The following is a 45,692-nucleotide window of genomic DNA, read 5'->3' on the forward strand; positions in this document are numbered from 1 at the left end:
GGCCGCCCTCCTGGGCGGGGTCTACCCCCAGGCCGAGGCCCTGAACCTCAAGGGGATGATGCTTTTGGGCCAGGGCCGCTTCCAGGAGGCCGCCGAGGCCTTCAGCCGGGCGGCGGTGCGCTTTTTGATGGCCGGGGAGGAGGTGCGCCACCTGGGGGCCCTGGGCAACCGGGCGGTGGCCCTGGCCGAGCTGGGCCAGGGGGAGGGGGCTTTTGCCGAGGTGCTGGAGGCCATCGGGGAGCGCAAGGCCCTCCGGGCCCGGGTCTGCCTCAACCTGGGGGTGGTGCGGGAGCGGCAGGGGGACCCCCAGGAGGCGGAGAGGCTCTACCGGGAGTCGCTGGCCCTGGCCCAGGGCAACCTCGAGGCCATGGGCCGGGCCTGGAACAACCTGGGGGCCCTCTACCACCGCCAGGGGCGGCTGGCCGAGGCCAAGGCCGCCTACCAGGAGGCCTTGCGCCTGGCCAAGGCCGGGCAGGAGTGGGTGCTCACCGCGGCGGTGCTGGCCAACCTGGCCGAGCTCGAGGGGGAGCGGGCCAGCCTGGAGGAGGCCATCGCCCTCTTGGAGGAGGCCCGCTACACGGTGCTGGCCGAGCGCTACCGGAGCCGGCTCCGGTCCTTCGGGGCCGGCCAGCCTTAGAATAGGAACATGAACCGGGCCCAGGACTGGCTCGAGCAGGCCAGGTGGAACCTTCGCCACGCCGAAGGGAGCTTGGGGCTAGGGGATTACGCCTGGGCCTGCTTCGCCGCCCAGCAAGCCGCCAAAGCGGCGCTCAAGGGCCTCCACCTATCCCAGGGCCAGGTGGCCTGGGGACATTCCATCCTGGACCTCTTGGCGGGGCTTCCCCAGGACGTGGAGGTGCCCCAAGCGCTGATGGAGGCGGCGAAGGTCCTGGACAAGTACTATATCCCCACCCGCTACCCCGACGCCCACCCCGCAGGCCCTGCCGCCCGGCACTACACCCGGGGCGAGGCCGAGGAGGCCCTCCGTCTGGCCCAGGCGACCCTGGCCTTCGCCGAGGGGAAAGCATGACCCGGATCTTCCGCTTCGACCCCCAAGCGAGGCTCGAGGAGTTGGAGAGGGCCGCCCAGGCCCTGGGAAAAAGGCCCGAGGTGCTGGCGGTGGTCCTCTTCGGCTCCCTGGCCCAAGGCCGGGCCACCGCCATGAGCGACGCCGACCTCCTGGTGCTCCTGGAGCGCCGGGGAGCCTGGACCGCCTTCAGGGGTTAGCCGGGCGTTCAGACCCCGTTCAGACCCCCCCGCCTACACTGCCCCCAAAGGAGGTAGCCTATGGTTAAACCGATCTGGCTCCTGGCAGTCCCCTTGACCCTCTTCCTGGCCGCCTGCGGCGGGGGCGCTTCGCCGCCTCCGGGGAGCGTTACTCTTACCGTAGTAGACGGTCAGAACGTGGGCTATGCGGCGGCTTACCAAGTAGGTAGCGGCTCGTGGACGGCTTTCACCCCTAGCAGCGGTAACACATACACCTTCAGCCTGGGTGGCAGCACCACCTACGGGGTGGCGGTGCGCTGCAACTCCACCATCCCCGGCAACCCGCCGGAGGTCTACGTGATCCAGGCGACCCCTTCCGAACTCGCCAACCCCAAGGTCACCTGCAGCGAGGCCAACCCCGGCTTGGTTTCCTATACCCTAAACGTGGACGTCTCGGCGGTGCCCGGCGTAGCTTCGGGTGATCTGGTAAGGGTGAGCGGAAGGGGCTTTGGCGCAGGGGGCACCGTGATGAGCGTGACTACCCCGGTGGCCGTCAACCTGATGGCCCCCGCAGGCACCCAGGACCTTCTGGTCACCGTGAGTGCCTCGGGCAACCCCGTCAACTTCAAGGCGGCCAAGGTGTTGCGGGGGGTGAGCGTCACCAGCGGGGGTACAGGCCCCCTGGTTTTTGCGGCAGCGGATGCCCTGAGCCCGGCCAGCGTCACGGTGAGCCCTCCAAGCGGATTCACCCCGAGCTTCGCCGTGGCCAACGTGAACTACGTTAGTAACGACAACAAAGGCTCCGGTCAGGTGGGGTATGCCTCGGGTACGGCGGCCGCCAGTTTCCTCTACCGACCCGTAAGCGGGTTTGGGTCTGGGGACCGCTACGTGGTTTTTGCCACGGCGGGAGATAGCGCCAACGTGCTAGAACGCTTCCTGGGCACCAACGGCGGGCCTATGGTTCTGGCCTTGCCGAACCCCTGGCCCTCCGGCAGCCTGAGCGTATCCGCCCTGGCCCACCCTGTGGTCTCAGGCCTTAGCTACAGCAACTCCAACGTGCGCGCCTACGAGGTCCACCTGGAGGACTCCACCCTGATCTACCAGATAACGCTGAGCAAAGGCTGGCTGAGCGGCAGTAGCTATACTGTTCCTGACCTTTCCGCCCAGCTCGGCTACACCCCCTTTGCGGGCAGCGTCTATGTTTCGGTTAGCGCGCTCCTTTCGCCCGTCCCCGTGCTAAGCTTGGATCCAAACGACCCCGCCTCCTTCACGGCCACCAGCGATATCAGCTTGGTCCACGCCACGGGCAGCTACGCCGTGGGTGGCGGAACCCTCACCCTCCCCTAGCCATGCCCGCCTGGCTGCTGGACCTAAGCGGGTGTAGCGTCCTCTATAGCGATGAGGTGCCCCATGCGGAAATGGTTGTGGATCGTCTTACTCCTTTCGGCCTGCGCCCCGGCAGGCCCCACCCTCACCCTTTCCCCCGGCCGGGCGGCCCTGGGGGAGGAGGTGGAGGCCAGGCTCCAGGGGATGAGCATAGAGGGGGCCCGGGTCTTCGTGGCCGGGGCCGAGGCCGAGGTGACCCTCCGTGAGGGGAACCGGCTCCGCTTCCGGGTGCCCAGTGTCCCCGGCGGTCCCCAGCCCGTGCGGGTGGTGGCCGGGGAGCGGGAGGCCAGGGGGAGCCTGGGCGTTTTGGGCAACGTGGACCGGAGCCGGGCCCTGTTGCGGCTCCCCCTGGGCCAGACCCCTAGGTTACCTGCAGGCTTCACCCTCCTAAGGCGGGATGACCTCCAGGGCTGCGGCTTCGCCCTGGCCGAGCTGGGCTACAGCGGGGAAACCTTGGGCAAGGCCCTGGAGGAGCTCGAGGCCCAGGACCCCAGCTACAAGGCCGACCCGGAAAGCCTCTGGAGCCTCTCCAGCTGGGGGAGTGAGGCCATCGGGGCGCCTTTGGCCCAAAGCCGGGGCCACGGGGGAAACGGGGTGCGGGTGGCGGTGCTGGACACCGGGGTGGACGGGGCGGTTCCCCAGCTCCCGGGCTACGACTTCGTGGAGGAGGACGCCACCCCCCAAGACGCCTTCCCCGGCGGCCACGGCACCGGGGCGGCGGGGCTGGTGAGGGAGGTGGCCCCCGGAGCAGGGATCCTCCCGGTGCGGGTCTGCGACGGGAGCGGGGTCTGCCGGGCCAGCCGGGTGGTGCGGGGGGTGTGCTATGTGGTGGCAAACCGCCAGGGCCCCACTGTCCTCAACCTGAGCCTGGGCGGGGACACCCCGGTGGAGGCTTTGAAGCTCGCCCTTCAGGCCGCCCTGAACCAGGGCATCCCGGTGGCTGCTGCCGCCGGCAACCAGGGCAACCAGGGAAGCCCCGCCCACTACCCCGCGGCCTTGGACCTGCCGGGCCTGGTGGCGGTGGGGGCTTTGGAGAAAAACCTCACCCCGGCTCCCTACAGCACCCGCGGGGCCTACGTGGACCTGGCCGCCCCGGGCACGGCCCTGGAGTGCGTGACCCCGGGAGGAGGGCTTGGCACCTGCACCGGCACCTCCTTCGCCACGCCCCTGGTGGCGGGGGCCATGGCGGTGTGGCTCTCGGCCCAGCCCACTCTCACCCCGGCCCAGCTCCAGCAGAACCTGGAACACCACGCCAGGCCCTTGCCCTTCGCCCCTCAGGAGGTGGGGAAAGGAATGGTGGACCTCTCCCAGGCCCCCTAAGGCCCCTTCCCCTCCATGCCCCCCGCCCGGCGCGGGGGGTTTGGCGTTCAGGAAGCGTTCAGAGGGAATTCAGACCCCTCTTGCTACCCTGCCCTCGGGTAAAGGCCCAAAGGAGGAACCATGATCCTGAGGAAAAAGCTGTTGGCATTGGTGGGCCTGGCGGCCCTCTTCCTAGCGGGGTGCAGCAGTGGCCTGCGCGACCCCCTGGCCGAGGTGCCCCAGGCCGAGGAGGACTTCAAGGCCCAGCTCCTGCCCCTGTTTGACGAGGCGGAGGGCCTGCTGGGCGACCTCATGCCCACCCGGGTGGGGGCTCAGTCCACCTTCCCCCGCTCGCTCACCGTGGCGAGCGACGATGAGGGCATCGTTCTCATCACCTCCCCGCGCAGCTGGACCCCTCCGACCAGCATCGAAGAGCTTAACGGCAAGCCCCTCTTCATCAAGATCCGCTGCACTTCCACCGGGAAGTGCCACGTCTGGCTAGGCGAGCTGATGAGCGACGGCCAGCAGGGGTACCGCATGACCTGGTATGGCGACAAGGACAGCTCCGGGCGGCGGTTGCGCACGACGACCGAGGCCCAGGTGGAGGTCGGGCAGAGCAAGCCGCCCATTCCGCCCTGCAAGTTCTACCCCTGCTACAGCAAGAAATGGGTGAAGTTCCCCAACGGCCAGTGGGGTTGGGTCTACGACATACTGATTTGGCCAAATAACCCCACATTCATAGCCCACATCCTGGCCCCCTTCCCCTCCGACCTGCCGGGCCAGCCCCTGCAGGGTACCCTGAACACCGATCCTTTGGTCGGGAAGCTGCGCGGGGTGGTGGACAACCTCCGCAAGCCCTACGAGGTGGAGTGGCCCCCGGCCATCCTTCTGCGCGAGGACAAGGCCCTGGCCTTCGCGCCTTACAAGAACCCCAAGCTGAGCCAGGCCCAGAAGCCCGAGGAGCTCCTGAACCAGGACTTGGGCCTCCTCTACCTGCGCCTGGGTGACGCGACCCGGGTGTTGAGCCTGAAGCTGGTGCAGGACGGGGAGGAGTACTTCCTGGCCGCCACCGACCTGAAGAACCCCAGCCAAGGAGCGCGCTTCAAGGTGGGGCAGGTCAGCATGCCCTGTCCTCCCTTTGAGTGCTACGCTCCCTCCCCTCTTTTCCTCGGCATCGAGGACCACCTCCAGGCCTCGCCAACGTTCCAGCTGGGGGTGGGGGAACTCCTCCTCGACCTGATCGAGATTCCCTAGTCCTCCCCGGTCGGACCCGACCCCCGCGGAAGCCGCGGGGGTTTTTCTATCAGTTTGTGGGAGCGTTGAAGCTTCTCATTATCTTAATACTTTTTTGGGGGGAGATCCCTTGGGTTTTTTGAAAATCTTTCAATAAAAGGCTAAGGGCTCTCATAAAAGGGGTTATAAAGGCGTATATTCTCATTTACTTAATACCTAGCCCCCCCTTCTTTTACTTTGTCGCGAGAAAGCTCTTCTTACCCCGGTGCCGCCCCGAGAACCCCACCCTAGCTTTTGCGGTGGCATATCTTTTTTGGGCGAACCCTACCCTCCCCCCGCCCCCCCATACAAAAAAACACTCTTTTCCGGGGAGAACCCTCAAAAAAAGAACCCCCTTCTTCGTTGACGGTCTTGCGGTCTGGCTTTGCCGTGGCCCTGGAGGAGCAAGAAGAGGAGGGCTTTGAGGGACGCTTGGAGGTGGGGGCTTTCATCAGACGGGAAAACCCCAGCCCTTTTCAAATGCCCCGGTTGCATAGAGTTGAGGGGGAATGGATAAGTGCAAGTTTTGAGACCATCAACCCCAGCTTCAGCACCCAGTGATACCCTTTCATGCAGATTCCTTCATCCCAGGCCACCAGTGGAAGAGGGTGTGCCGCCTTAGAGTCTCCGGGTCTCCCTCCAGCCCCCGGCACCGCTCGGCTACCACCTCCAGGTCCTAGAGGTGTTTCGCTCCGCGAAAGCACGGGAAACACCGCCTCGTCCGTTCCGCTGGCCGCAGCTCGGGACTAAAGACCAGCCGTATCCCCGCCGGCACCTCCATCCGCCCGGTCCGGCACCACCCACCCCTCCTCCCCTCAGGCTCTCCCCCGTAAAACCAGGGGTACCGGTGCATACATCCGCCGGTGCACGGGCCTAAGCCCCAGCCGGTGGCCAAGTGACCGTCGCAGGCCAATAGCCTCACCCTCCGCCCCGGTCTGTTGGACCTCGGCGCTGCTTTGCGCAGCAAACACCGAGCGGAGTTTTTTTGAACATCTCCTGCGCCTCAGCATCGGCCCCTAGCTCCCGCTCCACCCAGTCCCGCAGCTTGGGTCCCGTCCACAGGCCCCCATCGGGGGGAGGACCCTTGAGGGCTTCCAGAACCCTCTCCTGTTCTTGGGGGGTGAGCTTGGGCTTCTGTCCCGGGTTCTGGTGCCGCCGGTCCTTCAGGGCCCCGGGGCCTTTCTGGTTGTAGCCCCGCACGGTCTCCTGCACCCGGCAGGGAGGGTTCAGGGCGATCTTGGCGGTGAGGCCCCGCTGGGCGTGGTAGACGGCCGGGAAGCGGAAGCCCTCTTGACCCTCCGCCGGAGTTATCGGCTGCGGTCATGGCCGAAGGATACAGCAGGAAAGGGTATCATGCACCCTCCGGTCGACCTCCTGGGGGTTGGGGCAGCCGTGGCCCATCCCCCCGGGGCCCCGCGCCCGTGGCCCGGGGACTGGGCATCCCCCTCAGCTTAGGGGATCTGGGGCCTCGCTGCCCTCCTGCAGAGCCCGCATCAGGGAGAGAAGGGGGGTGGCCCAGATCCCCTCCCGCAGGGGGAAGACCTCCTTCCCCGGGTAGACCACGTAGGACCTCCGGGGTCGGAGGTCCTCCAGGGCCTGGTGGAATCCCCGGGAGGGCCTGGGGGTCAGGCTGCGCTTCACCTCCACCGCCAGGACCTCCTCCCCGGGCAGGACGGCCACCAGATCCACCTCCGCCCCCGCCCGGGTGCGGTAGAAGAAGGCCGCTGCCCCCTCGGGCAGGACCCGTAGGAGGTTCTCCAGAACGAAGCCCTCGTAGCTCGCCCCCACCACGGGGTGGGCCAGGAGGGCTTCCAGGTCGGCCAGGCCCAGGAGCGCGTGGACCAGGCCGCTGTCCCGCAGGTAGAGCTTGGGGCTCCTGACCAGGCGCTTGCCCAGGTTGGCCTCCAGGGGCGGGAGGCGCCGCAGCAGGTAGAGGTCGGCCAGGAGGTCCAGGTAGCGGGCCACGGTCCGCCCGTCCAGGCCCAGGTTGCGGGCCAAGGTCGAGAGGTTGAGGAGCTCCCCCTGGAGGTGCGCCAGCATGGTCAGGAAGCGGCGCAGCGTCTCCCCGGGAAGCTTTCCCCCCAGAAGCGGGATCTCCCGCTCCACGTAAGCCCGGAGGAAGTCCCGCCGCCAGCGGAGGCTCGCCCGATCGTCCGGGGCCAGGAAGCTCTCCGGGAACCCCCCCCGGAGCCAGAGGGCCTCCTCCCCCTGGGGGCCCACCTCCAGGAGGTCAAAGGGGGCGAGTTCCAGGTAGCTGGCCCGTCCCGCCAGGCTCTCCCCCGCCTGCCGGGAGACCTCCGGGGAGAGGGAGCCTAGGAGGAGGTAGAGGCCCGTCCGCCTTCCCCGCCGGCGGGCCCGGTCCACCAGGCTCCGCAGGAGGGGAAAGAGGTCGGGCGTGCGGTGCACCTCGTCCAGGATCACCAGGCGGTCCAGATGGGCCTCCAGGTAGAGCTCGGGGGCAGCGAGCCGGGCCCGGTCGGCCTCCGACTCCAGGTCGAGGTACAGGGCCCCCCAGGCCTCCCCTACCTCCAGGGCCAGGGTGGTCTTCCCCGCCTGCCGGGGCCCGGTGAGGACCGCCACGGGGGAGGTCCGGAGGCGTTCCTCCAGGGCGGGGCGGAGGCGGCGGGGAATCATGCTTGCTAAACTAACATGATAATGTCAAAAAAACAAGGATTTTGGTGACCTCCCGATGTTCCCCTTTTGGGGGAGCTCGCGCCGAGGACGATCCCCTACCCCGCCTACCGGCGGTGAAGGAGACGCTTCTTTCGACATAAGCCGTGGGGTAGCGTCTCGGGACGGAGTAGGCTCCGTACACCGGGTAGCCGCTGCCCTCGGTGGCTACCCGGATCGCCCCGACGGCGTCGGCCCCGGGCAGGATCGGTGTCGTGCTCTTGCCGAACAGCCCCAGTCAGGTCAGGACCGTCCACCCTCCCAGGGGTTGAGCAAGCGGATAGGCAGGCCCCGGAAGTGGGCGGTGTTGCGGCTGACCAGGATGAGCCCGTGGCGCAGGGCGGTGGCAGCCAGCAGGGCGTCCAGCGGAGAGAGGGGGCGGCCTTCGTTCAGGGCCTCGCCGGTGAGCGCGCCCCAGGTCTCCATGACCTCCAGGTCCAGCGGCAGAATCTGCCCGGCGAAGCGGCGCTCGAGGTCCGCGATCCACCGCTCCAGCACCGGCTTGCGCGCCTCAGGGGCGCGGACGGCCCCCTGCACCAGTTCTCCCAGCGTCAGCACCGAAAGGTAGGCCTCCCGCTGCGGGAGCCCTTCCAGCCAGGCCACGACCCTGGGGTTGGGCTGGCGCCGGGCAGCCTCGGATACCACATTGGTGTCCAGCAGGTAGCTCAGAAGCCCACCTCCCGGTAGCCCGTTTGCGGGCGGTTGGCGAGGGCCTCGGCTTCTTCGTCGGAGAGGGGTTCTGAGGGACGCAGCGCCTCGAGGAGGGAGACATCCTTGCCGCGGAGGCGGGTGTAGGTGGCCCAGTCAAGCACCACCACCGCAGGCCGACCCCGCCGGGTCACGGTCTGGGGCTCGCCCTTCAGGGCCCGCTCCACCACCTCGGAGAAGCGGGCCTTGGCCTCCTGTAACTGCCAGGTACGTTTCACCCTAACAGTCTAGTCTGACTAGATGATTGGATCAAGCCAGAGGCCAGGAGTTTACCCACAACCCCTCAGAGCAAAGCAACCTTTCCCGCTTCGCGCGCTCCAGATGCTCCTGGGTTACCTGGCGGTTTAGCAAGCGAAAGCCCCCCCTTTCGCCAACAAGCCCTAGCTTGCCCCCAAGCTCCAGCAAAAACCCTTGAAAGGCCCCACCGGCAGGCTGGTCAAAAGCCACCACGAACCCCGCCTCCCCAGCGCCGGTACCCGGCTGACCACCGAGGAAAGCCGTCGCCCCTCCACCGCTACCTCCGTCCACCCAAAGTGGAGCTCCACCCACCGGTACGGCCCCCTACCTTCATCTCCCACCCCCACGGAAGGGAAGGGGCAAAGAGGCCACCGGGGAGTAGGGGAAAAATTGTGTAAATAGGGACGGCCAATTGGTAGCCCTGCCACAGCTCCCACGCGACCAAGGCGGAGACTGCCACTGCTTGCTGGCGTTCGCACTAGCCGGATCACACAATTGCGATCAGGGCAGGGTTATGGCGGGGCAACCGTCGAGTTGGATAGTTTTGGAGGCAGCGGGGGTAAAGACGCGGCACTCTCCCCCACTGCACACTTCTTCGGTGGCCTTCACGATCATGCCACCGTCGTAGCTGACCCGGAGGGTTTCAGCGGTTCCACTCACCTTCAGGCGCAACTCTCGGGTGCTGGCGGTAGCTTCGCTGATGTGGGCGTGACAGCTGTCGATGCGAGCCTGGAGTTGGGGTAAAGGGGCTTGGGTCGCCTGGGGGATAGTCTCAGACGGGTTTTTGGTCGGTAGGCGCAGACTGATGGAGGCAAAGTAGAGGGCTATGGAGACCAGCAAGGCTAGCCGCAAGGGATTTAGTTTCCGGTCATCCATGTATTGTCTCCTGTATTTCACTATAGCCGCAGTACCTGGTTTCAATCCTCGGCATCATCCGGACAACCTGCACGCCCTCTACCGGGAAAGCGAAGACCCCCTGGAGCGGGCCCGCTGGCACGCCAAAACTCTTCTTCCCCGCTCTCCTGGCTCTGGCTGGAGCTCTGGGCATTGGATGAGCCTCGCCTGGGGCTGAAGCTGGTGTACCGACGGGTGACGCCCTTGGCCTGGGTGCGGCCGCGGTACCGCTGGCTGTACGTGTACGGCAGGGGAGAGCGAGTTTTGGCTGCTGCCCACGGTGGACGCCGAAGCCTTCTCGGCTGCTTCCTCGACAGGGGAACACCAAGAGGTGCTAAGGCGCTTTGCCCGGTTGCGGGGATCTGGGGAGAGGAGGCTTTTGCGGGTAGTGCAGCCGGCGGAGAGGCTTCTTTCGCCGCGCAGCAGGGCGCGGGTATGGCCTCTGGTGGCCAACGGGCGGGTGGACACGGAGGAGGAGCTTTGGGCGAAGGTGGAGGCCCGTTACGCCTACCTGCAGACCCAGCCGGACCTCATTCGTAGCCATACCCTCTTCCATTGGTGGCCGGGAGGGTGCTGAGGGAATGAATCAGTGGGATTTCTTATGACTGGCCGCCGCTTTTAGTCGACACGGCGCAATGCCGACCGCCTTCGCTCCAGGTGGGCACCGCCCCCGCCCTGAAGCGGCCCTTGGGGCACGCCCGTTTATTTTGCGGCAAGCTGGCCCTGGAGCCAGCTCCTCGCCTGCTCGAGGGCCGCCGACCCCAAACCCGCCAACCCGGCCTCCACCAAGCGCTCCAAGGCCAGGTTACCCCCCACCTCGCCGGCGAAGGGGCTTCCCCCCAGGCCGCCCAAGGTGGCGTCCAGGGCCTGGGCGCCGGCCTCGAGGGCCGCCTGGGCATTCTCCAGCCCCCAGCCGGCGTCGTGCAGGTGAACCCGCACCGTAAGTTCCGGGAAGGCCTCGCGCACCGCCCGGACCCGGCGGTAGACCGCCTCGGGCCGGGCCTGGCCGGTGGTGTCGGCCAGGCCGACCTCCTCAACCCCCAGCCGGGCCGCCCCCTCCACCCAGCGCCAGAACTCGCCCTCGGGGGTTTCCCCCGCAAAGCTGCAGTGCCAGGCGTTGGCCAGGGCCAGCGAGAGTTGGACCCCGGCCAAAGGGGCTCGCCAGGCTACCTCGGCCACCTCGCGCCAGGTCTCCTCCTGGGTCTTACCGGTGTTCTTTTGGTGATAGATGGAGGAGATCGCCAGAACCATCTCCACCCGCCCCACCCCCGCCGCACGGGCCCGCTCGTAGCCTCTGAGGTTGGCGATGAGGGCGTCCCGGATCCCCTCGAAGGGCCTCAGGGCCTCCCAGAGGGCCTCGGCGTCGGCCAACTGGGGCAGGCGCCTGGGGGAGACGAAGGAGGTCACCTGGAACTCGCGGACCCCAGCGGCGAGGAGCCGCCGGTAGAGTTCCACCTTGACCCCTGTGGGGAGCACCTTGGCCTGGCTCTGCAGGCCGTCGCGCAGGGTTAGGTCACGCAGGCGGAAGTTCACTGCCGGGATACCTTGTCCACGAAGGCGTTGGTATAGGTCTTTTTGAGGTCGATCTGGATTCTGGCCACCTTTTCGTCGAAGCCGGAGAGCACCACCAAGGGCCTCAAGGGGGCAGTATCGCTGAAGCGGCCGGTGGCCGAGAACATCTCGGCGGAGTTCTTCAAGACCTGCAGGTAGAGTTCGCGGTCGCCCAGGAAGTACTCCTCGGGGAGCACCCGGGCGATCTCCTCCGGGCTCCTGCCCTGTAACCAACGCAGCCCCTTCACCACGGCGTTGACCAGCCGCTGGGCGGTGTCGGGGTTTCTCTCCAGCCAGGCCCGGGTGGTGTAGAGCACCGCCGCCGGGTACTCGCCGCCGAAGGCCGCCCGGGCCCCGGCGGCGGTGCGGGTATCGGCCAGCACCTTGATCAGCCCCCGCTGTTGCAGCAGGGTGATCACCGGGTCCACGTTGACCAGGGCGTCTATCTGCTTGCGCTCGATGGCCGCAACGGCCTGGGCCCCGGTGCCCACCCCGATCACCGCCACGTCGGTGGGCCTGAGCCCGGCCTTGATCAGCCAGTGGTTGAGGTAGAAGTGGGTGGAGCTCCCCGGCGCGCTCACCCCTACCTTGAGGCCCTTGAGGTCGGCCACCCCCCGCACCCTATCGGCCAGGTCGCTGCGCACCCCTAGCACCACCCCAGGGTAGCGACCCACCTCCACAAAGGCCACGATGTCCCGGCCCTGGGCCTGCATCTGGATGGTGTGGTCGTAGAAACCCATCACCACCTCGGCGCTGCCGCCGTTGAGGGCCGCGAGCGCCCGCGAGCCGGCCTGCAGGTCCTGGATGGCCACCTCCAGCCCCTCCTGCTCGAAGAGTCCGAGCCGCTCGATCACCGTGAGCGGCAGGTAGACCAGCGCGGTCTTGCCGCCCACCGCCAGGACCACCCGCTTCTTCTCCTGGGCGAAGGCCGCGCCCAGGAGGGCCAGAGCCAAGAGTGCCAGTACCCAAAGTTTCCGCATACCCTACCTCCTACCGCGCCGATTCCGTTGCCTGGGGCCGCCAGACGAGAAGCCGCCGCTCCACCAGGCTCACCAAAAAGTCCAGCACCAGCACAAACGCCATCAGCACCGCCATACCGGCGAAGACCCCGGTGGTGTCGAACACCCCTTCGGCCTGGGCGATCAGGTAGCCGAGCCCGGCAGCCGCCCCCAGGTACTCCCCCACCACCGCCCCGATCACCGCGAAGCCGATGGAGGTCCTCAAGGAGCTGAAGATCCAGCTCGCCGCCGCGGGCAGGTAGACGTGGCGCAGAAGCTGGCCGCCGCCGGCCCCGAGCAGCCGGGCGTTGGCCAGGACCACCGGGTTGACCTCCTTCACCCCCTGGTAGGTGTTGAAGAAGGCCACGAAGAAGACCAGCGTAATCCCCAAGGCCACCTTGGAGAGCATCCCCAGTCCGAACCACAGCGTGAAGATGGGGGCCAGGATGATGCGGGGGATCGAGTTCAGGGCCTTGATGTAGGGATCTAGCACCGCCGAAGCCGTGGGGAACAGGGCCAGCCACAACCCCATCACCACCCCCAACAAGGTCCCCACGAAGAAGGCCAGGAGCATCTCCGCCGAGGTGATCCAGAGGTGGCGGTAGACCTCGCCCTCGGCGAACCACCGGACTACCCGCCCGGCGATCAGGCTGGGCTGGGAGAAGAAGAACCTATCGATGCGCCCGCTCTGGGAAGCCCACTCCCAAACCCCCACGCAGGCTATCAGGATACCCAGCTGCCACAGGCGGACACTAATCCTCGCGGGCATAGCCCTTCTGCACCTCCCCCCTCAGCAGCCCCCAGATCTCCTGGTGGATGCGCAGGAAGCTTTCGGTGAGCCGGATCTCGGCCACGTCGCGGGGCCTGGCCAGGGGGATCGCGAAGGCGCCGATGGGCCGGGAGCGGGGTCCCGCCGACATCACCACCACCCGGTCGGCCAGGGCGATGGCCTCCTCAAGGTCGTGGGTGATGAAGATCACGCTCTTGCGGTCCTCCTGCCAGAGCCTCAGGAGCTCGTTTTCCATCAAGTGCCGGGTCTGCACGTCCAGGGCCGAGAAGGGTTCGTCCATCAGGAGGAGTCTGGGGCCCCCGATCAGCACCTGGGCCAGGCCCACCCGCTTCTTCATGCCCCCGGAGAGCTGGTGGGGATAGCGGTCCGCGAAGCGCTCCAAGCCCACCTTGGCGAGCCAGGGTCGGGCCCGCTCGCGGGCCTCCCTGAGGGGGGTGCCGCGGAAGACCAGGGGGAGGGCTACGTTGTCCAGGGCGGTCTTCCAGGGCAGGAGGGCGTCCTGCTGGAAGAGGTAGCCCACCTGGGGGTTGAGGCCCCGCACCTCCAGGCCGAAGGCGCGCACCTCTCCGGCGCTCGGGGGGAGGAGGCCCGCCACCACGTTGAGCAGCGTGCTCTTGCCGCAGCCGGTGGGCCCTACCACCGCCACGAACTCCCCCTCGCCGACCTCGAGGTCCACCCCCTCCACCGCGGTGTAGCCGCCGAAGCGCACCGCCACCCCGGCGAGCTCCACCGCCAGCTTTAGCCCTAGCCCAGCTTTGGCCATGCCACCACCCCTTCCTCCGCCAGCGCCTCCATCTCCGCTTCCCCCAGGCCCAGCAGATCCCCCAGCACCTCGCGGGTATGGGCCCCCAGGGGAGGGCCGGCCCAAGCGATGCGCCCGGGGGTCTCCGAGAGCCTGGGCACCACCCCCTGCATGGCGAGCTTTCCCAGCGCGGTTTCCACCTCTACCACCGCCCCCCGGGCGCGGAAGTGCGGGTCCTCCACCACCTCCCGGGCGCTGTTCACCGGCCCGGCCGGCACCCCGTAGGCCCGGAGCAGCCGGTCGAGCTCCTCCAGGGTGTACTTCCGGGTCCACCGGGCGATGCGCTCGTCCAACTCCCCCTGGCGCTCCCCCCGGGCCCGATGGGTGGCGTAACGGGGGTCCTCGGCCAGCTCGGGGCAGCCCATGGCCTGGCAGAGCCTCTGGAAAGGCCCGTCGGCGTTGGCCCCGATCTGGATGTGGCGCCCGTCCCGGGTGGGATAGAGGTTGGAGGGGGCCACCCCGGGCAGGATGTTGCCGGTGCGCTCGCGCACCTTTCCGGTGGCGCTGTACTCGGTGAGCACGCTCTCCAGGACGGCGATCACCGCGTCGGTGAGGGCCACGTCCAGCACCTGACCTCTCCCGCTGAGCTCGCGCGCACGCAAGGCCGCCAGGGTGCCGAAGGCGGCGAAGAGCCCGGCCAGGCTGTCGCCGATGGAAAGCCCCACCCGCGGCGGGGGCCGGTCGGGGAAGCCCACCAGGTAGCGCAGGCCACCTACGGCCTCGGCCACGCTGCCGAACCCGGCCCGCTCCCGGTAGGGGCCCTGCTGGCCAAAGCCGGAAACCCGGGTCACGATGAGCCTGGGGTTCTCGGCGAGGAGGCCCGGGGGCTCGAGGCCGAGCCGCTCCAGCACCCCGGGACGGAAGTTCTCGATGAGCACGTCAGCCTGAAGGGCCAGCCGGCGGGCGAGCGCGCGGCCTTTGGGCTGGCGCAGGTCCAGGACCACGCTCTTCTTGTTGCGGCCGATCACCGGCCACCACAGGGACTGCCCGTCCTTGAGGTGGACCCCCCACCGGCGCATGGCGTCGCCCTCCGGGGGCTCGAGCTTGATCACCTCGGCCCCGTGGTCGGCCAGGAGCTGGGCCGCGAAGGGGCCGGCGATAAAGCTGCCGAGCTCGAGGACCCGGATCCCCGCCAGCGCGCTCACCTGCGCACCTCCGCCCCGGCGGCCAGCAGCCCCCGGTAGCTCCGCTCCAGGCTCTCCAGGAGCCGGACATAGGCGCGCTCCAGATGGGCCTGGACCAGCGCGGCCGCCTCCTCGCCGCGCCCCTCCCGCACCAGCTCTAGGATCCGGCGGTGCTCCCGGTGGGCCTGGGCCCGCCCCTCGGGGGAGAAGGCCTCCACGAAGCGGGCCCGGTAGATGCCGGGCAGCACCCCGGCCAGGGCCTCGACCAGAAAGCGATTGCCCGCGAGCCGGGCCAGCGCCAGGTGGAACTCGGTAGCCAGCTCAAGTTCCCGCTCGGGGTCGGGGGCCTCCTCCAGGCGGTCCAGGAGCCCGGCCGCCTCGAGGACCTCCGCGTGGCGGGCTGCGGCCCAGCGCACCGCGGCTGCCTCCAGTACGCTGCGGAAGGCAAAGGCCTCGGCCAGCTCGGCCAGGTCGAGGGGAGCCACCACGTAGCCTCGCCCAAAGCGGCGCACCAGCCCCTCGCGGGCCAGGCGCTCCAGGGCAGCGCGGACGGGTGTGCGGGAGACCCTCAGCAGTCCCGCGAGGCGCCGCTCGCCCAAAGCCTCCCCGGGGCGGAGCTCCAGAGAAAGGATGCGGCGCCGCAGCTGCCGATAGGCTTCCCCCGTTTGGGATGGGCTCATGAAACCTCCTTTGGAATACCGATATGGTATACCAAAAACCCCTGCCGGCGCAACTCCTCTCGAGCCGCAAAGCTCACCCTGGCAGTAAAGCCTTGGCTCTCGGTCACCGGAGGCTTCCAGGCGCCCACCCCGAACGGGCGGCTGAGCAGCCCTGGAGAGGGTGGGTGGGGTCGAGGCCGAGGATCAAACCGAGCTGCTCGGGCCGGGGAGGAAATAAGGTGGCGGAGTCCACGTCCAGAAGCTCCGCGGCCTCGCTATAGAACCTGTGACGTCCTCCCCCGAATTCATTCGGGGGCCTCCTCAAGAGGCACGCAGGTCCGACCTGCGCTTCGGTTCGTGGACCGTATGCCACCCCGGCCGGAATGACAAGACCACGGGCCGCGCCACGCGGCCACTACTCCCCTGGATGGGAGATACCTGGAATGCGCGCTCGTAGATGTTCAGCGCGCCGTTCACGTCCGCTTGGGCCGTCCACCCGCATGGGCAGCGGTACAGCCCGCGATGAATCCGGCTTGCCTCGCGCGCTTTCCCGCAACCATGGCAGGTGCGGGAGGTGCCCCGCTCGTCAACGTCGTCGCGCACGACGATACCCGCAAGCTCCGCCTTGTACCGGAGCATGTCGGGACATGCGGGGGTTCTCCCGCGACGGCGGCTTAACCTTTGCCCGCACCTTCTGCCAGTACCGCCGAACCGCCTTGAATCGCCGCGCCGTCCTCGAAGGCGGCGGCCATGTCCGCCGCCGAGCCTCGGGCGATGGTCGCGGGCGCACCGGGTAGCATACAAAGACATGACATACCCGGAATAGAGTCCCCATCGTATGTGCCTGAGAAAGCTCCTCGCCGCTTTGGTTTTGCTGGGCATGGCCGCCGCCCAGGGAAGCCTCACCCTGTACACCTCCGAGGTTTTGACGGATGTGAACGCCTTGGTGGCCGCTTTTCAGCGGGGAAACCCGGGGGTACAGGTGAAAGTTTTCCGTTCGGGCACCGGAGAGGTGGTGGCCAAGCTGCGGGCAGAGCTGGAGGCGGGCAACCCCCAACCCGACCTGATCTGGTTCGCCAACGAAGACTTTCTAAAAGAGCTGGCGGCTAAGGGATTGCTCCGTCGGGTACCTCCCACGGTGCCGGGCTACCCTTTGCAGTACGCACCGGGCGGGGGGCTCTACTACGAGGTGCGCCTTCTCTACAACGCCTTTGGCGTGAACCGCCAGAGGCTGCCCAAGGTCCCCACCTCCTGGCAGGACCTCCTAAGGCCCGAGTACCGGGGCCTCTTGGCGATGCCCGACCCCAACTACTCCGGCGGGGCGCTGGCCACGCTGGGGACCTTAGCGGATCGCCTGGGCGTAGACTACTTCAGGCGTTTGAAGGAGAGCGGCTTGCAGGTAGAGCAGTCCAACCCGGTGCTCCAGCAGAAGCTGTCTCGAGGGGAGTACGGCCTGGCCATCACCACCGACTTCGGCCTGCGGCAGGAGATAGCCAAGGGGGCTCCGCTGGAGGTGGTCTACCCCAGGGACGGGGCCATCCTGGTACCCACCCCCATCGCCGTAACCTCCTGGAGCAAAAACCCCGAGGCCGCCGCGGGCTTCCTCCGCTTCCTCCTCTCCCCCGAAGGCCAGCGGGTCTTCGCCGAGCGGGGCTACTATCCGGTGATGCCCGATGCTCCCCGACCCGGGGGAGCCCCGGAGAAGGTGGTGAGCGTCCGGGCCCGCTTCGCCGATGCGGCCATCCTGGGGCGGTTCAACGAGCTCATGGGGCTTAGGAGGTAGGCGATGCGCTGTCTCTTCCTGCTCGCTTTCCTTCCACTGGCCTTCGCCCAGGTATCCAAAAGCAGCCTCACCCTGTACGTGGCCGGGGCCCAGCTCCCCGATGTGAATGCCCTTTTGGAGGGTTTCCGAAGCGTGGAGCCAGGGGTGGAGGTCAAGGTTTTCCGTTCAGGGGCGGGAGAGGTGGCAGCCAAGCTGCGGGCGGAGCTGGAGGCGGGCAACCCCCAACCCGACCTGATCTGGTTGGTGGGAGAAGGGCTCTTCCGGGAACTTAGCCAGAAAAACCTGCTCCGCCGCGTGCCCCCTACCTTTCCGGGGCTACCCCTCCAGTATGTCTACGAAGGGGGCAAGTACTACGAAGTCCGCCTTCTTTATAACGTGCTGGCGGTGAACACCCGGGCATTACCCGAGGAACAATGGCCCCGCCTTTGGACAGACCTCTCCCGGCCCCGCTACAAGGGCCGGATAGCGATGGCCGACCCCAACTACTCGGGGCCCGCCCTGATGGCCCTGGGGGCTTTGGGCAGGCGGTACGGCCTCAGCTACTTCGAGGGCCTGGGGGCCAACGGGATGCAGGTAGAGCAGTCCAACCCGGTGCTCCAGCAGAAGCTGGCCCGGGGGGAGTACGCCATCGCCCTCACCAACGATTACGGGGTGCGGCAGGAGCTGGAGAAGGGGGCTCCCCTCGCCATCGTCTACCCGCAGGATGGCGCCATCCTGGCCCCCACCCCCATCGGGATCCCTACGTGGAGCAAGAACCCCCTCATGGCCGAACGGTTCTTGGCCTTCCTCCTCTCCCCCAAGGGGCAGGCCATCTTCGCCGAGCGGGGCTACTATCCGGTGATGCCGGACGCCCCCAGGCCCAAGGGAGCCCCAGCCCGCCTGGTCTCCCTGCGGGGAGAGGAGGCTAGCCCAGATCTGCTCGAGCGTTTCAACGCCCTCTTCAACCTCCGCCGATGACGAGGTACCTCCCTCTCCCCTGGGCCCTGGCCCTGCCTGCCCTCCTCCTACCCTTTCTGGTCCTCTCCGTCCGGGGAGCCCAGCACCTGGGGGCCGCCCTCGAGGCCTGGGACGTGGCCCTGAACAGCCTCCTCCTGGCCCTAGCGGGAACCCTGCTGGTGCTAGGGGTGGCGCTGGGCCTAGCCCTCCTGGCCCTTTGGGGCGGGGTGGGGCGGGGCCTCGAGGCGCTCCTCCTCCTCTCCTTCTACATTCCGCCCTTCGTCACCGGGATAGGCCTCCTCTTCACCTTTCAGTCCTTCGGCCTGAAGGCCTACGGGGTGGGGGGGATCCTCCTCGGCTGGACCCTCCACTACGCCCCCATGGCCTATGCCCTTCTCCGCCCCTCCCTGGAGCACCTCCTCCCCCTCCTGCGGGCAGCCCGGGTCCACGGGGTGGCGAGCGGGCGACGGCTTCGGGTCCTCCTTCCCCCGCTTTTCCCGGCCCTCCTCGCGGCGGGAGGACTGGTCTATCTGGCGCTCCTGGGGAACTTCGGCATCCCTGCGGTTTTGGGCCTGCCCCAGCGGGTCTACGTCCTCCCCACCCTGGCCTACGCCCGCCTCAACAGCCCCCTCGGCCAGGACCCGCTGGGCGAGGCCATGGCCATGGGCCTATGGCTGGGCCTCCTGGCCCTGCCCGCCCTCCTGCTCCGCCCCAGGCCCATCTTGGAAGCCGCCTCGAAAGAAGGCCTGGCCCCCAGGCCCCTTTTCCGCCTGGCCTTCGCCCTCTACGCGCTTTTGGCCCTACTGCTGGCCTCCTGGGGCCTCTTTCGGGAAGCCTTCTTCAACCCCTACACCGGGGCCTGGGAGCCGGCCTTCCGCGCAGCCCTGGAGCTACCTCTGGTGCGGCAGGGCCTCGGGAACTCTTTCCTCCTGGCCGTCTCCAGCGCCTCCGCCCTGCTCCTCCTGGCCCTCGCCCTGCGGCCCTTCCCCGGGGCCCTAAGCCGGGTGCGGGCGGCCCTGGACCTCCATCACACCCTGCCGGGCACCCTCCTGGGCCTGGGGCTGATCCTGCTCCTGGCCCCCACCCCGCTTTACGCCAGCGTCTGGCTGCTTTTTTTGGCCTACCTGCTCCACTTCGCCAGCCTCGCCCTGCGGGCCTTGGAGGCGGGGGCGCGGGTGGAGGCCGGGGTGGTCTCGGCCCGGGTGCACGGCCTCTCCCCCCTTCGGGCCTGGCTCCGGGTGGGCTACCCGCTCCTGCTGCCCCAGGCCCGGGCCGCTTTCTTTCTCGTCTTTCCCCTGGCCCTCGCCGAGGTCACCCTCTCGGCCCTCCTCTACGCCCCGGGGGCGGAGACCGTAGGGGTCGCGGTCCTCAGCGCCCTGAACGGAGGGCTTTACCGGGAGGTGGCCGCGGTGGGCCTCTGCCTGGGCCTCTTCTCGGCCACCGCGCTCTTTGCCCTGGGAGGAAAAAGGTGGTGAGGCTCGAGGGGGTCACCAAGGCGTTCGGCGCGGGGATGGGGGTCTTCGGGGTGGAGCTGGAGGTGATCCCCGGGGAGATCCTGGTCCTTTTGGGGGCTTCGGGAAGCGGCAAGAGCACCCTCCTTAACCTGGTAGCGGGGCTTCTCCTCCCCGACCGGGGGCGGGTGGTCCTGGCCGAGAAGGAGGTGACCCGCCTGCCCCCGGAGCGACGCCAGGTAGCCTATGTCTTCCAGGACTTGGGCCTTTGGCCCCACCTCACCGCCTTGGAGCACCTCCTCCTGGTGATGCCGCACCCCGAGCGCAAGGAGGCCCTGGCTTTGTTGGAGCGGGTGGGGCTTCTGGATCACGCCCACCGGCGGCCCGGGGAGCTTTCCGGCGGGCAGAAGCAGCGCATAGCCCTGGCCCGGGCCTTGGCCCGGAAACCTCAGGTCATCCTCCTGGACGAGCCCTACAGCGCCCTGGACCCGGTGCTCCGGGAAGGCTTGCGCCTCGAGGTGCGGGCCCTTCTCAAGGAGACGGGGACCACCGCCTTGCACGTGACCCACGACCCCGAAGAGGCCATGCTCCTGGGGGACCGGGTAGGGGTGATGGCCGGAGGGAGGCTTCTGGAGGTGGGGCCGCCCCGGGAAGTCTACGAGCGGCCGCTGTCGCTAGCCGCTTTCCTGGCTTTTGGCCGGGCCAACGTGCTGTCGGACGGGGAAGGCTTTTTGGCTTTCCGCTACGAGGAGGTAGCCCCGGGAGGCCCCCTTTGCGCCCGGGTGCTGGAGAGGCGGGAGGTTCGGGGGGAGGTGCTGTGCCGGGTCCGCCTGCCCCAGGGGGAGGCCTGGGTGCGCCTCGAGGCCCAACCGGGGCAGGAGGTGGGGCTAACTCTCCTCCGGCCCCGGCGGCTCGCCCCAAAGGCCGAGGTCTTGGCTAAAGGGTGATCACTTGGTCCACCCCCGGTAGAGGTCGGGGAAGCACCCCACCTCCACCCCCTCCACCCCGTGGACCCCGACCTCCAGCTGGGGCAGGATCATCTGGGCCAGCTTGTGGCTCGCCGCCCTGGGACTGGAAAGCACGTAGGCCACCCGCATGGTTACCCCCTAGTGCGCCGCCCCTTCCGCGGCCAATAGCGCCAAGGAGGAGGGGATCCCGCCCACGTCCCACCTTGCAGCCACCCGCCAGGCCTCGAGGTCCACCTTCGCCACCTGGCCCAGGGTGGGGTCGGAGAGGTAGGCCACCCCGTGCCCTAGGGCGAGGCCTGGCCTTGGGGCGTCCTGGGGAAGGGGTTTTATGGCCTCGAGGCTTCCCACTACTCGCCCCGCCTCGGGGTCCACCTTAAGGAAGCGCCCGTCGGCGGTGAGGACATAGAGGACCTCCCCCTCGAGGTCAAAGCCGAAGCGGAGGGGGTTGGCCGGGAGGGGTAGCACCCGGACCCCCGAGTTCCCCACAAGGGCCAGCCCCTGGCCCAGGTTCCCCACAAAAAGGGGCCTTTGCGGATGGGCCACCAGGGTTCCCACCCGGGCGCCCTCCGGGGTCCCTTGGGGGTAGGCCACCTTCCGGCCCAGAAGCCCCTGCCCCCGGCGCTCCACCAGCAGCACTCCGTCGGCACAGCCGAAGGCCGCCACCTCCCCCTTGGTGGCGCTCCCGTGGAGCCTGGGGCAGGCCTGGAGGAGGGCGAGGACCCTGGTCCCCCCAAGGGTGTAGGCCTCCACCCGGCCGCCCTCCAGCCCGCCTACGAGAAGGAGGTTCCCGAGAAAGGCCATGGAGGCGTGGTCGGCCCCGCCCGTGGCCAGGAGGCGGGGGGTGAGGTCCAGGCCCAGGCGGCGGAGGTCAAAAAGGGCCACGGTCCCGTCCCCGTCGTGGAACACCCCGAGGAACTCCCCTCCCAGGGCCACGTGGGTGGGCTTGGGCCCGGTGCGGAGGGTGACAGCCACGTAGGGGTTTTCCAGGTGGACGTCCTGGTGGTCCCCGTGGTCCTTTAAGCCGAGCCCGCCCCAAAGGAAGCTCACCGCCTTCCCCTCCCGGTGCACCGCCAGGGCGTACTGGCCGCCGGGGAGGGGGTAGAGGGTCGCCGGGGCAGGCACGGTGAAGCGGCCAAGCTCCCTGCCCTCCTCGTCTAGAACCCGCACCAAAGCCTCCCGGGCGTCGGCCACCACCAGGCGGTGGAGCCCCCCGTGGTTCGGGTGGGCCTCGTCGCCGTGAGCTAGGGCAAAAGCCAAAACCATCAACATCGCCGCACTCAGTCTTCCTCTCCTTCCCGGTTGGGCTATTCCGGCCAGGGCGGTGCAAAGCACCAGGGTGGGCCCTGGTCCCGGGCTTCCGCCCCCGTATAGATAATGAAAACTCATTATCAGTTTGTCAAGCCCTCCCACCCTCTCCAGCCCTTTTTCCGCACCAGGGGCTTGAATGGAGCTCTAGCCGGGCTTGGGCAGGGCTAGGGTCACCCCCACCCAGCAGAGTACCGCGCACAGAAGCAGCGCCGCTTGGACCCCGAGGAGATGGGAGGCCCCCCCGATGAACAGACCCCCCAGCGGCGTACTGCCCAGCAAAAGCAGCTGGTATACGCTGCTCACCCGCCCCCGCAGCTCGTCGGGGGCCTCGAGCTGGAGGAAGTTGTTGGCCTGGGTGGAGAAAAAAACCCCGCTCAGGCCCAACCCCAGCAGCAGCAGGCTGCTGGCCAGGTACGAGGGGGACAGCGCGAGCCCCCCTAAGACCCCGCCAAAGAGCGCCGCTATCCATAACAGCCGGCCCAGCCTTGGCCGCCCGCCGTAGAGGGTAAACAAGGCCCCCGCCAGCGAACCGAATCCCAGCATCGCCCCCAGTCCCCCGTACTCCGCGCTCTTGTCCTGCAGGTGCAGCGCGTACCCCCCTACCAAGGGCAGGATCACCGTGAAGTTGTACCCAAAAGTGCCGATAAAGGCCACCAGCAAGGTCAGGCGGCGCAGCTCCGGATGGCGCCAGAGGTAGCCGAGCCCCTCGCCCAGTTCGCTCCAGATCCGCACCCGCCCCCCGCGCCTCGGCGCCGGCAAACTGCGCATGTCCATGAGGCGTAAGCCCACCAATACCGCCAGAAAGCTCAGGGCGTTGAGCCAGAACATCGCCGCCAGCCCTAGCGGCCCGATCAAAAGCCCAGCCAGCGCCGGTCCCAGCACCCGCGAGCCGTTGAACGCGGCCGAGTTGAGGGCCAGCGCGTTGGCCCGCCGCTCAGGGTCTACCAGGTTGACCACGAACGCCCGGCGCACCGGCTGGCTCACCGCGTTCACCGTGCCCTGCAGGAACACCAGCCAGTAAATCTGCCACAGCCGGATATGCCCCCAGCTCACCAGGGCGGCGAAGACCGCCGCAAGCAGCATGGCCAGGGTTTGGCTCCAGAAGATCAGGCGGTAGCGATCGCTCCGGTCAGCCCACACCCCGCTGGGCAGCACAAACAGCAAAGAGGGCAGAAACTGAAACCCCGCAACCAGCCCCACCGCGGCGGGGGTATCGGCAATGCGCAGCACCAATAGGGCCTGGGCGGTGCTCTGCATCCAGGTTCCGGTGAGGGAGATCAGCTGGCCCCAGAAGTAGAGGCGATAGTTGCGCACTTCGAGGGAGCGAAATCCCGCGCGAAGCGCCGATAGGGCCCTCCGGGTCATGTTCTCTAGCTTATCCCTTATGCGGCAACCAGCGGCCCCCGCCCACCCCCTCTGCCCCCGCAAGAAGGCTGGCCTAAGGCCCGCGCGGGTGACCAGAGAACACCGGGATGGGCTGCCCATCCGGCCCCACCGCCACCATGACAAACCCCGCCCGACAGGCCAACCGCCGCTCGTCGCGCTCCATCGGCTCCACCCACATCTCCACCTCGAGCCGCATCGAACTCTTTCCCACCTCCTTGACCCAGGCCACCAGCTCCACGATCGAGCCCTGCGGCACCGGATGGCGGAAGTCCATGGCGTCGGCATGCACCGTCACCACCTTGCCGCGGGCGTGTCGGGTCGCGGCCACAAAAGCGGCCTCGTCCATCCAGGCCATGGCCGTACCCCCGAACAGGCTGCCGTAGTGGTTGCAGTCGCCGGGGCGCACCAGGTGAACGGTACGGGTCTCGGCCCTCACGCCGGCCTCGAGCCCCGCCCCGCCCGGTGCCCGGCTCATCGGAGGGCCTCCTCGGGGAAGTAGAAGTCCGCATCGGAGAGGGGCTCGACCCGGAGGGCCTTGACGTAGCCGTTGCCCTTGGTGGAGAAGAAGTCGTGGTGCTTGGTCTCGGTGCGCAACCCGGCCAGCACCACCGGGTTTACGTCCTCGGCCTCCACCCCGAAGTAGGGCTCCAACCCCAGGTTCATCAGGGCCTTGTCGGCGTTGTAGCGGGAGAAGCGGAGCACCGCCTCCTCCAGGCCGATGGGGGCGTAGAGCGCCTGGGTGTAGCGGGCCTCGAGCCGGTCCAGCCGCTCGAGCATCTCCAGCACCGCCCGGCCCGCCCTTTCCCCCTCCCGCTCGCCCATGCGGGAGCGCACCTCCTGGGCCAGCAGGCCCACGTACACCCCGTGGATGGCCTCGTCGCGGAGGATCAGGCTGATGATCTCGCCCGAGCTGGTGAGCCGCCCCTGTCCGGCCAGGTATAGCGGGTAGAAGAAACCCGAGTAAAAGAGGTAGGACTCCAGAAGCACGCTCGCGGCCATGGCCCGGTAGAGGCTCCCCGGGTCCTGGATTTCGGTGTAGGCCCTGTGAATCAGGGCCAGCTTGGCCTGCAGCTCGGGCTGGTGGCGCACCCAGTCGAACAGGGCCTCGATGCGCTCCGAGGTGCACAGCGTGGAGAAGATGGAGCTGTAGCTCTTGGCGTGCATGTGCTCCATGGCCCCCATAAAGGAGAGCACCGCCTTGGCCTGCAGGCCCGGCACCCAGCGGGCGATCTGCGGCATCCCCACCCCACCCTGCACGGTATCCAGAAGGGTGAGCCCGGCCAGCACCTCCTCGTAGGCGCGCTGCTCGGCGGGGCCCAGGGTCATCCAGGAGAGCTTGTCGTCGGCCAGGGGGATCTCCTCGTCCACCCAGAACTGCCGCACGTTCTGGTCCCAGAACATCTTGGTGTAGGGGTCGTCGGGGCGGTTCCAGTTGACCGCTTGGAAAGGATCCTGAGGGGAGAGAACTTCGCTCATAAAGGCTCCTGTGGGTTGTGCTCCGGCTTTGCCCGGAGTTGCCGCGCCGCTTCCACGAGGTTGACCAGGGCTGGCCTCACCTCCGCCCATCGGCGGGTTTTCAGGCCGCAGTCGGGGTTGACCCAGAGCTGATCCGGCCTCAGGTACTGCAGGGCCTTCTGCAAAAGCGCGACCATTTCGGAAACAGGGGGTACGCGCGGAGAGTGGATGTCGTAGATTCCCGGCCCGATCTGGTTGGGGTAGCGGTAAGCGGTGAAGGCCTCGAGCAGATCCATCTTTGAGCGCGAGGCTTCGATTGAGATGACGTCGGCGTCCATATCGCCAATGGACCGTATGATGTCGTTGAACTCGGAGTAGCACATATGGGTGTGGATCTGGGTCTCGTCGGCTACGGCCGAGGAGCAGAGGCGAAAGCACTCCACCGCCCAGGCCAGGTAGTGATCCCACTCGGCCCGCCGCAGGGGTAAGCCCTCCCGGAGGGCCGGCTCGTCGATCTGGATGACGCGAATCCCGGCCCGCTCGAGGTCAATGACCTCATCGCGAAGGGCCAGGGCAATCTGGCGGCAGACCTGCTCGCGCGGGAGGTCATCGCGCACAAAAGACCATAGCAGCATGGTCACCGGCCCGGTCAGCATGCCCTTCACCGGCTTATGCGTGAGCGACTGGGCGTAGCTCGACCACTCCAGCGAGATCGGGCGGGGGCGCGATACATCGCCAAAGAGAATCGGGGGGCGCACATAGCGCGAGCCGTAGCTTTGCACCCAGCCGTGCTGGGTGAAGGCATAGCCCTCGAGCCGCTCGGCAAAATACTGCACCATGTCGTTGCGCTCGAACTCCCCGTGCACGAGAACATCCAAGCCGATCTCCTCCTGCCAGCGGATCGCCTCCTCTACCTGCCGTCTGAGGAAGCCGGTGTACCCCTCGGCGCTCAGCTCGCCCCTGGAGAAGGCCGCACGGGCCTTGCGCACCTCGCCGGTCTGGGGAAAGGAACCGATGGTAGTGGTCGGGAAGAGGGGCAGCCCAAGGTGGGCTTGCTGGGCCTTGCGCCGCAGCGGAAAAGGGCTCTTGCGGCGGGTCATCTCGGGGGTAATCCGGGCCAGGCGGTCTCGCACCTGAGGATCGTAGACCTTGGCCGAGGTTTTACGCGCGATAACCGCCGCCGCCGAAGCCGCCAGCTCGTCCTTTACCGCTTCGCGCCCCTGGTTGAGGGCGCGGCCCAGGATCGAGAGCTCCTCTAGCTTCTGGATTGCGAAGGCCAGCCAGGACTTCAACTCCGGGTCAAGGGCGGTCTCCAGGGAGAGGTCGATCGGTACGTGCAGAAGGGAGCAGGACGGCGCCACGATTATCCGCTCCTCCCCCCGCGCCTCCACCACGGGCTCGAGCCGGTCGAGAATGGCCGGCAAATCCGAGCGCCAGACGTTGCGCCCGTCTATCACCCCGAGCGAGAGGGTGAGTTCTGCCGGGGCCTTCCGCAACACTGGCTCGAGCTGGTCGGGGGCGCGCACTAGGTCGAGGTGGATACCGGCGACCGGCAGCGAGAGTACGAGCTCGAGGTTATCTCCATACCCACCAAAATAGCTGGTAAGGAGAACGCGCAAATTTGGCACTGCCCTGGCTATGGCTGTATAGGCCGTGCGGAAAGCGCCAAGGGCAGTTTCATCCAGGTCGAGCGACAAGGCCGGCTCATCCATCTGTACCCACTGGGCCCCGTGCTCGTACAAGCGGCGCAACACCTCGATATAGACCGGCACCAAGCGGTCTATCAGGGTGAGGGGGTTCAGGGCCTTGGGTGTGCTCTTGGCGAGCTTGAGGTAGGTTACGGGCCCCACCAGGACTGGCCGGGTCTGGTAGCCCAAGGCTTTGGCCTCCAGATACTCGTCGATGGGTTTGGTGGCGGCCAGTTGAAAATTCTGGTTTGCCTCCAGCTCCGGCACCATGAAGTGGTAGTTGGTGTCGAACCACTTGGTCATCTCGAGCGCGGGCACGCCCCCGGCGTTGAGGGTTGCGCTGCCGCGCGCCATGGCGAAGTACACCTCCAGCGAGGGTTCGCCCCGGCTCCAACCATAGATGGCCGGAATCGCCCCCACCATGACGCTGGTATCGAGCATGTGGTCGTAGAGCGAGAAGTCGTTGCTGGGGAGGTGGGTGATACCCAGGGCGTGTTGCCTGGCCCAGTTGGCCTTGCGCAGGCCACGCGCCACCTCCCGCAGGGCGGAGGCGGAGGTTTTTCCAGACCAGAACTCCTCCAAAGCGAATTTGAGCTCCCGTCTGGGACCGATTCTTGGAAAGCCCAGATTGCTGACGGCAACAGGCATATTGGTTCCTTTCTAGGCCCGGCTATACGGCCTCCGGTAGGCCGTCACACCGCGCAGGCCAGGCACTCCTCCACCGTGAGGTTCCGGGTGCGGGTGTAGTAGAGGCTCTTGAGGCCCTTCTTCCAGGCGTAGACGTACAGCCGGGCCAGCTCGCGGGTGCTGGTCTCGCTGGTGACGTAGAGCACCGTGCTGATGCCCTGGTCCACGTGGGGCTGGATCTCGGCCACCAAGTCGATCACGCGGTACATGTCCATGTGGTAGGCCGACTTGTAGTACCAGTAGGTCTCTTCGGAGAGGTAGGGCACCGGATAGTAGGTGGTGGCGTTGCCGTAGGTGCGGGTCTCCACCACGTCCACGATGGGGGCTATGGAAGGGGTGGCGTTCTGGATGTAGCTGATGGAGGCCGTGGGGGCGATGGCCAGGCGGTAGGCGTGGTAGAGGCCGTGCTGCTGCACTTCCCTCCGGAGCCTCTCCCAGTCGGCGGGGGAGGGGAGGGGAATCCCGGCGAACAGCTCCCGCACGGCCTGGGTGCGGGGGCGGTAGTCGGTGTGTTCGTAGCGCTCGAAGTACTCCCCGCTGGCGTAGTCGGAGTTCTCGAAGCCCTCGAAGCGCACCCCCCGCTCGCGGGCGATGTGCATGGAGCGCTCGAGGGAGTGGTAGTTCACCGCCGCGAAGAAGCTGCGGGCGAAGTCACGGGCTTCCTCCGACTCGTAGGGGATGTGGTTCTTGGCCAGGTAGCCGTGCAGGTTCATGGCCCCCAACCCCACCGCATGGAAGGCCCGGTTGGCCCGCCCCACTCCGGGGGCGTTCCGCACGTCGGAGAGGTCGCTCACCGCGGTAAGGGCGTCCATGGCGGTATGTACGCTCTCTTGCAGCTTCCCCGAGGCCATCACGCCCGCGATGTTGAGCGAGCCCAGGTTACAGCTCACGTCGTAGCCGATCCGGTCGGGCTGGCCGTAGTCGCCGATCTGCGAGGTGGTTTGGAGCTGGAAGATCTCGGTGCAGAGGTTGGACATCTTGATCTGCCCCAGCCGCCGCAGCGCGTGGACCCGGTTGGCGTTGGAGCGGTAGACGATGTAGGGATAGCCCGACTCGAACTGGGTCTGGGCGATGCGGGTGAGCATCTGGCGGGCCTCGAGGGGCCGCTTCTTCACCTCGGGGTGGGCCACCAGCCGCTCGTACATGCGGTCGAGGTCCATGTCGTCGAGGTGCTCGCCGAAGACCTGATAGACCGAGTAGGGGGCGAAGACGTAGAACTCCCGGCCCGCCTGGGCCAGCTCGAAGAACTTGTCCGGCACGATCAGGCCCAGCGAGAGGGTCTGGAGGCGGCTCTTCTCGTCGGCGTTGATCTTCTTGGTGTCCAAAAACTCCTCCACGTCCCAGTGGAAGATGTTGAGGTACACCGCCCCCGCGCCCTTGCGCTGGCCCATCTGGTCGGCGTAGTTGAAGGCGTCCTCCAGCAGCTTGGCCACCGGCACCACCCCCTTGGCCGCGTGGGCCACGCCCTTGATGGGTTCCCCCCGGGCGCGCAGCTTGGAGAGGTTCAAGGCCACCCCCCCGCCGATCTTGGAGAGCTGCATGGCCGCGTTCAGGTTGAAGCCAATGGAATTGAGGCTGTCGTCGAGCTCGAGCAAAAAGCACGAGACCAGCTCCCCGCGCCGGGCCCGGCCCGCATTGAGGAAGGTGGGGGTGGCGGGCTGGTAGCGCCCCTCCATCATGGCCCGCACGTAGGCGCGGGCTTTTTCTACGTCGCCCTGCGCCAGGTGCAGCGCCACCGCCAGCACCCGGTCCTCGTAGCGCTCGAGGTAGTGCCGCTTGTCGTCGGACTTCAGGGCGTAGTCCTTGTAGAACTTGGAGATGGCCATGAAGCTCTGAAAGCGGAAGCCGTAGCTGTAGGCCAGGTCGGAGAGTTCCAGCAGGTCCTCTTTGCGGTAGAGGCGGAAGAAATCCTCGTAGTACCCCTCGGCGATGAGGGCCTGCATCCGTTCGATGGGCCCGGCGAAACGGCGCAGCCGGGCCTTTACCTCTTCGGCGAAGGCCTGGGCCGCCTCGAGGTCCTTCTCCAGCTGGAAAAATCCGTCCTTTTTGTGAAGTACGGCGCTGTTGAGTTCAAGGTAACGCAAGGTTCTCCTCCTAGTGTTTGCTTCGCAAAGCAGCCTAGTGTTTGCTTCGCAAAGCAGCCCTGCCCGCCCGGTGCACAGCCGCCGGCAGGCGGGGTGGCGCGTCAGCGCTTCCGTCCCGCGCTGCGCCAAGGCGCGGCGTGGGATCGTCGGCCAGGCTCGCCGCCGCCGCGAGCAGGCGCAAGCGGTCTTTTTCCGTACCCGCGAGTTCAAACTTGAGCAGGATCGGAAAGCCGTAGCGCCCGGCCAGCAGGTCCGCCGCGCGGGCGAAGTTGACCCCCCAGTTGCGGTTGCCGCTGGCCGCCACCCCCCGGATGAACGGCCGGTTCTCCTGCGCAAAGCGCTCCACCTCCGGGGGGATCTGCCCGAAGCCGGTGGTGTAGGTCACCAGCACACAGGGCTCCTCCACCCGCTCCTCCCCGTCCCGAAGGCGCAGGCTCCGCAGCGGCAGGCGCTCCACGAAGCGGGCCACATTACCGGTTTTTGAAGCGTAGACGATCAACATACGAAGGCAAAACCTCCCCCGTGCGCCCACTTCAGGTGGGCAGAAGGGCGTATGGCCATAGGCGTAGCCTGCTCCGCCGCAGCGCGGCGGGTAGGGGCTGCCGGGCTAGGTTGTGCAGGGAACGGTCATCATCGATCCTTTCCGTCCTTTGCGCGAGGACTCGGGGACCTACTCGGGCAGGCATTCGGGCTTTTACCGTTGCGCGACAGCGGCGGAATTGCACCGCACTTCCCCTGGCACCGGTAGGGAAACCACATATTGTGGTTTCTGGCCGATAACCTACTACGAGTTGTAGTGGGGTGTCAAGGCCGTCCGGCGTCCGGGATTTCGAGCCTCACTCCCCCTAGGAGGGCTTGGGTCTGGTCCCGCTCAGGAAACTCCACCCCTTCCCCGGCGGCCCGGGCCGCCGCCAGCGCGGTGGCGTAGCGGGCCACCTCCTGCCAGGGCCACCCCTGGAGGATCCCCGCGACGACCCCGGCCAGCAGGGCATCCCCGCAGCCGACGGTGCTCCTCACCCGGACCCGGGGGGGGAAGGCCAGCACGGCTTCTCGAGGGGACAGGAAAACCGCCCCCTCCCCCCCTAGGGAGAGCACCACGTGCTGGGCGCCCAGCTTTTGGATGTGCCTGGCGGCGCGCAGGGCGTCCTCCTTACCGATGGGCCATCCCAGCAACTCCTCGGCCTCGAGCCGGTTCGGCTTGACCAGGAAAGGCCGGGCAGGAAGGGCTTGGCGCAGGGCCTCCCCGCCGGTGTCCAGCAGGACCTTGGCCCCAAGGGCCTGGAGCCGTCGCGCCAGATCGGCGTACACCTCCGGGCCAACCCCCCCGGGCAGGCTGCCGGACAACACCACCAGGTCTCCCGCCTCCAGTTGGTCCAGCACCGCGGCTTCGACCCGGATCCGCTCCTCCTCCCGCAGGGTGGGGCCGGGGGCGTTGAACTCGGTGACCTCGCCGGTTTCCACGTCGGTGGCCTTGAAGTTGCCGCGGGTGGCACCGGCGATCTTCACGCTGGCCAGCTCGAGGTTGGGGGTGGCCTGCAACGAGCGCTCTATGGCCAGGCCAAAGCCTCCCCCTAATGGGGCCACCGCCCGCACCGGGATGCCCTGCCGGGCCAGCGCCCGGGCCACGTTGATGCCCTTGCCGCTGGGCTCCACCTCCATGGCCTGGGCCCGGTTTAGCGCGCCCAGACGGGGAGCCTGAACCACCATCTTCAGGTCTAATGCGGGGTTTAGGGTTAGGGTGACGACTTTCGGAGGGCTCATGGGTTCTCCTCGGCAAGTGCGGCTTGGGCCTGGGTCAGCGCCTTCAGCACGCGCGTATAGGAGCGCCGTAACCGGGCCGCGGCCTCCGGCTGGTGGGGGATAAAGCGGGCGCGCGGCTTCAGCCCCCGGGCCCGCCCAGCCTGCCCCCGCAGGTGCCGCCAGGCCAGGAAGGCTGCCCCCCAGGCCGCGGCGTGGGGGCAGGTGTAGACCTCCAGCGGCCTTCCCAGCATCTCGGCCTTGATCTGCATCCACAGCGCGTTGGCGGTGGGGCCGCCCGCAGCCCGGATGGGGCCCTTCCCCTCCTCTCCCCCGGCCTCCCGCAGGCGCTGCAAAAGCCGGTAGCTCTCGAAGGAAAGCCCCTCCATCAGGGCCCGAGCGAGGTGGCCCGGGCCGTGGGACTCGCGCAGGCCCCAGAACACCCCGCCCGGCAGGGCGGCCTCGCCCGGATCGTCGCTGAGCGGGCCCAGGTGGGGGACAAAGCGCAGCCCCTCCGCCCCCAGGGGAACCCGGGAGGCGGCCTGGGTGAGGCGCGGGCGTACGGCCTCGGCGCCCTCCCCCGCCCCGTCCAGGATGCGCACCCACCAATCGAAGACCGACCCCGAAGCCCGCAGCGTGGCCATGAGGTAGTAGTGCCCGGCGAGGGCGTGGTGGCCGACGATGGCCGTGCTCGAGCGCAGGGCCCGGTCCAGGCCCTCCGGGCCGATCACCTGGAGCAGGGTTTCCGCGGTGCCACAGGCGTTGATGACGCTCCCCGGTTCCAGCGCGCCCAGCCCCGCCGCCGCACAGGCCTGGTCGTGTCCGGCCTCCATCACCGCAAGGCCCGGAGGCAGCCCGGTCTGCCGTGCGGCTTCCGGGGTCACGCGGCCGATGGGGGCGCCGGGCGGCCGCAACGGGGCCGGCAGATCCGGGTCCAGGTCCAGCGCGAGCAACAGGTCCTCCATCCAGCGGCGCTCCCGCAGGTCAAAGAGCAGGGTGCGCGAAGCCTGGGTCAGGCCCATCTGCAACGCGCCGGTGAGGCGGAAGGCGATCCAGTCGGCCACCGAGGTCCAGCGGGGGCCGTCTTGGAACAGCTCAGGGTGCTCCGCCCGCAGCCACAGGAGCTTTCCCAGGCTGTAGGTGGGGTCAGGCAGCAGACCGGTACGCCGGCGCAGCCGGGCCGGCTCGAGGGCCGGGGTGCGCTGGCTCAGGCGCTCGAGGATGGGCCGGGGGCGCTCGTCGTACCAGACCATCACCTCGGGGTGGCGCAGCCGGCCATCCCGACCCAAAAGCACCCCGGACTCGCCAAAGCTGCTGATCCCGACCGCCCCCAGCCGCTCGGGCCGGCCGATCCTCCCCAGCAGTTCGCGGGTCAGCCCCGCTACGCTCTCCCATAGCTCCTCCGCCAGGTAGTGGCCCTGGGCCGTTCCGGTGCGGTACAGGGGGGTAGGGGCCTGGATCAGCCCCACCTCCTCGCCCTGCGGGGTGAAGGCCCCCACCTTGATAAAGCTGCTCCCCAGGTCAATTCCCAGCAGGACCATGGTCTGGCTCCGCTTCGGCAGGGGGGGCTGGGTTGCGCTCCTCCAGCACCGCCCGCGCGCCGTAGAGCACGGCCTCCGATCCCAATTCGGCCCACGCCAGGCGCACCGTCTCGCGCGGGTAGGGGCGGCGCAGGTGCTCGAGGACGGTGCGGGCAAACGCCTCCTTGGGGTAGCCCGCCATCCGGGGGATCCCCCCGCCCACCACGCACACCTCGGGGTCGAAGAGGTTGATGGCCGTGGCCACCGCGTAGGCCTCGTCGCGCACGAACTCCTGCAAGGCCCGGTCCAGCGCGGGGTCTTCCCGGCGGCGCAGGAACAGCTCCGCCACGGGAATACCCGCTTGCTGCGAAAGCGCGGTGAGGGTGTGGCCCGAGGCGTAGGCCTCGAGGCAGTCCCGGTTGCCGCACACGCACACCCGGCCCTCGCCGCGGATGGGGATGTGGCCTATCTCGAGGCCCACCGAGTGCCCCCGGTAGGGCCTCCCACCAAAGAGCAGCGCTGCCCCTACCCCGGTGCCGAAGAATACCCCCAGCACCGAACCCGCTCCCCGGGCCGCCCCCGATCGGTACTCGCCCAGGAGCAACAGGGCGATGTCGCGCTCGAGGTAGACCGGGTATCCCAGCCGACGCCCCAGCTCGCGGGCCAGGAAGATTCCCTCCAGCTGGGGGGTGTTGGGGCCGGAGAGCACCCTGTCCAGGTCGCGGTCGAGGCTCACCGGCACCCCCAGCACCGCGGCCTGGGGAACCAGCCCCCGCTCCGCCGCGTAGACCTCGAGCAGGCCCGCCAGCGACTCCACCGGGGTGGGGGTGCGGATGAGGTCGGTGGGGAGCTTGGTCATCTCCCAGGGCTTTCCTCCGCTGGCCCCCCCCGCAACCCCTACGTGCCCAAGGCCGATCTTGGTCCCGCCGATATCGGCCACCAGGATGACCCCCCCCTGCTCAGATCGTGCGGACGCTGCCATGGATAGTTAGTCAACCTTACTAATAACCCCCGGGCGGCGTCAATAGGAGGCCGCGGCGCAGGGGATAGAGAACAGGATTTGTTCGTCTTAAGGCGATTTGGCCAAAGCCGAAGCGCAGCAGCCCCGCGCGCCCTCTTGCAAAATTTAGTTAGTTTGCTTTATTATACCGCCAACCGCTGAGCACAGCGCCCCGCAAGCGTCCGCCGTCGCTTTGCGCCCGGCTCTTTTAGCTTGGGAGAGGCCAACCCATGAAGAGCATCCCCCCCTCCTCCACCCCCCAACCGCTGCTGGACTCGCTCAGCGGGCACCGACCGGCTGACGCCCGCAGGCTCAACCGGGCCAAGGCCCTCGAGCTGCTGCGGGTCATGCCCAGGGGCCGCGCCGAGCTGGCCCGGGCGCTGGGGCTTTCCAAGCCCGCGCTGGGGGATCTCGTCGGCGATCTGATCGAACAGGGGCTGCTTCTGGAGGCCGCCCCCACCCCCATCCAGCGGGGCCGCCACCCGGCCCCGCTGCGCATCAACCCGGAACGCTTCTGCGTGGTGGGCATCGACCTAAGCGTAGACGAATCCGAGCTCGGGCTATACAACCCATTGGGACAGCCCTTGCGCATCCTGCGCACCCCCTCCGGCCTGGGTAAGGGACCCGAGGTAGTCTACCGGCAGTTGCTCGAGGCCGCGCGCCAACTGCTCGAGCAGGCCTCGGCACCGGTCGTGGCGGTAGGGGTGGCCTCCCCCGGACCCATCGACTTCGCCAAGGGCACGATCCTCGCCCCCCCGCATTTCCCCGATCTGCACCACATGCCCCTGGTCGAGCGCCTGCAAGGCGACCTGGGCCTGCCGGTCTACCTGGAGCACGACAGCGCCGCGGCGGCGCGGCGCTTCCTGCGCTCGACCGCGGCAGAAAACTTCATCTACATCCTGCTGCACCGGGGCATCGGGGCGGGCCTCGTCGTCGGGCGGCAGGTCTACCGCGGCCAGCACGGCTTTGCCGGGGAACTGGGCCACGTGTCCCTGGACAGCGAGGGCGAGCCCTGCCCCTGCGGCAACCGCGGCTGCTTGGAAAACGTCGCCGGGACCACCGCCATCGAATCGCGCTACTTCCGCCTGACCCGGGAAAGCCTTCCGCTAGGCGCCATTGCCCAACGGGCGCAGGGCGGCGATCCCTTGGCCCGGCTCGCCTTCGAGCAGGCCGGGCGGGCGTTGGGCTGGGCCGCGGTCAACCTGGTCAACCTCTTTGACCCTGAACTGCTGGTGCTCGGGGGGCCGGGAGCGGCCTATGCCGACCTGCTCATCCCCAGCCTGCGCCACCACCTCAACACCCGGGCTTACCCCTACCTGGGTTGGGGGGAGCAGCTGCACATCTTGGTTGATCCCCTGGCCAACCCCATCGGCCCCGGGGCCGCCGAGTGCGCGCTCGAGGCCGTCTACCTAGGGGAGATTCCGCTGCCCCAGGCGGAAGGAAGGAGGCTGAAGAGCGGTAAAGAAACTGCCCCGTCACACGGCACCCAGGCGAGCACAAATCCCAAGGAGGAAAGGCATGCGTAAGCAAGCGAAGTGGGTATCTACGGTTATGGCTGTGGCCTTGCTGGCCACGGCGGCGGTGCACGGCTTGGCCCAACAGAAGAAGTACACCATCGCCCTCATCCCCGGCCTCACCACCGACGGCTTTTACATCACCATGCGCAAAGGGGCCGAAGAAGCCGCTAAACAGCTGGGCGTGGAGCTGATCTTCCAGGGGGGGCCGGAGTTCAGCCCCACCACCCAGATCCCGGTGCTCAACGCCATCATCGCCCGCAAACCCGACGCCATCCTGATCGCCCCTACGGACAAACAGCAGCTCATCGCCCCCCTGAAGCGCGCCCATGACGCCGGCATCAAGATCATCACCGTGGACACCTTCATCGGCGAGAACGGCCAGTACCAGACCGGCAAGGGCGACGCCGACTTCCCGCTGTCGTACGTGGCCTCGGACAACGTCGAGGGGGGGCGCATCGCCGCCCGCGCGCTGGCCAAGGCCATCGGCGAGAAGGGTAAGGTCTACGTCTCCAACGTCAAGCCCGGCATCTCCACCACCGACCAGCGCGAGCAGGGCTTCAAGGAGGAGATGAAGAAGTACCCGGGCATCACCGTGCTCGAGACCCAGTACAACGACGACGACGCCAACAAAGCCGCCTCCCAGCTGGCCGCGGTGCTGGCCCGCAACCCCGACCTGGCGGGGGTGTTCGGGGCCAACCTGTTCAGCGCCCAAGGCGCGGCCAACGGGGTCAAGAACGCTGGCAAGCGCGGGGTGATCAAAGTGGCCGCCTTCGACTGCCCGGAGAGCATCATCAACGACATCCGAGGCGGGACGATTGACATGGCCATCTGCCAGCATCCTGCCGAGATGGGCAAGGTTGCGGTGCAGTACGCGGTGGATGCCCTGAACGGCAAAAAGATTCCCACCCGTTACGGCACCGGCTACACCGTGATCGACCGGAGCAACGTGGATACCCCGGAAGCCAAAGCCGCCGTCTACTCCTCTAAGTAACCGCATCGCCCGGGGGAGGCCCGAAAACGGGCTTCCCCCTTGAAAGGATGGTTTTAGTGGCCAACCCCCCCGTTACAGGCAGCGAGCGCAAGGCCCCGGGCTGGCTGTCTTTCCTGGCCGGAGCCTGGTCGTGGCTGTTCTTGATCTTCATGGTGGTGTTTTTTGAGATCTGGGCCCGCCTATCCTACGGCAACAGTTTTGTCTTCAACGTCACCAACCTCCAGAGCATCCTGCTGGCGGCGGTGCAGCCGTTGCTTCTGGCGCTGGGGCAGACCCTGGTGATCATCGCCGGCGGCATCGACCTCTCGGTGGGGTTCACGGTGGGGCTGGCGGCGGTGGTGAGCGCGCGGGTGATGCAAGCTTTGGATCCCTCGCTGCCCGCCGGGCTCTCCTTCGCCCTGGCTTGCCTCGTCGCGCTGGCCGCGGGGCTTGGGGTGGGGGTGGTGAACGCCTTCCTGGTCGCCCGGCTCAACGTGCCGCCCTTCATCGGCACCCTGGGCATGTACGGGGTGGCCCGGGGGCTGGGCTTTTTGGCCGCGGCAGGGAACACCGTACCCACCGACAACCCGGTCAACTCGGCGATGGGCAATAGCTTCGTGTTCGGCCTGATCCCCGTGCCGGTGCTGATCACCGCGGTGGTGGTGCTCTTCATGCACTACCTGCTGAGCCAGACCAGGTTCGGCCAGTACACCTACGCCATCGGGGGCAACCGCCAGGCCGCCCTGCGGGCCGGGATCAACGTCACCCGCCACACCATGCAGCTGTATCTGATCACCGCCTTGCTGGCGGGGATCGCCGGGATCATCTACACCGGGCGCTTCACCGCCGGGGCGGCGCAGGCCGGGGAGGCCACCTTGCTGGACTCCATCGCGGCGGTGGTGATCGGGGGGGCCAGCCTCTTCGGCGGGGCCGGGACCATCGTGGGCACGGTGATCGGGGCCCTCATCATCGCGATCATCCAGTTCGGCCTGGTGTTCATCAACGTGCAGCCTTTCTGGCAGTTTATCGCGGTGGGGCTGGTGATCATCCTGAGCGTGCTGGTGGATCAGGCCAAAAGCGGGGTGGTGAAAGCATGAGCACGCCCATCCTGGAAGTCCGCGGCCTCACCAAGCGCTTCGGCGGGGTGACCGCACTCGACAACGTCTCCTTCCAGCTCTTCCCCGGCGAGGTGCTGGCCCTGGCCGGCGACAACGGCGCGGGCAAGAGCACCCTGATCAAGTGCATCAGCGGGGTGCACCTACCCGAGGAGGGAGAGGTTTTCTTCGAAGGGCGCGAGGTGCGCTTCCACAACCCCCGCGAAGCCCGCGAGGCTGGCATCGAGACCATCTACCAGGACCTGGCCCTGGCCGATAACCTCGACGTAGGGGCCAACGTCTTCCTGGGCCGCGAACCGATGCGCCGCCGCTTTGGGCTGCCGGTACTGGATCGGGCCAAGATGCGCGCCGAGGCCCGCAGCGTGCTCGACACCCTGGATATCCACACCGCCCTCGACCGCCCGGTGAGCGCGCTCTCCGGGGGTCAGCGCCAGGCGGTGGCCATCGGGCGGGCCATCTACTGGAAGGCCCGGCTCCTGATCATGGACGAGCCCACCGCGGCCTTGGGGGTGCCCGAACAGCGCAAGGTGGTCGAGCTGATCCGGCGCCTCAAGGAACAAGGGGTGGCGGTGATCTTTATCTCGCACAACCTGAACGACATCTTTGCAGTAGCGGACCGCATCCTGGTGCTGTTGCGGGGCCAAAAAGCCGGGGAGCGCCGGGCGAGCGAGACCCACGGCGACGAGATCGTCAAGCTGATGGTGGGGGGATAAGGAGGTGGTTATGGAAAAGATGGGATTCGGCATCCTCGGTGCCGCTCGGATCGCGGCCAGCGCCCTGATCCCCGCCATTCACAAATCCGCCCACGCCCGGCTGGTGGCGGTGGCGGCCCGCGACGGCCAGCGGGCGGTGGCGTACGCGGCCCAGCACGGCATACCTAAGGCCTACGGCAGCTACGAAGAGATGCTGGCCGACCCCGAGGTCGAGGCGGTGTACAACCCCTTGCCCAACTCGCTGCACCTGCCCTGGACGCTGAGGGCGCTGGAGGCGGGCAAGCACGTGCTCTGCGAGAAGCCCCTGGCCCTGAACGCCGCCGAGGCGGAGCAGATGGACCAGGCGGCGAAAAAGGCGGGCCGTACCCTGATGGAAGCCTTTATGTACCGCTTCCATCCGCAGATCGCTCGAGCCCTCGAGCTGGTCCGCGCTGGCGCTTTGGGCGAACTGCGCCTGATCCGTCCCTCGTTCAGCTTCGCCCTCGAGCGCCCCACCGACATCCGCTGGGTGGCGGCTTTGGGCGGGGGGGCCCTCTACGACGTGGGCTGCTACTGCGTCACGCTCTCGCGGCTTTTCGCCGGGCGGGAACCGCTCGCCGTGACCGGTTGGAGCGACCTCACCCCCCCCGACCATCCCGGAGGCGGTGGGGTCGATCACAGCTTCGTGGGGGTGCTGGAGTTCGGGGAAGGGCTGCGCGCGGTATTCGACTGCTCCTTTACCCAGCCCTTGCGCCAACAGGTCGAGCTGGTGGGGGAACGGGGAACCCTGGTGATCCCCGAAGCCTGGCTTCCCGGCAGGCGCGGTTCGGGCGGCCCCACCCAGCACGGTTTGGTGGCCCCCCGCCTGGTGGTAAACGGCCAGGAGGAGGCCCAGCCCGCCGCCGATCAGTATCAGCTCATGGTGGAGCACTTCGTGCGGGCCGCCCGCGGCCAGGAGCCCCTGCGTTACCCCGCCGAGGAGGCGGTGCGGCAGATGCGGGTGCTGGACGCCCTGTACGCCTCCGCCCGGGCGGGAAGGACGGTTCGGCTTGGCTAAGCTGGCCCTCCTCACCTCGGGGGGCGACGCCCCCGGAATGAACATGGCCCTCTGGGCCGCGACCCAAGCCGCCCGGGAGCGGGGTTGGGAGGTGCTGGGGGTGCGCGAGGGCTTCGCCGGGCTGTTGCGGGGGGATTTCCTCGAGCTGGACCCTGTCCAAACCCTGCCTTACGCCCGCCTGGGGGGGACGTTCCTGGGAACCTCCCGCGACCCCGATTTCCAGGCCAAGCTGCCGCAGGCCCTCCAAGCCCTGAACCGGGCGGGCGTCACCCACCTGATGGTGCTGGGGGGGAACGGCTCGCTGCAGGGGGCCCAGGCCCTGGCCCGGCGCGGGGTAAACGTGGTGGGGCTTCCCGCCACCATCGACAACGACGTGGCGGGCTCGGAGGAGTCCATCGGCTTCGACACCGCGCTGAACTTCGGGTTATTGCTTCTGGACCAGTTTCGCGACACCGCCGAGGCCCTGCCCCGGCTGTGCGCCCTGGAGACCCTGGGCGGCGACACCGGCTTCCTGGCGCGGGCCGTGGGGCAAGCCGGAGGGGCAGACGCCATCTTGGTACCTGAAGAACCCCTCCCGCCTGAGAAAATCCTGGAATCGACCCAAGCCGCCATCGCCCGCCAACGTTTCGCCCTGATCGTGGCCTCCGAGGGGTATCCCGATCTGGAGATCACCCTAGAAACCCTATCCAAGGAGGTAGGGCTGCGCCTGCGCTTTGCCCGCCCCTCCCACGCCATGCGGGGCGGCCGGCCCAGCGCCCGCGACCGCCTGCTGGCCCGAGAGCTGGCCGAGACCGGGGTGGAACGCCTGGCCCAGGGCCATTCGGGCGCGGTGTTGGTGCAGCAGGGTCGGCCCGCCTTGGTTGTCTTTGATCAGCTCGAGCCCCGCAAGGCCCCCTGAGGAGGAGAAAACTATGCCCTTAGTGACCGCAACCGAAGTGCTCAAGCCCGCTCGAGCCCACAAATACGCGGTGGGCGCTTTCAATTGCATCAACATCGAATACCTCCGCGCGGTGGTCGATACCGCCGAGCGCCTGCATAGCCCGGTCATGGTGGCCCTGACCACCGGCGCCCTGAGTTACGCAGGATGGGAGGCCCTCCCCGCCGCCGCGCGGGCCGTGGCCGAGGCCGCCCGCGTCCCGGTGGTGCTGCACCTCGACCACGGCCAGAGCCTGGAGGATATCCGCCGCGCCCTCGAGGCCGGATTCAGCAGCGTGATGATCGACGCCTCCCACTTGCCGCTGGAGGAGAACATCGCCCTCACCCGCCAGGCCGCCCAGATGGCCCACGCGCTGGGGGTGAGCCTGGAGGGGGAGCTGGGCCAGATCGGTGGCAAGGAGGAGGAGATCGTATCTGAAGGACTCATGACCGACCCCGAGGCGGTGCCTCACTTCGTGGAGGCTACCGGACTGGACGTGTTGGCAGCTTCCTTCGGCTCCGTCCACCAAAAAGCCACCCGGGACGCCCAGCTGGACTTGCCCCGCCTGGAGAAAATCGCCGCCGCCACCCCGGTGCCCCTGGTGCTGCACGGGGGCTCCGGGGTACCCACCGAGATGCTCCGGGCCGCCACGGCCCGGGGGGTGGCCAAGGTCAACGTGGGAACCGAACTCCAGCGCACCTTCGCCCGGGTGCTGCGCGAGACCTTACAGCAGCAGCCCGAGGAGTGGGACGTGCGCAAATTGCTCCGCCCCAGCGTCAAAGCCGTTGCGTCGGTGGTGCAAGAAAGGCTCGAGGTGCTGGGCAGCGTAGGCAGGGCTTGAATCTAGGGTAGACTGGGCGGGCTGCTATGAGGCCGCGGGAGGAGATCCTCTTTTTGGGCACGTTGATGGCCCTGGGAGCCTTCAGCACGGATATCATGCTCCCGGCCCTCGAGGCCACCGCCCTGCGCTACGACACAACCCTCACCGCTGCCCAGCTGGTGGTGGGGGTTTACTTTCTGGGCTTCGCCCTGGGGCAGCTGCTATGGGGATCCCTGATGGACGCCTGGGGGCGGAGGGGGGTGTTGCGCCTGACCCTGCTGGGCTTTGCCCTGGCGGGCTTGGCTACCACAGTGGCCCCCTCTTTCGAGCTCCTCCTTCTGGGGCGGGGGGTGCAGGGTTTCCTCGCCGCCAGCTTCCGCATCGGGGTGACCGCCAGCATCCGTGATCGTTATCGGGGCCAGGCTATGGCCCGGCTCCTCTCCTATGCCCTTCTGGTCCTGACGGTGGCCCCCGTTCTGGCCCCGAGCCTTGGGGTGGGGCTCTTAGCCCTAGGGCCAAAGGCGCCCTACGCGCTGCCGGCTGTTCTGGGGACCCTGGCTTTCCTTTGGAGTGGCCGCTTCCAGGAAACCCTCCCTCCGCAGAGGAGGCGCCCTCTGGCCTGGAGTACCCTGCGGGAAGGGGCGGTGTGGGTGGTGCGGGATAGGCGAGCGGGCCTTTACACCTTAGCCTTAGGGGGCATCTTCGGCATCCTTTACGCCTACCTGAGCGCCTCTGCCCAGCTCTACAAAACCCACTTGGGCCTTTCTAACCCTGCCTTTGCCCTGGCCTTCGGGGCCACAGGGCTGCTTATGGCCGGGGTCAACCTGACCGGGCCCCGCTGGGTAGCCCGCCTGGGCTTGGGGCGAGCCCTACAGCTCGCCCTGGGGACGCTTTTTGTGGGAGTATTGCTCCTCCCCCTTCATGCCCTCCTGGCCCTCAGGACCTTTCCCTTCTGGCTCCACCTCTCCCTGATCCTCCTCCTGGTGGCCTTCACCTTTCCCAATGCCCAGGCCCGAGCCCTAGAGGAGTTAGGAAAGGTGGCCGGCCTGGCAGCCAGCCTCACCGGCTTCCTCTCCACCTTGCTCGCCACCCTCCTGGGCACCTGGGTGGGCCAGGCCTCGGGAGGGGAACCCTTTCGGTTTGCCCTCGGCCTGCTTCTTTTAGGCACCCTGGCCTTCCTCGCCGGGGCATGGGCCGAGGCCAAACCCTAGCCCTCGTCCCTTCTCGTAAAGGTCTTGAAGGATCTCGATTTGCATGCTTCCTCCCTTCAGCAGAAAGGGGGCGCAAGCCCCCTACCTCCCGGCCAGGGCCAGCAGCGCCTTGGCCCGGCTGCGGGGGTGCTCGAGGAAGAGCTCCAGCACCTTTCCTCTCCGCTCCACCGCCAGCTCGAGCGGGGTCTGGCCTTTTTGGTTGGCCCGGTTCGGGTCAGCTCCGGCCTCGAGCAAAGTGTACACAACCTTGGCACGTTCTTGCAGCATGGCCTCGTGTAGGGGATTGCTGCCCCACCAATCGGGCGCGTTCAGGCCGGTTTCATCCTCCAGCAGCGCCTGAACGGACTGGTGCAGGGGAGTGTCACCCTCGCTGTTGATCGCGTTCGGGTCGGCCCCCGCCTCGAGCAGGACCCGGACGATCTCGGTGTGGCCCTTCCGGGCGGCCAGGTGCAGGGGGGTGCCACCACGTTGGTCAGCCTGGTTAGGATCGGCCCCGGCCTCAAGTAGTATTTGGACGATTTTGGTGTGCCCCTCCCAGGCAGGCAGGTGCAGGGGCGTGTCACCGTTCTTGTCGGTTGCGCCCAGGTCGGCCCCCGCCTCGAGCAGCATCCGGACCGCCTCGGCGTGGCCCTTCCAGGCGGCCACGTGCAACGGGGTGCCGCCGTACTTGTCGCGCTGGTTAGGATCGGCCCCGGCCTCGAGCAGCGCCCGGACGATCCCGCTGTATCGCCGCTCGGCGGCAGTATGTAGGGGGGTGTTACCGTCCTTGTCGGTTAGGCCCGGGTCGGCCCCGGCCTTGAGCAGTATTTGGACGACTTTGGTGTGCTCTCTTTGAGCCGCCACGTGCAGGGGGGTGTTGCCGTAGCAGTTGCGCCGGTTCGGGTTAGCGCCCTTGTCCAGCAAGCGTTGGACGGCTTCGGCGTGGCCCTGCCAGGCGGCCTCGTGCAGGGGGGTGTTACCGTACTCGCCGGTTAGGCCCGGGTCGGCCCCGGCCTTGAGCAGTATTTGGACGACTTTGGTGTGCCCTTCTTGAGCCGCCACGTACAGGGGGGTGTTGCCGTAGCCGTAGCAGTTGCGCCGGTTTGGGTTAGCGCCCTTGTCCAGTAAGCGTTGGACGGCTCCGGCGTGGCCCTGCCAGGCGGCCTCGTGCAGGGGGGTGCTGCCGTCCTCGGAAGTTGCGCCCGGGTCGGCCCCCGCCTCGAGCAGCACCTGGATGGCTTTGGCTTTGCCGTACTTGGCGGCCTCGTGCAGGGGGGTGTCACCACGTCGGTCAGCCTGGTTAGGATCGGCCCCCGCCTCAAGCAAAAGCCGGACGATCTCGGCGTGGCCTTTCCGGGCGGCCACGTGCAGGGGGGCGATGCCGTTCCAGTCGGTTAGGTTCGGATTGGCCCCCGCCTCGAGCAGCACCCGGACGATCTTGGCGTACCCTTTTTGAGCAGCCTTGTCCAGGGGGGTGCTCCAGAAGGAGTCTAGCCAGAACAAGTCTAGCTGGTTGGGATCGTCCCCCTCGCCCAACAAACGCCGAACGGTTGCGAGGTCGCCCTTCTCGATGGCTTCGTATAGGTCCATACTTCCTCCAGGGGCGCAGGGCCTCTCTTCTCTGCCACCTGGCCGGTCTAGCCCCCTTATTCTGCTTCAACTTTCGGCGCGGGGGCAAGACGGGGTCTCAGGGATCCACTCGATTTCTCTCGAGAGCGCTCCTCACCTCCCGGCCAGGGCCAGCAGTGTTTTAGTCCGGCTGCGGGGGCGCGCGAGGAAGGTTTCCAGCACTTTTCCGCCCCGCCCCACCGCCAGCTCGAGCGGGGTCTGGCCTTCCCGGTTGGGTCGTTCGGGGTCCGCTCCGGCTTCCAGCAGGATCCGGACGGCTTCGGCTTTGCCCCGCTGGGCCGCCTCGTGGAGGAGGGTGTCGCCCCACCTGTTGGCTCGGTTCGGGTCGCCCCCCGCCTCGAGCAGGGCATGGACGGCCTTGAGGCTGCCCTTCTTTGCGGCGTCGGGAAAGCCCTTATCCCTCCAGGAGGTGCGAGCCCCTGGCCTCAGCTGCCCGGCTCAGGATCTATAACCACGGTCTGAATCCAGTCCGGGGTCTTCCTTTCTCCCCGCGTCAGGCAGGCGATCACCCGGCTGCCCCGCGGGGGTTCGTCGGGCCAGGGGGTTTCGCCATCGTTGACGTTCTCCCCAGCCCTAAAGGGCGGGGATTCTTTCTCGCTCGTCGCGAGCTACGCGGACGCGCCGGTGGGGCTGCCACCGCACACCCGTGGGGGACGCCATCGCCCCGACTACTGGGCCTCGGCCCAGATACTTGCGCCGGATGTTGACCGCCCCGACGCCATCGCGGTGAAAACGGAACCCGCAGGCCGAACAGGCATACTCACGCCCTCGGGGTTTGTGCCGGCTCCCACACCGCGGGCATTCTTGGGAGGTGTACGCTTCGTTCTGGAGAACCGCCTGCATCCCGAGCCGTTGGCGAACCCTCCCGCTGACCATCTGGTGGATGCGCTGGTTGGCCGCAGGCCCGTAATCCACCCGCTTCCGGAGGTTCCGCACATCGCCGATCACCACCGTCTGCACGCCTCTGTCGTGGAGCGTGGAAACCAATGCGGTGGTCTGCTTGTGCAGGATGTCCCGGATCTGGTTCTCAAGTTTTCGCAACTGCTTTTGCTTGCTCCGCCCGAGCCTGCGCCAGCGGCGCGAACCCTTCTTCAGGCGGGATTGTTTGGCGGCCAGAGCCGCCTTGATCTTGTTCTGATACTGCCGTTTGGCCCGAAGCTCCCGCCCGTTGTAAATCGTCGTCCGCTCGCCGTCGTGGACCACGGCCAGGTGGACCTCGCCCAGGTCCGCCCCGGCTACACCTCCTTCCGCTACGGGTTCTGCCGCGGGCCGGGAGTACACGGCCCGCAGTTCGTACTCCGTGCCCGTCCAGCCCAGTTCGACCCGCACGGGGGCTTCCCAGGGCCACGGCACGACCAGCGAGGCGTTTCCGCGCCCGTTGGAGAGGATGAGCTCTCCTTTTTGGACCCGGATCGCGGACGATTTCCACTGCACCCAGCAGTAGCGCCGCCGACGGTACGGCGGTTTGGCCTGCGGATCGGTCTTCCGGCGCTTGCGCCAGGATTTGAGGGCGTCGTAGAAACCCTGCACCACCGCGTCTGCGCTGTGGGCGTGCAGCTGGTTTGACGTGTGCCATCGCATCATCGACGAAGGTTTGAGCCAGACGTTCTTCTTGCGCACCGTCCGCCAGAAACTCACCACGACGCGGGAATACAGCTCTCCCGCCGCGCGCGCCAGGTCGTCGAGCTGTGGGGTGGGGGCCAGATGCAGCCGCCGCACCTCATACCGATTTGATGACGGCAAGCGGTGCACCCCCTACGACGACGCTGCGGTTGGATTGAAACTGTCGGCCCACGGAACCATTGTACCTATTTACCTGGAATCGGCCGCCTTATCCCCAGGGCTGAAGCCTGGGGCTTGTGGCGGCCGAGTTTTGGTCAGCCGTAGGTAGAACCTGGCGCATCGGACACCAGGGGTTGAAGCGCCTCGAGGAGCCCGACTTCGTCTAGCGAGCGCGAAGGTCACCTTATGCACACCCCCGGTGCCAAACCGGGGGTTTTCCTCGTGCAGGAGGGCGCCCCTCGAGGTTGCATACCCTTCCTTTACCCTTGTTCGCGTGCGCACCCGTCCAGGTGCAGGAAAATTCCCTTTGACCTCTGCTCTTCTCCCTCAGCTTGACGCATATTTCCCCCGCGTGCGAAAATGACCCCAAGAGCCCCCACCTGGAGCTGCTTCCTAGAGGGAGAG

General features: G+C 67.8%; 45 protein-coding genes, 2 pseudogenes and 1 riboswitch (1 of these 48 cut by a window edge). Of the genes and pseudogenes, 19 read left to right on the forward strand and 28 right to left on the reverse strand.

Annotation, left to right across the window (positions count from 1 at the left end; all coding sequences use genetic code 11):
• The 6 genes and pseudogenes from DNA98_RS15945 to DNA98_RS15970 form a co-directional block, all read left to right on the forward strand.
• Nucleotides 1-637, forward strand: partial view of a tetratricopeptide repeat protein gene (locus tag DNA98_RS15945; RefSeq protein ID WP_110532386.1) — the 3' end only. 1,046 nt of this gene lie to the left of the window's left edge; only the last 637 of its 1,683 coding nucleotides appear in the window; the start codon falls outside the window, past its left edge; its stop codon occupies nucleotides 635-637.
• A gap of 9 nt (nucleotides 638-646) precedes the next feature.
• A complete protein-coding gene (locus DNA98_RS15950) occupies nucleotides 647-1,030 on the forward strand; it encodes a HEPN domain-containing protein (RefSeq protein ID WP_110532387.1) in 384 nt (127 codons plus the stop codon).
• Nucleotides 1,027-1,191, forward strand: a pseudogene (locus tag DNA98_RS15955) (nucleotidyltransferase domain-containing protein); the annotation flags it as partial. The gene DNA98_RS15950 and the pseudogene DNA98_RS15955, both read left to right, overlap by 4 nt.
• Before the next feature lie 96 nt (nucleotides 1,192-1,287).
• Nucleotides 1,288-2,553 (forward strand): peptidase S8 and S53 subtilisin kexin sedolisin, encoded by a 1,266-nt coding sequence (locus DNA98_RS15960; RefSeq protein ID WP_110532389.1) that lies wholly within the window; start codon nucleotides 1,288-1,290, stop codon nucleotides 2,551-2,553.
• A gap of 63 nt (nucleotides 2,554-2,616) precedes the next feature.
• A complete protein-coding gene (locus DNA98_RS15965; protein WP_110532390.1) occupies nucleotides 2,617-3,912 on the forward strand; it encodes a S8 family serine peptidase in 1,296 nt (431 codons plus the stop codon).
• 120 nt (nucleotides 3,913-4,032) lie between these two features.
• Nucleotides 4,033-5,145 carry a hypothetical protein gene (locus DNA98_RS15970; protein WP_110532391.1) on the forward strand — a complete coding sequence of 371 codons (1,113 nt, stop codon included), beginning with the start codon at nucleotides 4,033-4,035 and terminating at the stop codon, nucleotides 5,143-5,145.
• Nucleotides 5,146-6,081: 936 nt separating this feature from the next.
• On the opposite strand, the gene DNA98_RS15980 is transcribed toward DNA98_RS15970, so the two are convergent.
• The 6 genes from DNA98_RS15980 to DNA98_RS16005 form a co-directional block, all read right to left on the reverse strand.
• Entirely contained in the window at nucleotides 6,082-6,363 is a 282-nt protein-coding gene (locus DNA98_RS15980; protein WP_233493257.1) for a helix-turn-helix domain-containing protein, read from the reverse strand.
• Between the two features lie 246 nt (nucleotides 6,364-6,609).
• A complete protein-coding gene (locus DNA98_RS15985; protein ID WP_110532393.1) occupies nucleotides 6,610-7,797 on the reverse strand; it encodes an ATP-binding protein in 1,188 nt (395 codons plus the stop codon).
• Between the two features lie 279 nt (nucleotides 7,798-8,076).
• Nucleotides 8,077-8,502, reverse strand: a complete 426-nt coding sequence (locus DNA98_RS15990; protein ID WP_110532394.1) for a type II toxin-antitoxin system VapC family toxin — start codon at nucleotides 8,500-8,502, stop codon at nucleotides 8,077-8,079.
• A complete protein-coding gene (locus DNA98_RS15995) occupies nucleotides 8,499-8,759 on the reverse strand; it encodes a type II toxin-antitoxin system Phd/YefM family antitoxin (RefSeq protein ID WP_110532395.1) in 261 nt (86 codons plus the stop codon). The genes DNA98_RS15990 and DNA98_RS15995 overlap by 4 nt, the downstream gene beginning before the upstream one ends.
• Before the next feature lie 162 nt (nucleotides 8,760-8,921).
• Nucleotides 8,922-9,086: a hypothetical protein gene (locus tag DNA98_RS18255; protein WP_233493259.1), complete on the reverse strand. Its 165-nt coding sequence runs from the start codon at nucleotides 9,084-9,086 to the stop codon at nucleotides 8,922-8,924.
• 193 nt (nucleotides 9,087-9,279) lie between these two features.
• On the reverse strand, nucleotides 9,280-9,654 hold the full coding sequence (locus DNA98_RS16005; protein WP_110532396.1) for a hypothetical protein: 375 nt from the start codon (nucleotides 9,652-9,654) through the stop codon (nucleotides 9,280-9,282).
• Between the two features lie 397 nt (nucleotides 9,655-10,051).
• Between DNA98_RS16005 and DNA98_RS16015 the strand changes: the two genes are divergently transcribed.
• Nucleotides 10,052-10,249, forward strand: coding sequence for a hypothetical protein (locus tag DNA98_RS16015; RefSeq protein WP_199489409.1), 198 nt, complete (start codon nucleotides 10,052-10,054; stop codon nucleotides 10,247-10,249).
• A gap of 125 nt (nucleotides 10,250-10,374) precedes the next feature.
• Here DNA98_RS16015 and DNA98_RS16020 read toward each other — a convergent pair whose 3' ends face one another.
• The 8 genes from DNA98_RS16020 to DNA98_RS18375 all read right to left on the reverse strand — a co-directional run bounded on the left by DNA98_RS16020 (nucleotide 10,375) and on the right by DNA98_RS18375 (nucleotide 16,396).
• The gene (locus tag DNA98_RS16020; protein ID WP_110532398.1) at nucleotides 10,375-11,205 is read right to left on the reverse strand and encodes a hypothetical protein; all 831 of its coding nucleotides are present in this window, start codon (nucleotides 11,203-11,205) and stop codon (nucleotides 10,375-10,377) included.
• Nucleotides 11,202-12,203 (reverse strand): ABC transporter substrate-binding protein, encoded by a 1,002-nt coding sequence (locus tag DNA98_RS16025; protein WP_110532399.1) that lies wholly within the window; start codon nucleotides 12,201-12,203, stop codon nucleotides 11,202-11,204. The genes DNA98_RS16020 and DNA98_RS16025 overlap by 4 nt, the downstream gene beginning before the upstream one ends.
• A 10-nt stretch (nucleotides 12,204-12,213) precedes the next feature.
• Entirely contained in the window at nucleotides 12,214-12,990 is a 777-nt protein-coding gene (locus tag DNA98_RS16030) for an ABC transporter permease (protein WP_110532400.1), read from the reverse strand.
• On the reverse strand, nucleotides 12,974-13,774 hold the full coding sequence (locus DNA98_RS16035) for an ABC transporter ATP-binding protein (RefSeq protein ID WP_110532401.1): 801 nt from the start codon (nucleotides 13,772-13,774) through the stop codon (nucleotides 12,974-12,976). Before DNA98_RS16035 ends, DNA98_RS16030 begins: the two co-directional genes overlap by 17 nt.
• On the reverse strand, nucleotides 13,756-14,958 hold the full coding sequence (locus DNA98_RS16040; protein ID WP_110532402.1) for a CaiB/BaiF CoA-transferase family protein: 1,203 nt from the start codon (nucleotides 14,956-14,958) through the stop codon (nucleotides 13,756-13,758). Before DNA98_RS16040 ends, DNA98_RS16035 begins: the two co-directional genes overlap by 19 nt.
• Nucleotides 14,955-15,617, reverse strand: coding sequence for a GntR family transcriptional regulator (locus DNA98_RS16045; protein ID WP_110532403.1), 663 nt, complete (start codon nucleotides 15,615-15,617; stop codon nucleotides 14,955-14,957). Before DNA98_RS16045 ends, DNA98_RS16040 begins: the two co-directional genes overlap by 4 nt.
• A gap of 300 nt (nucleotides 15,618-15,917) precedes the next feature.
• A complete protein-coding gene (locus DNA98_RS16050) occupies nucleotides 15,918-16,235 on the reverse strand; it encodes a transposase (protein WP_233493260.1) in 318 nt (105 codons plus the stop codon).
• Between the two features lie 35 nt (nucleotides 16,236-16,270).
• Entirely contained in the window at nucleotides 16,271-16,396 is a 126-nt protein-coding gene (locus DNA98_RS18375) for a hypothetical protein (RefSeq protein ID WP_255418292.1), read from the reverse strand.
• A 38-nt stretch (nucleotides 16,397-16,434) separates the two neighbouring features.
• Between DNA98_RS18375 and DNA98_RS16055 the strand changes: the two genes are divergently transcribed.
• The 4 genes from DNA98_RS16055 to DNA98_RS16070 are packed head-to-tail and all read left to right on the forward strand — an operon-like array spanning nucleotide 16,435 to nucleotide 20,713.
• Complete coding sequence (locus tag DNA98_RS16055) at nucleotides 16,435-17,379, forward strand: ABC transporter substrate-binding protein (protein WP_110532404.1); 945 nt, start codon at nucleotides 16,435-16,437, stop codon at nucleotides 17,377-17,379.
• 3 nt (nucleotides 17,380-17,382) lie between these two features.
• Complete coding sequence (locus DNA98_RS16060; protein ID WP_110532405.1) at nucleotides 17,383-18,336, forward strand: ABC transporter substrate-binding protein; 954 nt, start codon at nucleotides 17,383-17,385, stop codon at nucleotides 18,334-18,336.
• Nucleotides 18,333-19,790 (forward strand): ABC transporter permease, encoded by a 1,458-nt coding sequence (locus tag DNA98_RS16065; protein ID WP_110532406.1) that lies wholly within the window; start codon nucleotides 18,333-18,335, stop codon nucleotides 19,788-19,790. The genes DNA98_RS16060 and DNA98_RS16065 overlap by 4 nt, the downstream gene beginning before the upstream one ends.
• On the forward strand, nucleotides 19,784-20,713 hold the full coding sequence (locus DNA98_RS16070; protein ID WP_110532407.1) for an ABC transporter ATP-binding protein: 930 nt from the start codon (nucleotides 19,784-19,786) through the stop codon (nucleotides 20,711-20,713). Before DNA98_RS16065 ends, DNA98_RS16070 begins: the two co-directional genes overlap by 7 nt.
• A 24-nt stretch (nucleotides 20,714-20,737) precedes the next feature.
• Here DNA98_RS16070 and DNA98_RS16075 read toward each other — a convergent pair.
• The 11 genes and pseudogenes from DNA98_RS16075 to DNA98_RS16125 form a co-directional block, all read right to left on the reverse strand.
• A pseudogene (locus DNA98_RS16075) lies at nucleotides 20,738-20,863 on the reverse strand (sulfur reduction protein DsrE); the annotation flags it as partial.
• A 9-nt stretch (nucleotides 20,864-20,872) separates the two neighbouring features.
• Entirely contained in the window at nucleotides 20,873-22,003 is a 1,131-nt protein-coding gene (locus DNA98_RS16080) for a hypothetical protein (RefSeq protein ID WP_110532408.1), read from the reverse strand.
• 183 nt (nucleotides 22,004-22,186) lie between these two features.
• Complete coding sequence (locus tag DNA98_RS16085; protein ID WP_158531667.1) at nucleotides 22,187-23,407, reverse strand: MFS transporter; 1,221 nt, start codon at nucleotides 23,405-23,407, stop codon at nucleotides 22,187-22,189.
• Between the two features lie 73 nt (nucleotides 23,408-23,480).
• A complete protein-coding gene (locus tag DNA98_RS16090) occupies nucleotides 23,481-23,903 on the reverse strand; it encodes an acyl-CoA thioesterase (protein ID WP_110532410.1) in 423 nt (140 codons plus the stop codon).
• Nucleotides 23,900-24,904 carry a class 1b ribonucleoside-diphosphate reductase subunit beta gene (gene nrdF / locus DNA98_RS16095; RefSeq protein WP_110532411.1) on the reverse strand — a complete coding sequence of 335 codons (1,005 nt, stop codon included), beginning with the start codon at nucleotides 24,902-24,904 and terminating at the stop codon, nucleotides 23,900-23,902. The genes DNA98_RS16090 and nrdF overlap by 4 nt, the downstream gene beginning before the upstream one ends.
• Nucleotides 24,901-27,219 (reverse strand): 5-methyltetrahydropteroyltriglutamate--homocysteine S-methyltransferase, encoded by a 2,319-nt coding sequence (gene metE, locus DNA98_RS16100; RefSeq protein ID WP_110532412.1) that lies wholly within the window; start codon nucleotides 27,217-27,219, stop codon nucleotides 24,901-24,903. The genes nrdF and metE overlap by 4 nt, the downstream gene beginning before the upstream one ends.
• A 44-nt stretch (nucleotides 27,220-27,263) precedes the next feature.
• Nucleotides 27,264-29,342 carry a class 1b ribonucleoside-diphosphate reductase subunit alpha gene (nrdE, locus tag DNA98_RS16105; RefSeq protein WP_110532413.1) on the reverse strand — a complete coding sequence of 693 codons (2,079 nt, stop codon included), beginning with the start codon at nucleotides 29,340-29,342 and terminating at the stop codon, nucleotides 27,264-27,266.
• Nucleotides 29,343-29,376: 34 nt separating this feature from the next.
• Nucleotides 29,377-29,844, reverse strand: coding sequence for a class Ib ribonucleoside-diphosphate reductase assembly flavoprotein NrdI (gene nrdI / locus DNA98_RS16110; RefSeq protein ID WP_110532414.1), 468 nt, complete (start codon nucleotides 29,842-29,844; stop codon nucleotides 29,377-29,379).
• A gap of 157 nt (nucleotides 29,845-30,001) precedes the next feature.
• A riboswitch (cobalamin riboswitch) is annotated at nucleotides 30,002-30,115 on the reverse strand.
• Between the two features lie 31 nt (nucleotides 30,116-30,146).
• A complete protein-coding gene (locus DNA98_RS16115) occupies nucleotides 30,147-31,103 on the reverse strand; it encodes a 1-phosphofructokinase family hexose kinase (protein ID WP_110532415.1) in 957 nt (318 codons plus the stop codon).
• Entirely contained in the window at nucleotides 31,100-32,620 is a 1,521-nt protein-coding gene (locus tag DNA98_RS16120) for an L-fuculokinase (RefSeq protein WP_110532416.1), read from the reverse strand. Before DNA98_RS16120 ends, DNA98_RS16115 begins: the two co-directional genes overlap by 4 nt.
• Entirely contained in the window at nucleotides 32,601-33,581 is a 981-nt protein-coding gene (locus DNA98_RS16125; protein WP_110532417.1) for an ROK family protein, read from the reverse strand. Before DNA98_RS16125 ends, DNA98_RS16120 begins: the two co-directional genes overlap by 20 nt.
• Before the next feature lie 248 nt (nucleotides 33,582-33,829).
• Between DNA98_RS16125 and DNA98_RS16130 the strand changes: the two genes are divergently transcribed.
• The 8 genes from DNA98_RS16130 to DNA98_RS16165 are packed head-to-tail and all read left to right on the forward strand — an operon-like array spanning nucleotide 33,830 to nucleotide 41,897.
• The gene (locus DNA98_RS16130; protein ID WP_233493261.1) at nucleotides 33,830-35,125 is read left to right on the forward strand and encodes an ROK family protein; all 1,296 of its coding nucleotides are present in this window, start codon (nucleotides 33,830-33,832) and stop codon (nucleotides 35,123-35,125) included.
• On the forward strand, nucleotides 35,118-36,107 hold the full coding sequence (locus DNA98_RS16135) for an ABC transporter substrate-binding protein (RefSeq protein ID WP_110532418.1): 990 nt from the start codon (nucleotides 35,118-35,120) through the stop codon (nucleotides 36,105-36,107). The genes DNA98_RS16130 and DNA98_RS16135 overlap by 8 nt, the downstream gene beginning before the upstream one ends.
• Nucleotides 36,108-36,154: 47 nt before the next feature.
• Nucleotides 36,155-37,183 carry a ribose ABC transporter gene (locus DNA98_RS16140; RefSeq protein ID WP_233493262.1) on the forward strand — a complete coding sequence of 343 codons (1,029 nt, stop codon included), beginning with the start codon at nucleotides 36,155-36,157 and terminating at the stop codon, nucleotides 37,181-37,183.
• Nucleotides 37,180-37,914: an ATP-binding cassette domain-containing protein gene (locus tag DNA98_RS16145; RefSeq protein WP_110532420.1), complete on the forward strand. Its 735-nt coding sequence runs from the start codon at nucleotides 37,180-37,182 to the stop codon at nucleotides 37,912-37,914. The genes DNA98_RS16140 and DNA98_RS16145 overlap by 4 nt, the downstream gene beginning before the upstream one ends.
• 10 nt (nucleotides 37,915-37,924) lie before the next feature.
• Complete coding sequence (locus DNA98_RS16150; protein WP_110532421.1) at nucleotides 37,925-38,950, forward strand: Gfo/Idh/MocA family protein; 1,026 nt, start codon at nucleotides 37,925-37,927, stop codon at nucleotides 38,948-38,950.
• On the forward strand, nucleotides 38,943-39,848 hold the full coding sequence (locus tag DNA98_RS16155; protein ID WP_110532422.1) for a 6-phosphofructokinase: 906 nt from the start codon (nucleotides 38,943-38,945) through the stop codon (nucleotides 39,846-39,848). The genes DNA98_RS16150 and DNA98_RS16155 overlap by 8 nt, the downstream gene beginning before the upstream one ends.
• Before the next feature lie 13 nt (nucleotides 39,849-39,861).
• Nucleotides 39,862-40,707, forward strand: a complete 846-nt coding sequence (locus DNA98_RS16160; RefSeq protein ID WP_110532423.1) for a class II fructose-bisphosphate aldolase — start codon at nucleotides 39,862-39,864, stop codon at nucleotides 40,705-40,707.
• A 26-nt stretch (nucleotides 40,708-40,733) separates the two neighbouring features.
• A complete protein-coding gene (locus DNA98_RS16165; protein WP_110532424.1) occupies nucleotides 40,734-41,897 on the forward strand; it encodes a multidrug effflux MFS transporter in 1,164 nt (387 codons plus the stop codon).
• An 81-nt stretch (nucleotides 41,898-41,978) separates the two neighbouring features.
• Here the strand turns inward: DNA98_RS16165 and DNA98_RS16170 are convergent, their stop codons facing one another.
• The 3 genes from DNA98_RS16170 to DNA98_RS16180 form a co-directional block, all read right to left on the reverse strand.
• Complete coding sequence (locus DNA98_RS16170) at nucleotides 41,979-43,466, reverse strand: ankyrin repeat domain-containing protein (RefSeq protein WP_110532425.1); 1,488 nt, start codon at nucleotides 43,464-43,466, stop codon at nucleotides 41,979-41,981.
• Between the two features lie 132 nt (nucleotides 43,467-43,598).
• The gene (locus tag DNA98_RS18560) at nucleotides 43,599-43,934 is read right to left on the reverse strand and encodes an ankyrin repeat domain-containing protein (protein ID WP_110532426.1); all 336 of its coding nucleotides are present in this window, start codon (nucleotides 43,932-43,934) and stop codon (nucleotides 43,599-43,601) included.
• Between the two features lie 144 nt (nucleotides 43,935-44,078).
• Nucleotides 44,079-45,224, reverse strand: coding sequence for an RNA-guided endonuclease TnpB family protein (locus DNA98_RS16180; RefSeq protein WP_110532427.1), 1,146 nt, complete (start codon nucleotides 45,222-45,224; stop codon nucleotides 44,079-44,081).
• Nucleotides 45,225-45,692 lie beyond the last annotated feature (468 nt).

It is taken from the genome of Meiothermus sp. Pnk-1 (genome assembly GCF_003226535.1).
Classification (GTDB): domain Bacteria; phylum Deinococcota; class Deinococci; order Deinococcales; family Thermaceae; genus Allomeiothermus.

Bases quoted from the DNA above. Each gene is read 5' to 3' on its own strand.
- DNA98_RS15950 (WP_110532387.1), top strand. From the start codon at position 647: ATGAACCGGGCCCAGGACTGGCTCGAGCAGGCCAGGTGGAACCTTCGC.
- DNA98_RS15960 (WP_110532389.1), top strand. From the start codon at position 1,288: ATGGTTAAACCGATCTGGCTCCTGGCAGTCCCCTTGACCCTCTTCCTG.
- DNA98_RS15965 (WP_110532390.1), top strand. From the start codon at position 2,617: ATGCGGAAATGGTTGTGGATCGTCTTACTCCTTTCGGCCTGCGCCCCG.
- DNA98_RS15970 (WP_110532391.1), top strand. From the start codon at position 4,033: ATGATCCTGAGGAAAAAGCTGTTGGCATTGGTGGGCCTGGCGGCCCTC.
- DNA98_RS15985 (WP_110532393.1), bottom strand. From the start codon at position 7,797: ATGATTCCCCGCCGCCTCCGCCCCGCCCTGGAGGAACGCCTCCGGACC.
- DNA98_RS16005 (WP_110532396.1), bottom strand. From the start codon at position 9,654: ATGGATGACCGGAAACTAAATCCCTTGCGGCTAGCCTTGCTGGTCTCC.
- DNA98_RS16025 (WP_110532399.1), bottom strand. From the start codon at position 12,203: ATGCGGAAACTTTGGGTACTGGCACTCTTGGCTCTGGCCCTCCTGGGC.
- DNA98_RS16030 (WP_110532400.1), bottom strand. From the start codon at position 12,990: ATGCCCGCGAGGATTAGTGTCCGCCTGTGGCAGCTGGGTATCCTGATA.
- DNA98_RS16035 (WP_110532401.1), bottom strand. From the start codon at position 13,774: ATGGCCAAAGCTGGGCTAGGGCTAAAGCTGGCGGTGGAGCTCGCCGGG.
- DNA98_RS16045 (WP_110532403.1), bottom strand. From the start codon at position 15,617: ATGAGCCCATCCCAAACGGGGGAAGCCTATCGGCAGCTGCGGCGCCGC.
- DNA98_RS16050 (WP_233493260.1), bottom strand. From the start codon at position 16,235: ATGCTCCGGTACAAGGCGGAGCTTGCGGGTATCGTCGTGCGCGACGAC.
- DNA98_RS18375 (WP_255418292.1), bottom strand. From the start codon at position 16,396: ATGCTACCCGGTGCGCCCGCGACCATCGCCCGAGGCTCGGCGGCGGAC.
- DNA98_RS16055 (WP_110532404.1), top strand. From the start codon at position 16,435: ATGTGCCTGAGAAAGCTCCTCGCCGCTTTGGTTTTGCTGGGCATGGCC.
- DNA98_RS16060 (WP_110532405.1), top strand. From the start codon at position 17,383: ATGCGCTGTCTCTTCCTGCTCGCTTTCCTTCCACTGGCCTTCGCCCAG.
- DNA98_RS16065 (WP_110532406.1), top strand. From the start codon at position 18,333: ATGACGAGGTACCTCCCTCTCCCCTGGGCCCTGGCCCTGCCTGCCCTC.
- DNA98_RS16080 (WP_110532408.1), bottom strand. From the start codon at position 22,003: ATGTTGATGGTTTTGGCTTTTGCCCTAGCTCACGGCGACGAGGCCCAC.
- DNA98_RS16085 (WP_158531667.1), bottom strand. From the start codon at position 23,407: ATGACCCGGAGGGCCCTATCGGCGCTTCGCGCGGGATTTCGCTCCCTC.
- DNA98_RS16090 (WP_110532410.1), bottom strand. From the start codon at position 23,903: ATGAGCCGGGCACCGGGCGGGGCGGGGCTCGAGGCCGGCGTGAGGGCC.
- nrdF (WP_110532411.1), bottom strand. From the start codon at position 24,904: ATGAGCGAAGTTCTCTCCCCTCAGGATCCTTTCCAAGCGGTCAACTGG.
- metE (WP_110532412.1), bottom strand. From the start codon at position 27,219: ATGCCTGTTGCCGTCAGCAATCTGGGCTTTCCAAGAATCGGTCCCAGA.
- nrdI (WP_110532414.1), bottom strand. From the start codon at position 29,844: ATGTTGATCGTCTACGCTTCAAAAACCGGTAATGTGGCCCGCTTCGTG.
- DNA98_RS16115 (WP_110532415.1), bottom strand. From the start codon at position 31,103: ATGAGCCCTCCGAAAGTCGTCACCCTAACCCTAAACCCCGCATTAGAC.
- DNA98_RS16120 (WP_110532416.1), bottom strand. From the start codon at position 32,620: ATGGTCCTGCTGGGAATTGACCTGGGGAGCAGCTTTATCAAGGTGGGG.
- DNA98_RS16125 (WP_110532417.1), bottom strand. From the start codon at position 33,581: ATGGCAGCGTCCGCACGATCTGAGCAGGGGGGGGTCATCCTGGTGGCC.
- DNA98_RS16130 (WP_233493261.1), top strand. From the start codon at position 33,830: ATGAAGAGCATCCCCCCCTCCTCCACCCCCCAACCGCTGCTGGACTCG.
- DNA98_RS16135 (WP_110532418.1), top strand. From the start codon at position 35,118: ATGCGTAAGCAAGCGAAGTGGGTATCTACGGTTATGGCTGTGGCCTTG.
- DNA98_RS16140 (WP_233493262.1), top strand. From the start codon at position 36,155: ATGGTTTTAGTGGCCAACCCCCCCGTTACAGGCAGCGAGCGCAAGGCC.
- DNA98_RS16145 (WP_110532420.1), top strand. From the start codon at position 37,180: ATGAGCACGCCCATCCTGGAAGTCCGCGGCCTCACCAAGCGCTTCGGC.
- DNA98_RS16150 (WP_110532421.1), top strand. From the start codon at position 37,925: ATGGAAAAGATGGGATTCGGCATCCTCGGTGCCGCTCGGATCGCGGCC.
- DNA98_RS16160 (WP_110532423.1), top strand. From the start codon at position 39,862: ATGCCCTTAGTGACCGCAACCGAAGTGCTCAAGCCCGCTCGAGCCCAC.
- DNA98_RS16165 (WP_110532424.1), top strand. From the start codon at position 40,734: ATGAGGCCGCGGGAGGAGATCCTCTTTTTGGGCACGTTGATGGCCCTG.
- DNA98_RS16170 (WP_110532425.1), bottom strand. From the start codon at position 43,466: ATGGACCTATACGAAGCCATCGAGAAGGGCGACCTCGCAACCGTTCGG.